The 54805-nt window shown below is 67.3% G+C and carries 59 protein-coding genes and 1 pseudogene (1 of these 60 cut by a window edge); 24 read left to right on the top strand and 36 right to left on the bottom strand.

From position 1 onward, the window contains the following. The 15 genes in view from TY25_RS14535 to TY25_RS14475 are tightly spaced (at most 16 nt apart) and all read right to left on the bottom strand, a layout consistent with a single transcriptional unit that may run on beyond the window. A protein-coding gene (locus TY25_RS14535; protein WP_042256577.1) for a tyrosine-type recombinase/integrase crosses the window boundary here: on the bottom strand, positions 1-445 show its 5' portion. It extends 818 nt beyond the left edge of the window; only the first 445 of its 1263 coding nucleotides appear in the window; it begins with the start codon at positions 443-445; its stop codon lies beyond the left edge, outside the window. Continuing rightward, positions 445-630 (bottom strand): helix-turn-helix transcriptional regulator, encoded by a 186-nt coding sequence (locus tag TY25_RS14530; protein WP_042256576.1) that lies wholly within the window; start codon positions 628-630, stop codon positions 445-447. Before TY25_RS14530 ends, TY25_RS14535 begins: the two co-directional genes overlap by 1 nt. 13 nt (positions 631-643) lie before the next feature. Then, positions 644-2335, bottom strand: coding sequence for a replication initiator (locus tag TY25_RS14525; RefSeq protein WP_042256574.1), 1692 nt, complete (start codon positions 2333-2335; stop codon positions 644-646). Next, on the bottom strand, positions 2335-2967 hold the full coding sequence (locus TY25_RS14520; RefSeq protein ID WP_146154082.1) for a hypothetical protein: 633 nt from the start codon (positions 2965-2967) through the stop codon (positions 2335-2337). The genes TY25_RS14525 and TY25_RS14520 overlap by 1 nt, the downstream gene beginning before the upstream one ends. Then, positions 2964-3191, bottom strand: coding sequence for a hypothetical protein (locus tag TY25_RS14515; protein WP_146154081.1), 228 nt, complete (start codon positions 3189-3191; stop codon positions 2964-2966). The genes TY25_RS14520 and TY25_RS14515 overlap by 4 nt, the downstream gene beginning before the upstream one ends. Beyond that, positions 3181-3339, bottom strand: coding sequence for a hypothetical protein (locus tag TY25_RS42645; RefSeq protein ID WP_156055095.1), 159 nt, complete (start codon positions 3337-3339; stop codon positions 3181-3183). Before TY25_RS42645 ends, TY25_RS14515 begins: the two co-directional genes overlap by 11 nt. Next, positions 3336-3473, bottom strand: a complete 138-nt coding sequence (locus TY25_RS42640) for a hypothetical protein (RefSeq protein WP_156055092.1) — start codon at positions 3471-3473, stop codon at positions 3336-3338. The genes TY25_RS42645 and TY25_RS42640 overlap by 4 nt, the downstream gene beginning before the upstream one ends. Next, positions 3470-3784, bottom strand: a complete 315-nt coding sequence (locus tag TY25_RS14510) for a hypothetical protein (RefSeq protein WP_146154080.1) — start codon at positions 3782-3784, stop codon at positions 3470-3472. The genes TY25_RS42640 and TY25_RS14510 overlap by 4 nt, the downstream gene beginning before the upstream one ends. 11 nt (positions 3785-3795) lie before the next feature. Next, positions 3796-4038, bottom strand: a complete 243-nt coding sequence (locus TY25_RS14505) for a hypothetical protein (RefSeq protein WP_042256568.1) — start codon at positions 4036-4038, stop codon at positions 3796-3798. Further along, positions 4035-5357 (bottom strand): FtsK/SpoIIIE domain-containing protein, encoded by a 1323-nt coding sequence (locus TY25_RS14500; RefSeq protein WP_081868870.1) that lies wholly within the window; start codon positions 5355-5357, stop codon positions 4035-4037. Before TY25_RS14500 ends, TY25_RS14505 begins: the two co-directional genes overlap by 4 nt. Beyond that, complete coding sequence (locus tag TY25_RS14495; protein WP_042256567.1) at positions 5354-5773, bottom strand: hypothetical protein; 420 nt, start codon at positions 5771-5773, stop codon at positions 5354-5356. The genes TY25_RS14500 and TY25_RS14495 overlap by 4 nt, the downstream gene beginning before the upstream one ends. Next, positions 5773-6075, bottom strand: a complete 303-nt coding sequence (locus tag TY25_RS14490) for a hypothetical protein (protein ID WP_115347076.1) — start codon at positions 6073-6075, stop codon at positions 5773-5775. The genes TY25_RS14495 and TY25_RS14490 overlap by 1 nt, the downstream gene beginning before the upstream one ends. Next, a complete protein-coding gene (locus TY25_RS14485) occupies positions 6075-6329 on the bottom strand; it encodes a hypothetical protein (RefSeq protein ID WP_042256563.1) in 255 nt (84 codons plus the stop codon). Before TY25_RS14485 ends, TY25_RS14490 begins: the two co-directional genes overlap by 1 nt. A gap of 16 nt (positions 6330-6345) precedes the next feature. Continuing rightward, positions 6346-7170: a DUF2637 domain-containing protein gene (locus TY25_RS43530; RefSeq protein ID WP_226887056.1), complete on the bottom strand. Its 825-nt coding sequence runs from the start codon at positions 7168-7170 to the stop codon at positions 6346-6348. Continuing rightward, on the bottom strand, positions 7170-7631 hold the full coding sequence (locus TY25_RS14475) for a hypothetical protein (protein WP_029894030.1): 462 nt from the start codon (positions 7629-7631) through the stop codon (positions 7170-7172). Before TY25_RS14475 ends, TY25_RS43530 begins: the two co-directional genes overlap by 1 nt. A gap of 169 nt (positions 7632-7800) precedes the next feature. Between TY25_RS14475 and TY25_RS14470 the strand changes: the two genes are divergently transcribed. Together TY25_RS14470 and TY25_RS14465 are read left to right on the top strand one after the other, a co-directional pair. Further along, positions 7801-8565 carry a GntR family transcriptional regulator gene (locus tag TY25_RS14470; protein WP_042256561.1) on the top strand — a complete coding sequence of 255 codons (765 nt, stop codon included), beginning with the start codon at positions 7801-7803 and terminating at the stop codon, positions 8563-8565. A gap of 16 nt (positions 8566-8581) precedes the next feature. Beyond that, positions 8582-9241: a YdcF family protein gene (locus TY25_RS14465; protein ID WP_042256559.1), complete on the top strand. Its 660-nt coding sequence runs from the start codon at positions 8582-8584 to the stop codon at positions 9239-9241. Between the two features lie 618 nt (positions 9242-9859). Here TY25_RS14465 and TY25_RS40535 read toward each other — a convergent pair. Then, positions 9860-10624 carry a hypothetical protein gene (locus TY25_RS40535; RefSeq protein ID WP_052382968.1) on the bottom strand — a complete coding sequence of 255 codons (765 nt, stop codon included), beginning with the start codon at positions 10622-10624 and terminating at the stop codon, positions 9860-9862. Positions 10625-10965: 341 nt separating this feature from the next. Here TY25_RS40535 and TY25_RS44030 point away from each other — a divergent pair. After that, positions 10966-11037 (top strand): annotated as a pseudogene (locus TY25_RS44030) (hypothetical protein); the annotation flags it as partial. 55 nt (positions 11038-11092) lie between these two features. On the opposite strand, the gene TY25_RS14455 reads toward TY25_RS44030, so the two are convergent. Then, positions 11093-13195, bottom strand: coding sequence for a HelD family protein (locus TY25_RS14455; protein ID WP_042256558.1), 2103 nt, complete (start codon positions 13193-13195; stop codon positions 11093-11095). A 92-nt stretch (positions 13196-13287) separates the two neighbouring features. Between TY25_RS14455 and TY25_RS14450 the strand changes: the two genes are divergently transcribed. Continuing rightward, positions 13288-13929, top strand: coding sequence for a TetR/AcrR family transcriptional regulator (locus tag TY25_RS14450; protein ID WP_042256557.1), 642 nt, complete (start codon positions 13288-13290; stop codon positions 13927-13929). 55 nt (positions 13930-13984) lie between these two features. Here TY25_RS14450 and TY25_RS14445 read toward each other — a convergent pair whose 3' ends face one another. From TY25_RS14445 to TY25_RS14435, 3 genes are all read right to left on the bottom strand, one after another. Continuing rightward, entirely contained in the window at positions 13985-14308 is a 324-nt protein-coding gene (locus tag TY25_RS14445; protein ID WP_146154079.1) for a hypothetical protein, read from the bottom strand. 110 nt (positions 14309-14418) lie between these two features. Continuing rightward, entirely contained in the window at positions 14419-14703 is a 285-nt protein-coding gene (locus TY25_RS14440; protein WP_042256555.1) for a GNAT family N-acetyltransferase, read from the bottom strand. Between the two features lie 41 nt (positions 14704-14744). Beyond that, positions 14745-16103 (bottom strand): FAD-binding oxidoreductase, encoded by a 1359-nt coding sequence (locus tag TY25_RS14435; protein ID WP_042256553.1) that lies wholly within the window; start codon positions 16101-16103, stop codon positions 14745-14747. A 105-nt stretch (positions 16104-16208) separates the two neighbouring features. Here TY25_RS14435 and TY25_RS14430 point away from each other — a divergent pair, with 105 nt between their 5' ends. After that, on the top strand, positions 16209-16730 hold the full coding sequence (locus TY25_RS14430; protein ID WP_042256674.1) for a GtrA family protein: 522 nt from the start codon (positions 16209-16211) through the stop codon (positions 16728-16730). 42 nt (positions 16731-16772) lie between these two features. On the opposite strand, the gene TY25_RS14425 is transcribed toward TY25_RS14430, so the two are convergent. The 3 genes from TY25_RS14425 to TY25_RS14415 are packed head-to-tail and all read right to left on the bottom strand — an operon-like array spanning position 16773 to position 18750. Beyond that, complete coding sequence (locus TY25_RS14425; RefSeq protein ID WP_042256552.1) at positions 16773-17426, bottom strand: Type 1 glutamine amidotransferase-like domain-containing protein; 654 nt, start codon at positions 17424-17426, stop codon at positions 16773-16775. Beyond that, on the bottom strand, positions 17426-18265 hold the full coding sequence (locus TY25_RS14420) for a maleylpyruvate isomerase family mycothiol-dependent enzyme (protein ID WP_042256550.1): 840 nt from the start codon (positions 18263-18265) through the stop codon (positions 17426-17428). Before TY25_RS14420 ends, TY25_RS14425 begins: the two co-directional genes overlap by 1 nt. After that, entirely contained in the window at positions 18262-18750 is a 489-nt protein-coding gene (locus TY25_RS14415; RefSeq protein WP_042256549.1) for an HIT family protein, read from the bottom strand. Before TY25_RS14415 ends, TY25_RS14420 begins: the two co-directional genes overlap by 4 nt. A 397-nt stretch (positions 18751-19147) precedes the next feature. Here TY25_RS14415 and TY25_RS14410 point away from each other — a divergent pair, with 397 nt between their 5' ends. The 5 genes from TY25_RS14410 to TY25_RS42630 all read left to right on the top strand — a co-directional run bounded on the left by TY25_RS14410 (position 19148) and on the right by TY25_RS42630 (position 24175). Then, entirely contained in the window at positions 19148-20266 is a 1119-nt protein-coding gene (locus TY25_RS14410; protein ID WP_042256547.1) for a Re/Si-specific NAD(P)(+) transhydrogenase subunit alpha, read from the top strand. Next, positions 20266-20583, top strand: coding sequence for an NAD(P) transhydrogenase subunit alpha part 2 (locus tag TY25_RS14405; protein WP_029897870.1), 318 nt, complete (start codon positions 20266-20268; stop codon positions 20581-20583). The genes TY25_RS14410 and TY25_RS14405 overlap by 1 nt, the downstream gene beginning before the upstream one ends. Continuing rightward, positions 20583-22016, top strand: a complete 1434-nt coding sequence (locus TY25_RS14400) for an NAD(P)(+) transhydrogenase (Re/Si-specific) subunit beta (RefSeq protein WP_193125435.1) — start codon at positions 20583-20585, stop codon at positions 22014-22016. The genes TY25_RS14405 and TY25_RS14400 overlap by 1 nt, the downstream gene beginning before the upstream one ends. 85 nt (positions 22017-22101) lie before the next feature. Next, complete coding sequence (locus tag TY25_RS14395; RefSeq protein ID WP_042256545.1) at positions 22102-23265, top strand: DUF5925 domain-containing protein; 1164 nt, start codon at positions 22102-22104, stop codon at positions 23263-23265. A gap of 112 nt (positions 23266-23377) precedes the next feature. Then, positions 23378-24175, top strand: a complete 798-nt coding sequence (locus tag TY25_RS42630) for an LppU/SCO3897 family protein (protein WP_052382967.1) — start codon at positions 23378-23380, stop codon at positions 24173-24175. Positions 24176-24205: 30 nt separating this feature from the next. Here TY25_RS42630 and TY25_RS14385 read toward each other — a convergent pair whose 3' ends face one another. Both TY25_RS14385 and TY25_RS14380 read right to left on the bottom strand, forming a co-directional pair. Further along, on the bottom strand, positions 24206-25399 hold the full coding sequence (locus TY25_RS14385; RefSeq protein ID WP_042256669.1) for an MFS transporter: 1194 nt from the start codon (positions 25397-25399) through the stop codon (positions 24206-24208). Between the two features lie 72 nt (positions 25400-25471). Beyond that, positions 25472-26320, bottom strand: coding sequence for an SDR family oxidoreductase (locus TY25_RS14380; RefSeq protein WP_042256543.1), 849 nt, complete (start codon positions 26318-26320; stop codon positions 25472-25474). An 81-nt stretch (positions 26321-26401) separates the two neighbouring features. Between TY25_RS14380 and TY25_RS14375 the strand changes: the two genes are divergently transcribed. Both TY25_RS14375 and TY25_RS14370 read left to right on the top strand, forming a co-directional pair. Beyond that, complete coding sequence (locus tag TY25_RS14375) at positions 26402-27355, top strand: AraC family transcriptional regulator (RefSeq protein ID WP_042256542.1); 954 nt, start codon at positions 26402-26404, stop codon at positions 27353-27355. 29 nt (positions 27356-27384) lie between these two features. After that, positions 27385-27774: an acyl-CoA thioesterase gene (locus tag TY25_RS14370; protein WP_042256668.1), complete on the top strand. Its 390-nt coding sequence runs from the start codon at positions 27385-27387 to the stop codon at positions 27772-27774. A gap of 91 nt (positions 27775-27865) precedes the next feature. Here the strand turns inward: TY25_RS14370 and TY25_RS14365 are convergent, their stop codons facing one another. The 3 genes from TY25_RS14365 to pdhA are packed head-to-tail and all read right to left on the bottom strand — an operon-like array spanning position 27866 to position 31398. Further along, positions 27866-29275, bottom strand: coding sequence for a dihydrolipoamide acetyltransferase family protein (locus tag TY25_RS14365; protein ID WP_042256667.1), 1410 nt, complete (start codon positions 29273-29275; stop codon positions 27866-27868). A 30-nt stretch (positions 29276-29305) separates the two neighbouring features. Then, positions 29306-30289 (bottom strand): alpha-ketoacid dehydrogenase subunit beta, encoded by a 984-nt coding sequence (locus TY25_RS14360; protein WP_042256540.1) that lies wholly within the window; start codon positions 30287-30289, stop codon positions 29306-29308. Beyond that, positions 30286-31398 carry a pyruvate dehydrogenase (acetyl-transferring) E1 component subunit alpha gene (gene pdhA, locus TY25_RS14355; RefSeq protein WP_042256539.1) on the bottom strand — a complete coding sequence of 371 codons (1113 nt, stop codon included), beginning with the start codon at positions 31396-31398 and terminating at the stop codon, positions 30286-30288. Before pdhA ends, TY25_RS14360 begins: the two co-directional genes overlap by 4 nt. 907 nt (positions 31399-32305) lie before the next feature. Here pdhA and TY25_RS14350 point away from each other — a divergent pair. Continuing rightward, positions 32306-32554 (top strand): hypothetical protein, encoded by a 249-nt coding sequence (locus tag TY25_RS14350; protein WP_115347077.1) that lies wholly within the window; start codon positions 32306-32308, stop codon positions 32552-32554. Here TY25_RS14350 and TY25_RS42625 read toward each other — a convergent pair. After that, entirely contained in the window at positions 32551-33018 is a 468-nt protein-coding gene (locus tag TY25_RS42625) for a hypothetical protein (protein ID WP_146154077.1), read from the bottom strand. The two genes, TY25_RS14350 and TY25_RS42625, sit on opposite strands and share 4 nt — an antisense overlap. 510 nt (positions 33019-33528) lie before the next feature. On the opposite strand from TY25_RS42625, the gene TY25_RS14340 reads away from it, so the two are divergent. The 4 genes from TY25_RS14340 (at position 33529) to TY25_RS14325 (ending at position 37598) form a co-directional block, all read left to right on the top strand. Then, positions 33529-34020 (top strand): Lrp/AsnC family transcriptional regulator, encoded by a 492-nt coding sequence (locus tag TY25_RS14340; protein ID WP_029897892.1) that lies wholly within the window; start codon positions 33529-33531, stop codon positions 34018-34020. Positions 34021-34063: 43 nt separating this feature from the next. After that, positions 34064-34873, top strand: coding sequence for an SDR family oxidoreductase (locus tag TY25_RS14335; protein ID WP_042256534.1), 810 nt, complete (start codon positions 34064-34066; stop codon positions 34871-34873). A gap of 183 nt (positions 34874-35056) precedes the next feature. Further along, positions 35057-36049, top strand: a complete 993-nt coding sequence (locus tag TY25_RS14330; RefSeq protein WP_042256533.1) for a hypothetical protein — start codon at positions 35057-35059, stop codon at positions 36047-36049. 154 nt (positions 36050-36203) lie between these two features. Continuing rightward, positions 36204-37598: a uracil-xanthine permease family protein gene (locus TY25_RS14325; RefSeq protein WP_042256531.1), complete on the top strand. Its 1395-nt coding sequence runs from the start codon at positions 36204-36206 to the stop codon at positions 37596-37598. 35 nt (positions 37599-37633) lie between these two features. Here TY25_RS14325 and TY25_RS14320 read toward each other — a convergent pair whose 3' ends face one another. After that, positions 37634-38863, bottom strand: a complete 1230-nt coding sequence (locus TY25_RS14320; protein ID WP_042256530.1) for a benzoate/H(+) symporter BenE family transporter — start codon at positions 38861-38863, stop codon at positions 37634-37636. A gap of 213 nt (positions 38864-39076) precedes the next feature. On the opposite strand from TY25_RS14320, the gene TY25_RS14315 reads away from it, so the two are divergent. Then, the gene (locus TY25_RS14315) at positions 39077-39883 is read left to right on the top strand and encodes a sulfurtransferase (protein ID WP_042256665.1); all 807 of its coding nucleotides are present in this window, start codon (positions 39077-39079) and stop codon (positions 39881-39883) included. Between the two features lie 9 nt (positions 39884-39892). On the opposite strand, the gene TY25_RS14310 is transcribed toward TY25_RS14315, so the two are convergent. Continuing rightward, complete coding sequence (locus TY25_RS14310; protein ID WP_052382965.1) at positions 39893-40597, bottom strand: HNH endonuclease family protein; 705 nt, start codon at positions 40595-40597, stop codon at positions 39893-39895. 80 nt (positions 40598-40677) lie between these two features. After that, positions 40678-41040, bottom strand: a complete 363-nt coding sequence (locus tag TY25_RS14305; protein ID WP_042256527.1) for a hypothetical protein — start codon at positions 41038-41040, stop codon at positions 40678-40680. Positions 41041-41188: 148 nt separating this feature from the next. Here TY25_RS14305 and TY25_RS14300 point away from each other — a divergent pair, with 148 nt between their 5' ends. After that, entirely contained in the window at positions 41189-44308 is a 3120-nt protein-coding gene (locus TY25_RS14300) for a DEAD/DEAH box helicase (RefSeq protein WP_042256526.1), read from the top strand. After that, positions 44305-45093 (top strand): SWIM zinc finger family protein, encoded by a 789-nt coding sequence (locus TY25_RS14295; RefSeq protein ID WP_042256524.1) that lies wholly within the window; start codon positions 44305-44307, stop codon positions 45091-45093. Before TY25_RS14300 ends, TY25_RS14295 begins: the two co-directional genes overlap by 4 nt. 252 nt (positions 45094-45345) lie before the next feature. Here TY25_RS14295 and TY25_RS14290 read toward each other — a convergent pair whose 3' ends face one another. After that, on the bottom strand, positions 45346-45816 hold the full coding sequence (locus TY25_RS14290) for an LIC_13387 family protein (RefSeq protein ID WP_042256522.1): 471 nt from the start codon (positions 45814-45816) through the stop codon (positions 45346-45348). 72 nt (positions 45817-45888) lie between these two features. On the opposite strand from TY25_RS14290, the gene TY25_RS14285 reads away from it, so the two are divergent. Beyond that, entirely contained in the window at positions 45889-46416 is a 528-nt protein-coding gene (locus TY25_RS14285) for a TetR/AcrR family transcriptional regulator (protein ID WP_042256520.1), read from the top strand. After that, the gene (locus TY25_RS14280; RefSeq protein WP_042256519.1) at positions 46413-47180 is read left to right on the top strand and encodes a helical backbone metal receptor; all 768 of its coding nucleotides are present in this window, start codon (positions 46413-46415) and stop codon (positions 47178-47180) included. Before TY25_RS14285 ends, TY25_RS14280 begins: the two co-directional genes overlap by 4 nt. A gap of 15 nt (positions 47181-47195) precedes the next feature. Here the strand turns inward: TY25_RS14280 and TY25_RS14275 are convergent, their stop codons facing one another. After that, positions 47196-48689: a flavin-containing monooxygenase gene (locus TY25_RS14275; protein WP_042256661.1), complete on the bottom strand. Its 1494-nt coding sequence runs from the start codon at positions 48687-48689 to the stop codon at positions 47196-47198. 130 nt (positions 48690-48819) lie between these two features. Between TY25_RS14275 and TY25_RS14270 the strand changes: the two genes are divergently transcribed. Continuing rightward, on the top strand, positions 48820-49476 hold the full coding sequence (locus TY25_RS14270) for a TetR/AcrR family transcriptional regulator (RefSeq protein WP_042256518.1): 657 nt from the start codon (positions 48820-48822) through the stop codon (positions 49474-49476). Positions 49477-49490: 14 nt separating this feature from the next. On the opposite strand, the gene TY25_RS14265 is transcribed toward TY25_RS14270, so the two are convergent. Both TY25_RS14265 and icmF read right to left on the bottom strand, forming a co-directional pair. Further along, positions 49491-50555 (bottom strand): amidohydrolase family protein, encoded by a 1065-nt coding sequence (locus TY25_RS14265; protein WP_042256517.1) that lies wholly within the window; start codon positions 50553-50555, stop codon positions 49491-49493. Positions 50556-50693: 138 nt separating this feature from the next. Beyond that, positions 50694-53912 carry a fused isobutyryl-CoA mutase/GTPase IcmF gene (icmF, locus tag TY25_RS14260; RefSeq protein WP_042256516.1) on the bottom strand — a complete coding sequence of 1073 codons (3219 nt, stop codon included), beginning with the start codon at positions 53910-53912 and terminating at the stop codon, positions 50694-50696. Positions 53913-54144: 232 nt separating this feature from the next. Between icmF and TY25_RS14255 the strand changes: the two genes are divergently transcribed. Continuing rightward, on the top strand, positions 54145-54805 hold a 661-nt coding region (locus TY25_RS14255), incomplete at its 3' end, for a hypothetical protein (RefSeq protein WP_042256514.1).

Raw genomic sequence — 54805 nt, 5'->3', positions numbered from 1 at the left:
TCTCCTCGTCCATCCAGGCTACGAAATCCCTTATGGTGGAGGGCTTTTCGATGTCCACGAACGTCTTGCTGCCCAGCTGCGGGTAGATCCGATGTTCGAGACGTGATCGTATGATCTCGCGCGTGGCCGGATCGGGCGGCAGAGCTGTGTACCAGCTTTCGGCTTGTTGCCGAAAGGTCTTTCGGGAGGCGCGCGGGTCGATGTATTTGCCCTCGCGCTTGTCGGATTCGACCTCGATCAGGAAGTCGTCCGCGTGCTTCTTTTCGCGGTCCGGGAACGACTTCGAACGCTCGACACCATCGGGATCGATGTAGCGAACTCGGTAGCGCAGGCCCCGGCCGAACAGTTCGGTCTTCTCCATGACCGGTTTGCCGCGGCTGTTGACCACGATTCGGTCATCCTCGTCACGCTTGGGCCGCCACCAGCGATCATCAACGTGTCCCATCAGGCAGCCTCGTCCATATCCGCCCACGCACGTACGCGTGCAGGGTTGTAGCGCAGGTGCCGACCGACCTTGCGCACCGGTGGCCCCTCTCCGAGCCATTTCCATTGGTAGAGCGTCTTCACCGGCACGTTGAGGAAGTACGACGCTTCCTCCACCGTCCATAGCCGATCCTCGGGTAGCTCCATGACGATCCCCTCCCTATGCCGCGTGCTGAGTTGCCGAAGTTTCTGGGGGCTCTGGTGGGCCTGCGGCGAGTTGGGCTTTGAGCAGCTCTGCGCGCCAGGTGTTGCGCCGTGAGATGGAGCCCATAATCAGGTGCTCACGCAACGGCCGGGATTTGTCGCCGGGCTCCACCGGAGTCACCTTGTAGTGGCTCGTGTCCGGCTTCTCGATGCCGGCATCGGCGAGGAGTTGCCGAACAAAATCGACGCGGTCTTGTTTGTGGTCGATGAGGGTCTTGCCGGACCAGCGGCGGGAGACGAGGACGCGTCGGCCGGGCAGGCCGAGGGTGTCTCGGCGGTGTGCTTTGCCGCGGCAGCGACCCGGGACGGTCTTGTCGCTCGCGCCCTGGGGGACGATGCCGTATTCGAGCCACACCGCGCAGCGAGGCGAACAGGGAGTGTTCTGGAGTTCGGCATGAAGCCGGTCGTAATGTTCGGCGGCGCGATCGGTCTGAGCTTCCACGATCTCCGAGATGGACTTGGTCAGGTACTTGGTGACGTAGCCGATGGTCCGGCCGGCCTTTTCCGCGACCACGCCCTTGATCTGCTTGCGGTCCATCTGCGAGCCGAACCGCACCACGTGTGCGGGTTCGAGGTCGTCCACCTGGTCGAGGGTGTCCAATGCGTCGTCCCAGTAGGTCAGGGGCGCATGGGTTTCGGGGTCGATGAAGGTGGCCCGCTTGGTATCCCACACCGGTTGGTGCGCGCCACCGTAGACACGGTTCTCATGGTCGAAGTGGGGCCACCACACCTGGTGGTAGGTAGCCGCGGTGACCAGCTTGAGCAGCTCGCGGGAGATCGCGCCACGGATCAGGATGTGCAGGTGCGGTGCGCCGCGTTTCTGTGGTTCGACGGTGGCGAAGTACTGCACGTCCCGGCCGACCGCGCGGCGCAGGTTCTGAATCCAGCGGTCGACCAGCTTGGAGAAGAACACGATGTCCCGTGCGGCGCCGGTGTAGTCGTAGCTGTCCATGTCGACCGGCGACCCATCCGAACACGACTGGCCCTTGGCATCGAGGGCACCGTCACGGCGGATACGACCCCGGCTCGGCATGGTGAGCGTGACGAACATCGAGGGCTGATGCTTGCCCGCGAACACCTGTCCCACAGTCGATTTCGACACCTTCTTGCGAGGCAGGTCCGGCACGTCCTGACGCCGACGAGTGGAACGCTTGCGCCGATCCCTGGCTGTGGCGTCCAGGGCCGGGAGACGGCCACGCAGCCCGGTTTCCCGCAGATCCTCATCCAAGGCCCGGATGACCGCGCGCAGGGACTCGGCGAGGTCTTCGGCCGCCTGAGCAACCGCGGCCCGGTACTGGGTGACCAGGTCCGCGCGTTCGGTCAGCAGCTCGACCTGACGCGCCGTCGGATCGGTGCTGTCGGGAACGAGTTCGTGACTGGCGTGCCAACCTTCCCGGCACTGAGCGACACGCAACAACCGGTTAGCTTTCGCACACGCGGGGCACACCGATTCGATGGTGGACTTGCACGGGGAACCTTCGTAGGTGACTGTGCCGGTCTTGGGGTCTTCCACACGCATCGCGATGGGGCGTTTGCACACCATGTACTGATCAGCCGCGGCTTGGGCGACCTCGTAGAGGTTGGGTAGGGCACGGCGCTGGGCCGCTGTCCCTCCCGCCTTCACACTTTCGCTGGTGGGGGTGTTCATCAGATGGTCTCCTTGAGGAAGCGCCCGCCGTCGACGGGAGGCAGTGCGAACGGATCGGCCAGGGCATCGGCACGACGGAACCGCAGTTCCACCAGACCGGGACCAGCGATGCGGACTTGGCAGTCGGTGGCGCCGAAGGTGTGAGCCAGGTTGTCGGAGCGTGATTCCCAATCGGCGGGGCATTGGCCATCGAGCATCCGCACTCGCACCACATCCAGACAGGCCCCGACCGTGACCGAGACCCTGCGGGGGACCAGCAGTCCGGTTCCGTGGGCGATGGTGAGCTTGCAGGCCGTCAGTCGCCCGCTCCAGCGCAGCCGGTAACGCCACCAGGACAGGAACCGGGACCGTGCTCGCGCCGTAATGGCCAGCTCGAAGGTTCGTGGACTCGATAGTCGCCACGACACCATCCCCGCGAGCCACACCACCGCCACCACGACCGCGAAAGGCCAGCCGAGGAAAAGGCCGGCGGCGACCGCTGCGCCCGGGGGGATCGAGATCATCGGGAACAGCACCGCCCACCACACGGTCACGGCCGCGGCTTTGATGATCTGCCAGACCAGTAGGCACAGCGCCTCGAAGAGCTGTTCGGCCGGGTCCTTGTGCACGACAGTGTTTTTCGTGGCCATCATCGGGCCTCCTTGCCGGGTAGATCGAATGCGAGCTGGGTAGGAACGGGTTTGTCATCGATCCAGCGCCGCCACCCGAGAGCTTCTGAATCGCGGTACACCACAATGGCTTTGGCACGTTTGCGAGCGGTGAGGTTGCAGGCGTACATGGTGGCGTCGGTGATGTTGCGGGCCTTCACCAACGGCCGCACCTCACCGGCGACCAGCAAGCCCCACTCACGCCTCATCACTGGACTCCTCGTCTTCGAAGGGTTCGCAGTGCCCGCACTGGTAGCAGCGCGACACCTGGGAGGTGAAGGTCTGCCAGTCCCATGGAGCCGTCTCGACCGCCATCGCCACCCCGCAGCACTCCAGGGCTTCCTCGTTGCTGTTCATGCCGCCCACTCCTCGTCCTGTGCGTCCCAGGTCGGGGCGGTGTCGATGAGTTGGCGGGCCGAATGCAGGCAGATCACCGCGTCCAACTCGTCGCGGTCGAATGCGTCGGTGTCGTCGTAGACGTGAATGGTCATGACTGGGCCTCGTTTTCGGGGATGTCGCACACCGTGCAGCAGCGAACGACAGGAGTGGAACGGGACGCGAGCCGCCGCGGCGGCAGATGCCGGTCACCGAAGCTGTGGCCGTGGTCGGTGCAGTAGGCGGTAGCGAGGCAGCCGTCGCAGCGCACGAGGTCACCGTCGTAGAGCCAGCCGATCGTTGCCGAGCGGGTGTTGATGTAGGACACGGCCTGGTTGATGGAATCGAAACAGATTGATTCGCTGGTGTTTTCGGTGTAGACGTCGCCGCAGCCGTCGCAGTAGATGACCACGTGTGTCTCGGTCACGAATCCTCGCTTCACCGTCGTTCACCGCCCTTGGTTCGCTGGGGCAGCCACCGCAGCGGACGCACCGACCGCGGGGCGATCGAGGCGTAGACACGCACGTCACGGGTGGAGTGCCGGGCCGGGTAGGTGCCACTGGTCTCGATGTCGAAGCCGATGTGTTCCAGCAGCCCCAGCAGGTCTCCGACATGGCTCGCCGACCCGCACACGCGCACACTCACCACGCCACGGTCCGGGGTATCTCGCATGTCGCTCACGCCGCCACCCCCTCGTCTTCGTCGCCGAGGTCGTCCGGGTCGAAACCGCTGTAGTCCTCAGTGGGGCCGAGGATCTGCGGTGCCGGGGAGAACGCCTCCACGATCGCGTCGGCGTCTTCGTCACGAATCCAGAACGCCCGCACCCGCTGAAACGCTTTCGTGCCGTCCAGGCCGACGTAGGCGACACCGGGAGTGTGTTCGGAGATTTCGTCACAACGCGCACCGCGGTCACGGGCACTCTTGCCGTGGATCATCTCGTTCTGCGTCGGCTCATCCAGGCGCAACCCGATGCGGACCGGGAAGAGCTGCCGGTTGGGCATGGTCTCTTTCGAGGGGTCCTGCACGGCCACGATCACGCTGTAGCCGACCGCACGCCCTTGGGTCAGGATCAACCCGATCAGCCGCAACCCTTCCCGCACCTGCTCCGGTGTGGCGAAGGCGGACATGGCCGCGTACTCATCGATCATCACGACCTTGAGCGGCTCGTCGGTGGTGGGGACGAACTTGCGGATACCGGCGTGGCGGAACCGTGCCGCCCGTTCCTGCATGTCCTTCTCGGCGGTGGTGAGCATGGTGATGATGCCGTCCGCGGTCCACTGGAAATCGGTCCACAACCGGCCCTCACCGCGCCCGAACTCCATGCCGCCCTTCGGGTCACCGAGCAGCACGTCCACCAGGCCCGCTTTGATCCCCGGACCGATGCCGGCCACGATCGACCACAGCACCGAGCCCTTACCCGAATCGGTGCCGCCCGCGATGAGGATGTGCCGGTAGAGCACCCGCAACCGCCAGGTGTCGCCGTCTTCGGTGACACCGACCGGGACCGCCTCCAGGTCCACACCATTGGGGACCGCCTCCGGCGTCGTTGCCGGGGCGACGAGAGTGTCGAACACCCTCACCTGGAGACGAACCCACGACGGAGCCGGGAACACCGCGCTCACCCTCGGCACCGCCAAATACGTGGCGAACTGGTTCAGCACCTCATCGTTGGACCAGTTCTTTTCCGACTGGCCACCGAGCATCACCACGTCCACCGACAGCCCGTAGCGGGTGTAGTCGTAGCGTTCGACGTAGGGGAAACCACCCTCGGCCGACCCGAGTTTCAGCGCGGCCAGCATCAGGTTCGTCTGCAACGGATCAGCCAGAATCCCGACAGCCGTACGCAACTCAGGTGTGGCGTCGTCCACGATCTGCGCCAGCGTCTGCGGCTTCGGCTTGGGCTGCTTGGTGTTCGGCAAGTCCCGGCGAACCAGCCAGATCAGCCCCGCAGGCACCACCACCGACCCGCCTGCGGCAAGGATGCTGAGAATCCCGCTCATCGTGACCACCCCGACTGAGGTCCGGGGTCCTGCTCGGCCTCCAGCAACGCGGCCACCTCATCGTCACAGTCGGTGCAGGCGCAGCCGTCGAACGTGATGTCACGGAAGCCGATCGGCTCCAACGCCGCGCCCTGGGCGACCCAGGCGTCTCGCACCGCGGCCGCCAGCAGCTGCACCAGCTCCTCGGCCGCGTCGACGCTCATCGCCAGGAACGGCATCCGTCCCTTGCTGTGATGCCCGCCCAAGGTGAGCACCACCCTGCCGGGGAACTCGGGGAAACCGTGATTGTCGTTGTAGCGCACGCCAGGAGCGCCGTAACCCTCGATCCTGGTGCCGCTGATACGGAACTCGATCCGGCAGCCCGGATCACGCGGCACCCAATAGCCCTCGGCCTGCACCATCTCCTGCCCGCTCATCACCGCACCGCCTTCGGTGCCGCCTGCACACTGGTCAGAGGCGCGCACTCCCACGGCCTGAAGTCGATCACCGGGGCTTGGGCGCAGTTACCGTCGCGGAACGATGCCTTCGGCACGTCTTCGCAGAACATCACGCACCCATCCGAGCGAGGGGCGACCGTAGCCACCGTCCCGCCAGGCTCACGGCCCACCGTCAGCAGCAAGGCCAGCGGAAACGCCACCACACCCGCCAGCAACACAATCCCGGCCATCCACCGCTGACGGACCGCCATCGATACCAGCGCACTGTTGTTCTCGGCCATCACGCCACCGCCTTTGCCAGATCGACCTGATCGGCCGAATCCGCCAGATAGGCCAGGGCATCAGCGATTCCGGCGTCGAGCAGACCGCGAAGCAATGTCGCCTTGTCCAGCTCCAGGAGCATGAACGCGCTACCGACGTAGACGTGCACGCGGCCGTTGTGCATCGCCACCCGAAACGATCCGGATGTGCTGTGACACATCGTCACGTCGTCATCGGCACCGGATGTGTGGGCGGGATAGTACTTCTCGGACATCTCGTAACTCCCTTGACTAAGACACCGTGATCGGCAGCGCTTGTTGCACCGGCCGCACGGGATGAACAGAACGCACCGGCACCGGCCGCACAGGGGCCACCACAGGCGCAGAAACAGGGACCGGTGCCGCCACCGGAGCAGGAGCAGCAGCAGGTTGCTGTACAGCCGGGGTCGGGGCCGACTTGGCGTAGTTCGCCGCTGTCTGGGCCGAAACACCCAGCGCCCTACCGATTTCGGCGAACTTCTTCCCCTCGGCATACATCGCGACCGCCTGGGCGACCTTGCGCGGATCACGCCGTATCGACGCCTTCCGGCGAGGCGGTACGGAAGGTTTCGCGGGCGAAGCCGCGGAGCCAACCGCCACCGGAGCCGGGACCGGGTCAGGTTCAGGCGCAGCGTCCACAAGCGGTTCAGGAGCTGAATCCTGCTGTGCCGCACGGAACAACACCGCCAACCCATGCGTGTCCACCAGCAGCGAAATCGGGGCGATCGCCGCCACCAACGCCGCCGCCCACCACGGCAGGATTCGGCCGGCCGCGACCGCATGAAGCGAGTTGCCCGCGATCGAAACCAGGGCACCGACACCGAGCACCCACAGGAACCAACGACGTTCCCGCGACTTCGCCAGCACCAACGCACCGACAGTCGCTTGAATGATCGTGCCGTCCACGATCACCGGGAACAGCCACGCCCACCGCTTCGGAGTGTTGGCCAGAATCGCCAGATCACGCAACGCAGCGAAGCTGAGCACGAACGCAGCCGCCCCGATAACCGTGATGATGACCACGGCAGACCAGCGCGCCCACCGCATCCCCGCCGACTGCTGGCCCGCCGCCATCATCACGCCGCCTTAGAACCGGACGGACGCGAAGCACCCGGATCGTTCGGGGCCTGCTTGGCACCGGAGGTATCACCCTTGATCCCGGTCGCCCGGATGTTCCAGCCGATCGACTTGAACTCTCCCGAACCCGCGATCTTCGGCTTGATTTGCAACCCCTCCAGCTCAACCATGAACACGTTCTCCGACACCTGCGTGCCCGCCGGAACCGGCTGAACATCAGCCACGAACGTCACATCGAACGATGAGTTCCTCGACCCCATCCCCGACGGATCAGCCACCGTGCCCTTCCACAACCGCAGGCCCGTCCCGTTGCCCTCGTCGTCCACGTCGATCCGCTGCCGCTTCGGCGCATTGCGATCACGGCTGAACTCCGTCACCGGCTGAATCTCACCCATCAACAGCAACCCGAACGGGAACGCCTCACGGAACTCCGGGCGAAACCACACATCCTTCAAAGCCATCGTTCTGTCTCCTTCTGCTCTTTCGCTGGCGCTAATAGAACCGGCTCTATTCGAACATGCGCAGGAGTGATGGGCAATAGAAGTGGTTCTAAATGGCCGAAAATATAGATCGGCCGCTTAGGGCTACCCTTATGAGGGTCAACGCCAAGGGAGGAAGGACTCGATCGAGATGAGTGGATACCGCGACGTGGCGGACAGCCTGCGCGAGGCGATCCAGCGCGGCGAGTACGCACCAGGGGCGACACTGCCCAAGCAGGACGAACTAGCCGATCGATTCGGAGTCAACATCAAGACCGTCCGGCAAGCGGTCGGACAGCTAGAGGCCGAGGGACTGGTCACCCCGATCCGCCGCCGGGGGACGGTCGTCCGCGAGCGACCGCCCATTCGGCGACTCGGGACTGAACGCTATTCCAAAAGGAAGTGGAAGTACGGCGACACTGTCGCGTTCGTGGCCGACCGCGAGGCATCCGGCCGGCCTTGGAAGTTGACCGACCAAACGCAGACCGTGGCCCTGATCGAGGCCGACACCGAGGTAGCCGAAGCCCTCAACCTGAAACCGAGGTCGCTCGTATACGAACGTGCCCGCACCGTCAGTGAAGGCGACCAGCCAACCCACACGCTGGCGAGCTACTACCGGCCCGAACACGTCGAGGGGACGCCGCTAGTGGACCCGAAACCAGGCCCGGCCGGGCGAGGCGGCGGCTTCGCTGTCCTGACGATGCAAGGCTACGAACCCGACCACATGACTGAGACGATCCTCGCCCGCATGCCGACGCCTGACGAGGTCGAGACGCTTAAGCTCCCCGCGGGTGAGCCGGTAATGATCCTGACCCGACGCACCTACACCGCAGACGGCCTCATCGTGGAGTTCGCACGTGGTGTGCACGCGGCATCGCGATTCGCATGGACATACGATTTCAAACTGCCCGACTAGGAGAGGAACGCCCGGCATGCCATCCGCCACGGTGCCCGAAGAGCTGCGTTCCGAAGTCGAAACCCTTTGGAACTACAACCGAATGCATCATCAGGTGCGGCCCGTCGATGTCGGGATCGGGCTAGGAGGTCACGACCTAGGCGTAGCCGACCACATCGCCGATCTCTACCACCGTGGCATGTTCCCGCTGGTCGTCTTCACCGGAGCCAACGCACCAAGCACCAAGGCCCTCTTCCCGCGCGGCGAGGCCGTGCACTTTCGCGAACGGGCGATCGAACTGGGCGTACCCGCCGAAGCGATCCTCGTCGAACCACGAGCCACCAACACCGGTGAGAACATCGACTTCACCCGCGCGCTACTCGAAGACCGCAAGCCTGTGCGATCGGTCTTGCTCGTGTCTCGCCCATACCAGCAGCGCCGAAGCTATGCGATCTGCCGAAAGCGTTGGCCGACAGTGGATGTCATCTGCGACTCCCGCCCAACGCCCCTTGACGATTACATCGCTGGTATCGGCGACGTAGACCGCGTGATCAACACACTCGTCGGCGATACCCAGCGAATCTGGATCTACGCGGACAAGGGGTGGGCGATCGAGCAAGAGGTACCCGCCGAAGTTCACAAGGCTTACTCCCAGCTTGTGGACGCCGGATTCACCGGCCGCCTACTTTCCGAGTAGTCCGCAACGGTGCCCGACCGGGCACCCTGTGCTGAGACCGCCGGATCGCTCCACGGCGCGTCGCACCAAGCGGTACAGCACGTTTCGCCGCCACCGACCATTGATTCCGCGTGCTTGTTGCCGAATTCCGCCATTGAGGATCAAGAGCGGCGCTGCGCGCCGCCTGCGCGGCTACCGCCGCGCCGCGCCGCGCGACCGCCGGCCTCCGCAAGCTACGGCAGGCGGGCGCGTCGGCACGTCGGCAACCGCGCTTACGCTCACAACTGCCACTCCAGGACACTCCTGGTCGCTTCTCGCATATCCGAGGAAGTGTGGGCGAGCCGTGAGCCGTACCCGACCTACCTCCGCAGCCGATCGCGAATCGTCCGGCGCCGTACGGGGTGACTAGCTGTGGTCCCGGCCGACGAATCGAGAATGGGACCAAGCCGCGGCGACATGGTGGCCACGGGGCGCGAAGGTTCCTGCCTCCTCATGGCCCAATTGTCTGACCTCGCTCGGACGAATCAAGGGAAAGAACGCCCTTGACACGCCCTCCCTCCGCTCAGGGATGGCCAGTATGAGGAAGCAGGGGAAGGTAAAGTCCCCAGGGAAGACCGCGTCTGTGTGCCAACCAACACTTCATGGAGTGCCGAGATCGCGCACCACCTGCTTGTAGTCGTGCGGGAGAGACATCCGATCAAGCCACTCGTCCGCGAAAGCTGTCGCCGAATCACACGCCCATCGAGCGCACCCGCTGGCAAGACACTTATTCGGGAACCACGGCATACCGATTTTCTGCCGGTTGTGCGGGAACCTCGGCGTCAGTCGCCTCTCGATGTCACCAGCCTGATTTTGCTTCGCGCCGACCTGTTGCCACCCAACCTTGAAGTGCACGAGCTCGTTCCGTAGGTAGATAACGTCGCCAACCTCGCTGTAGATACGATCAGCCTTCACAAACTGAGCGGCACCGGCGATTCGGAGCGACCGCTGGTACTTGTCGAGCAGCTGAATCCGCTTGGTCTTCCGAACCTCGCTCTCGTTCCACACGGTCGCCAACTCTGCGATAACCACGGGCGCGAAGACTGTCATGCGCCCATTGACGGACATGTACGGGTCTGCAGCGTCGCTGAGCAGGTCGTTCACTAGTGATTCCAAGAAGGAGACCGCGAACTTCACGGCTGCCATGGCATACGACCGATGCGGATGGTCGACTCTGTCAAGCCCTGAGCTCGTGATGTCGTCCTCGCGCTCCTCGCAGAGTCGAGCGAAATGGAGGGCAGCCCACAAGTGCTGCGCACTAAACCCTTCGCGGGCCTGAACAGCTGCAACACTCAAAGACCCAATCCCACCGAAAGCCGCAACCGCCTCAATCACCGCATCCTCGGACTGCTCATTCTCCGACATCGCTACCTCGGCGCACAGAAAGTGTTGTAAGTGAGATCAGCATAGAACCCTGTCATGGAACCTCCGATCTGCAAACCCTGCACGTCCGACATTCGGCGCAGGTGGATGTTTGGGGTCAGCGTGCTCGACCTGCCGCAGCATCGGGATCGCCAATCTAGCTAGACGACACAACTGACGACAACGGCGCCGACACCCTGACTACGGATCAGGTGTTCGCCAGGCCGTCTACAGGCCGTGGGAGGCCGAAAAGTGGCCAGAACGGCCGAGAACCCATGAGATGCGAACTGGCAGCTCAGGGGTAGTTTTCGGCGAATTCGCCGACGTCAGTCAGGACCGCCCGAGAGATCACCCAGATCTACGAGGGCACCAACCAGATCCAGCGCGTCGTCATGAGCCGCGCCCTGCTGCGCTGATCCACGCGGGCGAGAAGTCAACGGTGGCACCGGGTTCCGGTGCCACCGTTTTTCGTCAGGCGCTCATGGCGGGTTCTCGGAGCAGGGGGGTCGGTAGGGGAGCGGCGTGCAGGACCGTGAGGGTGCTCACGGCTCGGGTGAGGGCGACGTAGAGGCGGTGCAGGCCACGGGGTTCCGCGTCGACGATGGTGGCGGGCTCGACGACCACTACGGTGTCGAATTCGAGGCCTTTCGCCAAGGTGACGGGGACGAGGTTCAGGCGCGCGGCGTCGATGCTCGCCTCGTCGGTGCCGAGCAGAGTGTGCGAGAGTCCCGCATCGGTCAATGAGCGGTGCAGTGCCGGGATATCGCCGTCGGCGGCAATGAGCCCGATCGACCCGGCTTCGGAAAGTGCTCTGGCACAGTCTGTTACGGCAGCGCCATGCAGTTCTGCCGCAGACGTGCGCACCACGCGCAGAGCCTGCGCGGACTGCCGGAACGAGGACGGTCCGCGCAGGTCCGGGGCGATATGCGGCAGCAGGCGGGCCGCGTAGTCGATGACCTGGGCCGGCACGCGATAGCCGCGCGTCAATTCCTCGATCACACCGTCGGTTCGGTCGAGATGGCCGAGGACCTCGGTCCAGTCCGTGACGGCCGAGGGGCTGGTGGCCTGCGCGAGATCGCCGAGCACCGTGCAGGATCCGGTCGCGCGACGGGCGATCGCCCGCAGCTGCATGGGACTGAGGTCCTGGGCCTCGTCGACCACGATGTGGCCGAGTTTCGCGGGCCGTTCGATCATGCTCGCGGCTTCATCGATCAGCACGAAATCTGCCCTGGACCATCGCATTCGGCGCACGGTGCGGGGCGGTGCCGTGGACCGGATTGCACTCTGTTCGGCGGGCGAGAGCAGGCCGTCCGCCATCCGGGCCAGCTGGTCCGGATCGGTGAGGAGATCGAAAACGATTCGGGCGGAATCGGTTTCCGGCCACATCCGCTGCACAGCGCGCACGATCGCCTTGTTCCGGCACAGCTGGCGCAGCGTCGCGTCGGTGGTGCTGTGCCCCGCCTGTTCCATCCGGCGCAGCACGAGCAGGGCCAGTCGCCGGCCGAGCAACTCGATCCCCGTGCGGTAATCGGTCCCGCGTGCGCGTACCTCGTCGAGTTCTTCGGCGATCTCGTCGGAATACAGGTGCCAGGTCCGTTGCAGGTGTTTGACCGGCACGGCCTCCTCCAGTGGCCGGACGCGCGACCAGAGCAGGCGCCGAATGACCTCGGCCATCCTGGCGTCCCCCTTGATCCGCTCGGCCTGCGGATCATCCACGTGCGCAGTGTCATTCGAGCCGGTGAGCTCTTCGACGGTGGTTTGCAGTACGGCCACTTCGCCCAGGGCGGGCAGCACATTGCGGACGTAGTCGAGGAAGGCGCGGTTGGGCCCGATGACGGCGACGCCGCCCTCCCGCTGCAACCGTTCCCGCTCGGTGAACAGCAGATACGCCAGCCGGTGCAGGCCGACGGCGGTCTTGCCGGTGCCGGGCGCGCCCTGAATGCAGAGCGTGCGTTCCAGCGGAGCCCGGACGAGCCGCATCTGTTCGGGTTGGATGGTGGCGACGATGTCGCGCATCGGGCCCTTGCGTGGCCGTTCGATTTCCGCGGCGAGCAGCCGGCCGTCGCGGTCGGCGCCGTGGCCGTCGAGCGCTTCGTCCTCGAAGGCGGTGAGGGTGCCGGTGTGATCGAAGCCGAACCGGCGGCGCACCCGCACGCGCATCGCGTCCTGCGGATCGGCCTCGTAGAAGGCCCGCGACAGCGGCGCCCGCCAGTCGATGACCATCAGCTCACCGCGTTCGTCGGCGATACCGCGGCGTCCGATGTAGACGCGGTCGCTGTCCGGCGCGGACGAGGGTGCGCCCACTTCGCGGACCGCGTCGTAGAGTTCACCCGGCGGAAAGTCCAAGCGCCCGAAGAACAGTGGGACGTCGTCGAAGCCGGACAGCTCCTCGATCTGCGTCTTGTGGAACTCGCGCGCGGCGAAGTTCTGGAATTTGTCGAACACGTCGCCTTGGCCCAGACCGTCCGCCAACGCCGTGACCGCGGCGTCGCGCATGCGGGTCAGCGCGGCGCGGCACGAGGTCAGGTAGTCGCGTTCGGCACGGATTTCGGGCTCGACAGGATCGTGATGCATCGGCTCCCCACCTCGGTTTCGGAAATTTAACCCGGTAAACAATACAACCGCGTTAATTTGTAGACCAAGGTAATTTTCTCTACGCTGGCCGCATGGAGGCACCAGGACTGCGCGAACGCAAGAAGCTCCGGACGCGTCAGGCGATCCTGGACGCCGCTTTCGCGCTGTTCGAGGAGTCTGGTTTCGACGGCGCCTCGGTCGCCGAGATCGCCGCGGCCGCCGAGGTCTCCAAGCCCACCCTCTTCGCCTACTTTCCGACCAAGGAAGACCTGGTACTGCACCGATTCATGGACGGCGGCCGCGGGTCCGCGCACGTCGTCCGCGCCCGCCCGCCCGGCACATCGCCCTTGGCCGCCCTGCGTCAGGACTTCCTGGACCGCCTCGCGGACCGTGACCCGCTCACCGGCCTCAACGACACCCGCGCCGCCGTTACGTTCCACAATCTGCTGTATTCGACGCCCGCCCTGATGGCGCACCTGTCCGGCTACATGATCGATCAGGAACGCGACCTCGCCGCAGCGCTGCTCGCGTCCGGTGAGCCGGGCGACGAGTTCACCGCGCACCTGATCGCCGCGCAGGTGTTCAGCGCCCAGCGCATTCTCACGTCCTACAACGCCCAGGCCGTCCGCGCGGGCGCGCGCACCGAGGACATCTATCCGATCGCGGTCATCCGCGCCGAAACGGCCTTCGAACTCTTGGCGCACAGCCTCGCGATGTGTTCGCAGGGCGAGTAATGCGGGCGGCTATGAGCCTTCGGTCCACGTCCGATTGCGCGCTTTACCGGAGTGATCACCGGCTTGATTGATTGCCTGCTTGATTACTCGCGTTCCCGGATCGACCACCGGCGTTCCCGGATTGACCAGGCACGCCTGGTGATTCGTCGCCCGAGTGATCGCTGCCGCCGCGTTCGCTCGGACCGCTCGGCCGATTCTTGTCCGGACCGCCCGTTTGGCCGTCGAGCTCACCGCCGGGATTGCCCTGCTCTACGCAATTTTTGAAATCGGCGTAGCTGGCCGACTTCCGCGCGCACCGTTCCGCGACACCCGGGTCCGTCGGCTCTGCGGCGGCGAGGCCGGCGGAGCCGAGTGCCGCCGCGCCCAGCAGCGCGACCAAGCCGATCAGTTTCGAGCTCCGGTACATGCCCTACTCCGATCACATAGATGGAATCCATCGGCAACCGCATCGAGCAACCCGAAACTATCAGCCGGCGCGCGCCCCGGCGTTCAGCCGACGAGATCGGCGTATTCGCGGTGTTCGGCGATGTACTTCTCGACGTACCAGCAGGTGGGGACGACGGTGTAGCCGTTGGTGCGCGAATCCTGCAGCGCGAATTCGACCACCTGGGCGGCGACGCCGCGGCCCCGGAACTCGGGAAAGGTCATGGTGTGGTGGAAGTCGCGAACCTTCGTTTCTTCCCGCTCGGCGTAGTCGGCGTAGCCGGCGAGGGTGTCGTCGAGGTAGATCTCGAAACGGGTGTCGGCGACGTTGTGCTCGAGCCTGGTGGTCATGATTCGGTGAAACTCCTTCGCGGCCGGGAATGTTCCATGGGTCAGAGAATCGCGCCCGGATTGAGGATGCCGTGCGGGTCGAGCGCGTCCTTTATGCGCTGGGTCAATGCCATCACGTCGGCGCCGAGTTGGTCGGGTAGCCACGCCTTCTTCAAGCGCCCGACCCCGTGCTCGCCGGTGATGGTGCCGCCGAGCGCGATGGCCAGATCCATGATTTCGCCGAAGGCGCGGTGCGCGCGCTCGGTCATGGCGGCGTCGGCGGGGTCGTGCACGATCAGCGGGTGTGTGTTGCCGTCGCCGGCGTGCGCGATCACCGAGATGGTCACCTCGTTGCGCGCGGCGATCTCGGCGACACCGGTCACCAGGTCGCCGAGCCGGGGCAGCGGGACGCCGACGTCCTCCAGCAGCAGCGCGCCCAGCTTCTCCACCGCGGGGATCGCGAACCGCCTTGCCGCGGTGAAGGCTTCACCTTCCTCGGCGTCGGCGGTGTGGAAAACCTCGGTCGCACCGGCCTTTTCGCAGGCGGCCAGTATAATCTCGGCTTCCCGCCCGGCGAATTCGCCGGGCGCGTCCGAGCGCGCGACGAGCAGTGCGGCGGCCTTGCGATCCAGGCCCATCCGTAGTTCGTCCTCGACCGCGTTGATCGAGACCGAATCCATGAATTCCAGCATGGCGGGCCGCAATTCGCCGGTGATGGCGAGAATCGCGTCGACGGCGGCGGTCAGGGTGGCGAACGAGGCGACGACGGTGCTCTGCGGCGGCTGGGCGGGCAGCAGGCGCAACGTCAGCTCGGTGATGACGCCGAGCGTGCCCTCGCTGCCGACGAACAGTTTGGTCAGCGACAGTCCGGCCGAATCCTTGAGCCGGGGGCCGCCGAGCCGCAGCACCGTCCCGTCGGCGAGCACCACCTCCATGCCCAGCACGTAATCGGTTGTCACGCCATACTTCACGCAGCACAGCCCGCCGGCATTGGTGGCGGCGTTACCGCCGATCGAGCAGATCTCGAACGACGACGGGTCGGGCGGATACCAGAGGCCGTGCGCGGCGACAGCGCGTTTCACCTCGGCGTTCAGCAGCCCCGGTTGCACGACCGCGGTCCGGGTGACCGGGTCGACGGTGATCGCCCGCATCCGCTCGGTGCTCAGCACCAGTCCGCCGTCGACTGCCGTGGCGCCGCCGGACAGCCCCGACCCGGCCCCGCGCGGCACGACGGGCACGCGCCGTTCGTGTGCCCAGCGCAGCGCCGCGGCGACATCCTCGGTGCTCGTCGCACGCACCACCGCGACCGGCGTGCCGGCCGCGGGATCGCGCGCCCAGTCCTGCCGGTAGCTCGCCAGCAGATCAGGGTCGGTGACGACCGCACCCTCGGGCAGTCGGTCGATCAGGTCACTAACGTCCACAACCCCACGCTAGTCCGCCGGGGCACGCCACGGCCGCCCCGGCGGATCGACGCGGCGTTGCCGGATGATCATCTGGTGGTCACCTGCCGCTGGCACCCTGGCAGCGTGCACGAGCCGGCGCAGACCACCGACAACATTGCCGACCGCTTCACCCGATGGTGCGAGGCGGTCGTCGCGTGGCTGCCGTGGGGCCTGAATCGTCTTGTCGCGCCGACCTTCCTCGGCTTCGCGCTGATCAACAGCGGCACCTTCGGCGTGGACCTGGCCCTGCTCACCCTCTTCCATGGTGGGCTGGGCCTGCCGGTCTGGCTGTCGGTCTCGGTCGCCTACGTGTGTGCGTTCGGGTTGAGTTTCGTGCTCAATCGCACCTTCAACTTCCACTCGCACGCGCCGGTCGGCAAGCAGGCCGGGGTCTACGTCGTGGTCGTGGCGATCAATTACGCCGCGTTCATCCTCGGCGTCGGCAGCGGACTCACCGCGCTCGGCGTCGACTATCACCTGGCGCGGTTGCTCGCGGGCGGCTGCGAAGCGGTCTACATGTACAGCGCGATGCGCTGGGTCGTGTTCCGCCGCGACGCGAAGGCCGAAGTCGCACCCCCGCGCGACGTGCGGTCGCCGACGTCGTAGCGCGGCGGCGAAGACGGTTTCCGCGTTCGTGATCAGGCTTGTTCAGGACCCCGCTGAACCGATCAGCACCTCGGTGCGATCGCCGTCGACGACGATCGCGTCGTCATCGGTGAGCGCCCAGTGCGGGATGCCCTCGGCGCGATAGGACTCGGCGAGCCGATCGCACAGGCCGAGCGGGTCGGTCGGCGAGGCGATGTGCGGCACGATCCGCTGTTGCACCAAACCCAGTCCGTCCCAGCGCGGTTCGATTCCGCACGTGGGCTGGACCTCGGCCGGGTCGTCGGAGGATTCCAGTCCGTGCAGATCGGGGGTCAGCAAGCAGGCGCCGGCGCTGTAGCCCGCGTACACGAGCGCGTCGGCCGCCAGCAGCCGGGGGAGCACGACATCGGCGCCGCTGCGGGCGAATTGGGCGCGCAGCACGAAGGTGTTGCCGCCGCGCACCCACAGCAGGGGGAATTCGGCCAGCGTGCGCTCCAATTCCGCCGGGCGGCCGACGAAGTCGCGCAGATCCACCGTCTCCGGCTCGTACCCGAGCCTGCGCAGCGGGACGATATCGCTGATGATCGCCGACTCCCACAGCTCGGGCCAGGCGTCACAGGCGTTGGGAATCAACGCGACTCGGCCGGGTTCGCCGACGAGGGCGGCGAGCCGGTCGTAATGCGCGCCGAAGCGGTAGCTGGACAGGAACAGGCGCATCAGATGGTGAACGCGAGATTCTGCACGAGTCGTTGCCCGAGTTCCTGATCGCCGCTGATGGTGATCCGGTCCAGGTGCTGGTCCGCGGTGGTCCGTCCGCCGCCGAGCCGGACGAAATCCGCTGCAGGCAAATGGATGTCGACGGTCGGGGAACTGTCGAAGGCGTCCACGAAGTTCGCCCGGTCCGCCACCTGGATGTGCAGCGAGCGCGCCAGCGGTCCGGTCAGCGAGAAGGTGATCCGTGCACCGTTGGGCGCCCCACCCTTTTTCACCACGATCCGCGGGATGCTGCCGAGAAATTCGGTGAAGGCGAATTCGCCGCGCTGCCCGCCCTCGTCCACCCGGACGCCCAGCGCGTCGGCGATATCGAGTTCGTGCATCCAGCAGTCGAACAGCCGCACCCGCATGAACCGGCCGTAGCTGACCAGCCCGATCGGCGACTGGGTCTGGGCCTGCCAGTCCACGTCGCCGAGGGCGTGCAGCGCCGCCCGGCGTCGTCCCGTGACGTCGTGGAACATCTCCAGCAACCGTTCGCCGGACAGCGGCCGCAGCCGGTCCACCCAGATCTCGTTGAGCACCGCCGTCTCGTTGCGGACGTGCGGCAGCGTGCGCACGTCGGCCTTGGGCGTCAGCGGGTCGTGCGCGGGCGGGCGCTCGCCGAGCAACCACGATTCGGTGCCGACGACGTGCGCGACCACGTCGAACACGGTCCAGCCGGGCAGTGCCGTCGATGTCCGCCACTGGTTTTCGTCGAGGCCGGTGACCAACGCGGCGATCGCGTCCCACTGTTCGGACAGCAGTTTGGTCAGTTCGGCCCGGTCCAGGGTCGGGTCGATCATTCGTGTGCTCCTTCTTCCGGCCGGTCCGCGCCCGGCCGCTGCCGACTCGATGCTTCGTCTTTTTCCAGCGCCGCGATGCCGGCCTGGATGGCGGCCGCGGTCGATTGCGGATCGTGCGGCCTGCGCAGCAGGAAGCCGGCGGCGAAGCGCAGCTTGTCGCCGTGGCTGCGCGGGATCACGTGCAGATGAACGTGCGGAACGGTCTGAAACGCGGCGGTGCCGTCGTTGAGCACCAGGTTCGCGCCGTCGGCGGCGAGCGGGCTGCGCCGTACCGCGAGCGCGAGCCGATGCCCGGCCCGGAAGACGTAGGCGCCGAGTTCGGCGTCCAGATCCTCCAGTTCGGTGGCGTGCTGCTTGGGGATCACCAGCGTGTGGCCGCGGGCGATGGGCCGGATGTCGAGAAAGGCGCAGAGCGAGTCGTCCTCGTACACCTTTGTTGCGGGGGCAACGCCGGCCACGATGCGGCAGAAGACGCAGTCGGTCACAGGCTGGACCTTACGGCGTACGAGCGGCCCGGAACACCCCGGCGCGAGAATCGATCATGATGCACGTCACTTCCCAGGCCTGGCGTCCCCCGCCTGACCTGGTGCCGAACCTTCGAGTAAGTAATGGACCTGCACGTTCGGTCTTGTCGCGGCCAGCCGCGGCGACCACCATCAGAACCGGCGCTCATCCGAACAACCACCGCGCAGGAGGTGACCCCGATGACCTCGAGAACCCGGCATATCGGCGGAATCCGGCGCGATCGTGTGACGGGCGTCTCAGCGGTCCGCACAACACGCCGGGTACAGTTGCGAGGATTTGGGCGACCTTACTCTGAAGTAACATCGTCCGGCCGTCCATCTGTTGCCTGCAAGCTCAGCACAAGAAGGAACTGACATAGTGGAGACAACGCAGAGCGTAGGCGATCAGTCGCCACGCGGCGCGCGTGTCGGAGTCGTTCGCGAGTCCAACGCGGGCGAACGACGTGTCGCATTGGTGCCGAAGATCATTCCGACCCTGCTGAAGCAGGGGGTGCAGGTGGTGGTCGAGTCCGGTGCCGGTCTCGGCGCGCTCATTCCCGACAGCGCCTACGAAGAGGCCGGCGCGACTATCGGCGACCCCTGGTCGGCCGACGTGGTCGTGAAGGTCGCCCCGCCCAGCGACGCCGAGGTGGCCAAGCTGTCCGACGGGCAGACCCTGATCGGCTTCCTGGCCCCGCGCAACGCGGACAATCAGATCGGCAAGCTGAAAGCCGGTGGCGTGCAAGCGTTCGCGGTCGAGGCGATTCCGCGGATCTCGCGTGCGCAGGTGATGGACGCGCTGTCCTCGCAGGCCAATGTCGCGGGCTACAAGGCCGTGCTGCTCGCGGCGTCGGAGTCGACGCGCTTCTTCCCGATGCTCACCACCGCCGCGGGCACCGTGAAGCCCGCGACGGTGCTGGTGCTCGGCGTGGGTGTCGCGGGCCTGCAGGCGCTGGCCACCGCCAAGCGCCTCGGCGGCCGCACCACCGGGTACGACGTGCGGCCCGAGGTCGCCGACCAGGTGCGCTCGGTCGGCGCGCAGTGGCTCGATCTCGGCATCGACGCGGCCGGTGAGGGCGGCTACGCCCGCGAACTCACCGACGAGGAAAAGGCCGAGCAGCAACAGGCTTTGGAAGACGCGATCAAGGGTTTCGACGTGGTGATCACTACCGCGCTCGTACCCGGCCGTCCCGCACCGCGCCTGGTGACCGCGGCCGCCGTCGAGGGCATGAAGCCCGGCAGCGTGATCGTCGACCTGGCCGGGGAAACGGGCGGCAACTGCGAACTCACCGAGCCGGGTGAAACCGTGGTCAAGCACCAGGTCACCATCGCCTCGCCGTTGAACCTGCCCGCGACGATGCCCGAGCACGCCTCGGAGCTGTACTCGAAAAACATTGCGGCACTGCTGGAACTGATGCTGAAGGACGGTGCGCTGGCACCCGACTTCGAGGATCAGGTGCTCGCCGATTCCTGCGTCACCCGGGAGAGGGAAGCCTGATGTACACCGAACTGCTCGCGAACATCGCGATCCTGGTGCTCTCCGGGTTCGTCGGGTTCGCCGTCATCTCCAAGGTCCCCAACACCCTGCACACCCCACTCATGTCCGGTACCAACGCCATTCACGGCATCGTCGTGCTCGGCGCGCTGGTCACCCTGGGCAACGTGCAGGACCCCTCGATCCTGACCCAGATCATCCTGTTCGTCGCCGTCGTCTTCGGAACCCTCAATGTCATCGGTGGTTTCGTGGTGACCGACCGGATGCTGGGCATGTTCAAGGGCAAGAAGGCGGCAGCGCCGGCGAAGGCGGAGAAGTGATGCATACCTTCGACAACGTGACCTACCTGGTCAACGGTCTCTACATCATCGCGTTCGGCATGTTCATCTACGGTCTGATGGGCCTGACCGGTCCGAAGACCGCGGTGCGCGGCAACCTGATCGCCGCCGTCGGCATGTTCATCGCCGTGGTCGCCACCCTGATCTCGGTGCGCCACACCAGCAATTGGATCCTGATCGTCGCCGGACTGGTGGTCGGCATCGCGCTCGGCGTGCCGCCCGCGCAGTTCACCAAGATGACCGCCATGCCGCAGCTGGTCGCCGCGTTCAACGGTGTCGGCGGTGGCACGGTGGCGCTCATCGCGTGGTCGGAATTCATCAACAGCCAAGGCTTTTCGCACTTCGACGAAGAGCCGACGGTGCACATCGTCATCGGTTCGCTGTTCGCGGCGATCATCGGCTCGGTTTCGTTCTGGGGCTCGCTGATCGCGTTCGGCAAACTCCAGGAGATCCTGCCCGGCCGCCCGATCGGTCTCGGCAAGCTGCAGCAGCCGTTGAATCTGCTGCTGCTCCTGGGCGCGATCGCGGCCGCCGTGGTGATCGGCGTCGGCGCCACCAATGACGGTGTGTCCCAACTGTGGATGATCGCGGTCCTGGTGCTGGCCGGGGTGCTCGGCCTCGCCGTGGTGCTGCCGATCGGCGGCGCGGATATGCCGGTGGTCATCTCGCTGCTCAACGCGCTGACCGGATTGTCGGCCGCCGCAGCGGGTCTGGCGCTGAACAACACCGCCATGATCGTCGCGGGCATGATCGTCGGCGCGTCCGGCACCATCCTCACCAACCTGATGGCCAAGGCGATGAACCGGTCCATTCCGGCGATCGTCGCGGGCGGATTCGGCGGTGGCGGAACGGCGCCCGGCGCCGGCGGCGATGGGGAGAACAAGCAGGCCAAGGCCACCTCCGCCGCGGACGCCGCGATTCAGATGGCCTACGCCAACCAGGTGATCGTGGTCCCCGGCTACGGCATGGCCGTCGCCCAGGCCCAGCACGCGGTCAAGGAGATGGCGGCGCTGCTCGAAGCCAAGGGCGTCGAGGTCAAATACGCCATCCACCCGGTCGCGGGCCGCATGCCCGGTCACATGAACGTGCTGCTGGCCGAGGCGGAGGTCTCCTACGACGCGCTCAAGGAAATGGACGACATCAACGGCGAATTCGGCCGCACCGATGTCGCCTTGGTGATCGGCGCCAACGACGTCACCAACCCCGCGGCGCGCGAGGATGCCAGCAGCCCGATCTACGGCATGCCCGTCCTCAACGTCGACCAGGCCAAGAGCGTCATCGTGCTCAAGCGCTCGATGAACTCCGGCTTCGCGGGTATCGACAACCCGCTGTTCTACGCCGATCACACCTCGATGCTGTTCGGCGACGCCAAGAAGTCCGTCGGTGCGGTCACCGAGGAGCTGAAGGCGCTGTAGGGATTCGGATTCGAACGGCCTCCTGCGCACGCGGGAGGCCGTTCGGCGTTAAACCAGTGGACAGGCGCGGTCCGCAGGCCCGATCATGCTCCGAGTGTCCGCACGTAACGAGCCCCTTCGGTTGATCGACCCGAGTGAGCCCTCGGCCGATCTCGCCGAGCGGCTGCCGTGGACTGTCGCTGTCGACTCGGCCTATTCGACGCGCGACGCGATCGATGCGCTGGCGGTCAGTCCCTTTCTGCGCGGTGATCAGCCGTGCGCGCGCACCGCGCATCTCGAGCGGATCAAGCCCGACGCCCTGCTGCGGCCGGAGCACGGCCGGGTGGTGCGCTCGACGCAGGACGACGACAGCGGTGCCGCGCTGGTGGTCGGGGCGGGTTGGTCGCTGCGCGCGGTCCGGTGGTCGGGTGGCTCGGCGATGGTCGAGGTCACCGCCGTCACCGACGAACTCGCGACGACCGTGCTCGCCGAGGCCATCCGCGACGCGGCCGCGCAGCCGGAAATCGGCGAGACCATCGAGATGGGCTTCTGGCATATGAACAGCCACGGTCCGCAGCGGCGTGGTCGCACCATCACCGCGCCGACCTGGCCGGAAATCCGTGGCAACTATGCCGCCGACGTGGCGGGCGCGCTGGACCGGCTGATGGCGTTGACCGCCGCGGACGTGCGCGGCCGGCTGGTGCTGCTGCACGGCCCGCCGGGCACCGGAAAGACCACCGCGCTGCGTGCGCTCGCGCGCGCCTGGGGGCCGTGGTGTCAGTTCGACTGCGTGCTCGACCCCGAGGTGATGTTCGCCAAGCCCGGTTATCTGATGGATGTCGCGGCGGGCATCGACGGCGACGAGGACACCAAGCGCTGGCGCATGCTGGTGCTCGAGGACTGTGACGAACTGATCCGCGGCGAGGCCAGAGAAACTGCGGGACAGGGGCTTTCGCGCCTGCTCAACCTGACCGACGGCATGCTCGGCCAAGGCCGGGACGTGCTCGTGGCGATCACCACCAACGAGGATCTGACCCGGCTGCACCCGGCGGTGACCCGTCCCGGTCGCTGCCTGGCGCAGCTCGAGGTCGGGCGGCTCTCACCCGCCGAGTCGGCGGCCTGGCTGGCCCGGGAACAGCGTCCGGAAACCCCGGGAGAGGTCTCCTGTCCGGACGGCGCCACGCTGGCGGAACTGGTCGCGTTGCGCGACGGGGACACCAAGATCCAGTCGGTGCCTGCGGATCCGGTCAACCCGGGCCTCTACCTCTGAGGGCGTAGCGGCAATCACCCAGCGCACGGCCGTCGGATCGATCGGCTAGATTCTGTGAGTTCGTTCGGCCGCCGAGTGCGGCCGAGTTCGCGTAAACCCTGGGGAGGGGAACATGACCACACCACCGAACTATCCATATCCGGGGCAACCCGGCGGCCAGGGCTATGCCCAGCCGAGCTACCCGCAGGCGCAGGGGTATCCGGGTCAGGCGGCACAGCCGGGTTACGGGGCGGGCTATCCGCCGCCCGGCACCGGATATCCGCCGCAGCCGGGCATGCCACAGCAGGGCATGCCGCCGCAGGGTTTCCCGCCACCGCAAGGCGTTCCACCGCAAGGCTTTCCGCCGCACGGCGGACAGCCCGGGTTCCCGCCCGGTGCCTTCCAGCCGCCGGGGCCGCCGCCGCGTTCGGGCGGCAAGGCCAAGGCGATCATCATCACTGTCGTCATCCTGGGCATAATCGCCGTGGTCGCCCTCGTCGTCAGCGTCGGGCGACCGGACGGCAAGAAGGTCGCGGTCGGCGAGTGCGCGAAACTGTCCGGCACCACCTACAAGGCCGAGTTCGCGATCAAGGAATGCTCCGATCCCGAGGCCAATTACGTGGTGGCACAGCGGATCGACGGATCGAACAAGAACTGCGAGAACAAGGACTACGCCAGCTACTACGAGACCGGTCGCAACGGTTACACGCTGTGCCTGCGCCTCAATGTGAAGGAAGGGGACTGCATCAAGAGCGGCACGCTGGCGGCGAGCACCAAGGTCGCCTGCAGCTCCGCCGCCGACTACAAGATCGGCCGCATCGTGCGGGGCAGCGCGGACAAGTCCGCGTGCGGCTCGAAATACACCGAGGACAGCACCATCGTGTATCCGAAACCGGATCCGATGACACTCTGCCTGGTGGCACCCAAGTAGTCCCGGGCGGCGAGCGGAATTCGCTGTGTGTCAGCGTTTTTCGCTTGCCGCCTGCGGCGCGGCCACGGCCCCCGCGTATGCGCAGCACACCACCATGGCCACCAGCGGAACCAGGAAGGTGGCGGTCAGCGGAATGACCGCGCTGAGCCAGCCGATGACAGCGGGGCCCGCGAGCAAGCCCAGATAGCCCAGGCTGAAGACCCGCGCCATGTCGGTGGCCGCGGTTGCGGAGCCGAGATTGCCTGCGGCGGTGAAGATCTGCGGTACGGTGCCGGACAGGCCGAGACCCGCCATGGCCCAGCCGAGCAACGACAACGGCACCCACGGCGACACCATGATGACGGTGAGGCCGAGCGCGGCGAGCAAGGTGCCGTAGCGGACCACCGCCACCCGCCCGAATGCGCCGCTCACCCGGTCGGCGGCGAGTCGGCCGCCGGTCATGGTGACCGAGAACGCGCCGAACGCCAGGGCGGCCGTGGCCTGGTCGACGCCGAGGTGCTCGCGCATCTGCAGCGTGCTCCAATCACCGGCGACGCCCTCCGCGAGCAGCACCGCGAAGGCGATCGCGGCCAGCGCCAGCACCTTTCGCCGATGCGCCTGCCCGGATGTCAGGTCGGCGGTTACCCCTTCGCCCGCGGCCGGGGTCACGGCCCGAGGCTCGGTCTCGCTGTCCCCCAGCAGGCGCGGTACGAGCGCCGCCGTCAAGAGGACACAGCCGGTCGCGGCCAGTGTCAACGTCATTCGCAGATCCCAGCCCGCGCGCAAGGTCGCCGCGCCGAGCAGCGAACCCAGCAGGCCGCCGCCGGAGAACAGCGCGTGGAAGGCCGACATGATCGGCCGCCCGTAGGCCCGTTCCACGTGCACCGCTTGGGTGTTCATCGAGACGTCCAGCGCGCCGTTGCCGAAACCGAAGCAGCACAGGGCGATCGCCAACGTCACCGGGCCGGTGGCCAGTCCGGGGCCGAGCACCGCCACCGAGGCGATCACCGCGGCGGTGCCCACCAGCGTCCGGCTGCCGAATCGATCCGCGAGCGGGCCGGCGATCCGCATGCCGACGATGCCCGAGCCCGCCATCAGCAGGATGAACATGCCGAGCGTGGACTTCGCGACACTGGTCCGGTCCGTGATCGCCGGAATGTGCACCACCCACATGGCGAGCAGGAATCCGTTCAGCCCGAACACCGTGAACACGGCGACGCGAGCGAGGCGGAGCGTGCGATCCATCGTCGGACTGAACACCCCTTCGACGGTACCGATGATCTTCGCGCCTGGCGCGGATCGATGCCGGGTGCGGTCTCAGCGCGGCTGGATATCCCAGACGCCCGTCGCGGCTGCCTCCTTCGCGTAGTCGGCGAAGTCCTTGGGTTCGCGGCCCAGCGCCCGCCGCACACCGTCGGTGGTGGCCGAGTTGCGGCCGTCCAGCACTGTGCCGAACAGGTAGTCGAGCAGGCTCACCACATCCGCGGGTACGCAATAATCGGTCAGCGCCGCAACGAATTCCGTGCGCGTCACCGGCACGAAGACGATCTCGCGCCCCGTCACCTCGGCGATCTGCGCGACCGCCGCGGTGAACGACAGGGCGCGCGGCCCGGTCAGCTCGTAGACCGCGCCGGCGTGCCCGTCTGCGGTGAGCGCCGCGGTGGCGACCTCGGCGATATCGTCGGCGTGCACGAACGGCTCCGGCACGTCGCCGTTGGGCAGCGCGATCGCACCCGCCAGGAGGTATTCGGTGAACGCGCCCTCGCTGAAATTCTGGGCGAAGAAACTACAGCGCAGCACGGTCCAGTCGAGGCCGGACTGCTGCACGATCTCCTCGCACTCCAGCGCCTCCGGCTCACCGCGACCGGACAGCAACACCAGTCGGCGCACGCCGCATCGCTTCGCCACCGCGGCGAACGCCCGCAGCGTCTCGGGTGCGCCCGGTACCGCGAGGTCCGGTTGGAAGGCGACGTAGGCGGCGTGCACACCGGTCAACGCCGCGGGCCAGGTGCTGCGGTCGGCCCAGCTGAACGGAATATCGGCAGTGCGGGAGCCGACCCGGACCCGGTGGCCCGCCGCGGTGAGTCGCGCGGCGACCCGGCTGCCGGTCTTACCGGTGCCGCCGGTGACGAGGATGCGGGGCCGGGAATCGGTGCTGTGTGTCATGGATCCAGTACATCCGCGGGCGGCGAGACGGAACATGGTTCAACAGCTCATGATCATGCGTAATCGTCTAGGGTTGATGGCGTGGATGCGCTCGCCAGTCTGCTCGAAGGTCCCCGTGCCAGAGGCGCGTTCTTGATGTGTTCGATGCTCGCGCCGCCCTGGTCCCTGCACATCCAGGACGAGGCGCCGCTCACCGTGGTGTCGATGGTGCGCGGCGGCGCCTGGATCATACTGGGCCAGCACGCGCCTCGACAGCTGTGCGAGGGCGATATCGCGATCTTCCGCGGGCCCGACCACTACACGGTCGCCGACGATCCGGCCACCGAGCCGCAGATCTACATCCATCCGGGCAACGTCACCAAGACCGCCGACGGTGAGATACTCTGCGAGACATTGAGTCTCGGCGTGCGGCAGTGGGGCACCGACGCCGATGGCGCGACCATGATGATCACCGGCACCTACGAGTCGGCGGGCGCGGCCAGCCAGCGGCTGCTGCGCGCGCTGCCGCCGGTGATCGTGTTGCAGCGCGGCGATTTCGACACCCGGCTGCTCGACATCCTGGTCGACGAGGCGGTGAAAGACGAACCCGCACAGGGGGCGGTACTCGATCGGCTGCTCGACATGGTGCTGATCGCCGCCCTGCGCGCCTGGTTCGCCCGCAACGACGCGCCCGCCTGGTACCACGCCTACAGCGATCCGCTCGTCGGCAAGGCGCTGCGGCTGCTGCAGCACAATCCGGCGCACGGCTGGACGGTGGCCGGCCTGGCCGAGGCGGTCGGGGTGTCCAGGGCCGCGCTGGCCCGGCGCTTCACCGATCTGGTCGGCGAGCCGCCGATGTCCTTCCTCACCGAGTGGCGGCTGGCGCTGGCCGCGGACCTGCTCGCCGAATCCGACGCGACCATCGAGTCCATCGCCCGCCAAGTCGGGTACGGCAGCGCGTTCGCCCTCAGCGCCGCGTTCAAACGCCACTTCGGCGTCAGCCCGCGCGACCACCGGCAGGGCGCGAACCCGCCTGAGCTAGTGTCGGCCGGGTGACGCAGCAGCAGTATCCGGTGCTCTGGCCGATGCCGACCCGGTGGGCGGACAACGACCACTACGGGCACGTGAACAACGTGACCTACTACTCGTACTTCGATACCGCGGTGAACGCGTGGTTGATGCACGCCACCGGCACCGACATCCGTGAGCTGCCCGCGCTCGGCGTCGTCGCGCAGACCTCCTGCCAGTACGTCGGCTCGCTCAGCTTCCCCGACCGGCTCCAGGTCGGCCTGCGCATCTCCCGGCTGGGCCGGTCCAGCATCACCTACGATCTCGCCATCTTCCGCAAGGCCGACGACGACCTCGAGCTGGCCGCCACCGGCACCTTCGTGCACGTCTACGTGGACGCCGAAACCCGCAAACCCGTCGAGATCCCCGCCGTGATCCGCACCGCCGCAGCGCAACTGACCACCTGACTTCCCGCACCCCTTCTGTCTTCCCGCACTCGCTATGCCACGCCACAGCGGGTGCGGGAAGGCGAAAAGGGTGCGGGAAGCTGGAGAGGGGTCAGATGCGGCTGAGCAGCGTCAGCGGATCCTCTAGTAGGGCGGCGGTTGTCGACAGGAAGCGGGAGGCTAGTTCGCCGTCGATCATCCGGTGATCGAAACTGATGCCCAGGGTGGTGACCCAGCGGACCGCGAGTTCGTCGCGGAATACCCAGGGGCGCTTGCGGATCGATCCCAGGCACAGGATCGCTGCCTCCCCGGGATTCACCAGCGGTACGCCGGTGTCGACGCCGAAGACGCCGACGTTGGTGATGGTGAAGGTGCCGCCGCGCAGGTCGGTGGGGCTCGCGCCGCCGGATCGGGCGGTCTCGGCCAGCCAGCCGATCTCGCGGGTCAGGTCGCGCAGGCTCAGTGACTGCGCTTCTTTGATGTTCGGTACCAGCAGGCCGCGATCGGTCGCCACCGCGATCCCGAGATTCACGTAGTGCTTGGTGACGATTTCCTGATTCGCTTCGTCCCAGAAAGTATTGATCCCGGGGAATTCGGTGAGCGCGGCGAGCGCGGACTTCGCCACCAGCGCGAGCGGGGTCAGGGTAAGTCCGGCAAAGGGTTTCGTGCTGCGCAGGTGGTCGAGCAGTTCCACCGACGCGGTGCAATCCAGGGTGACGAAGGTACTGGCCTGGGGAATGGTGCGGGCACTGGCCAGCATGGCCGCGGCGGTGCGCTTGCGCACGCCGGTGATCGGCACCCGCTCTTCCCGGGCCGGCGGGCGGCTCACCCCCGCGTGCGGGTCGGTGACCGCGGCGGGCTCCGGCCGGGGTGTCACCGGGCGCGGTTGCGAGACCGGGACCGCGCCGCGCACGTCGTCCACGGTGACCGCGCCGCCGGGCCCGGAACCCGCGACGAACCACAGATCGATGCCGATCTCGCGGGCCAGCCTGCGCGCCGCGGGTGTCGCGGCGGCTCGACCGGCGGACCGGCTGCTGCCGGACTGATCCGTGTCGATCGACGAAACCAGCTGTGCCGCAGGCTGTTCAGGGATCGAATCGGGCGTGTCACCGCCCTGCGGCGGAGTGGGGTCCGCCGTGGCGGCAGGCCTGCGCCGCCGGGATACGGTTTCCCCCTCCGGGCCGTAGCCGACGAGCACCGCGGTCCGTCCGTTGTTCGTCTCACCAGCCGCGCTGTCCTGCGCCGGTTGCTGATCGCTCTGTATTCGGATCAGCGGCGCCCCGACCAACACGGTCTCGCCCGGTTCCGCGAGCAGCTCGACCACTCGCCCGGCGAACGGCGAAGGCAGCGCCACCACCGCCTTCGCCGTCTCCACCTCGGCGATCGTCTGGTTGAGCGCCACGTCGTCGCCGACGCCGACCGACCAGGAGACCAGTTCGGCGTCGGCGAGACCTTCCCCTAGATCAGGGAGGCGGAATTCCAGGACGTTCCCCGAACCGGGTTCGTCGGCGCGATCTTCCACGTGGGCACCTCTCACTGCGGCGTACCGGCGTCAGGCGGCGAGCGTTCGATCGACCGCGGCGAGAATGCGGTCGGGATCGGGGAGATGGAACTTCTCGAGCTTAGCGGGGGGATAGGGGATATCGAATCCGCCGACGCGCAGCACCGGCGCCTCCAGGTGATAGAAGCACCGCTCGGTGATCCGCGCCGCGATCTCGGCGCCGAGACCCGCGAACACCGGGGCCTCGTGCGTGATGACCAGTCTGCCGGTCTTGGCCACCGATTCCTCGATGGTGTCGAAGTCGATCGGCGAGAGGCTGCGCAGATCGATCACTTCGAGCGAATGCCCTTCTTCCGCAGCTATTTTCGCGGCCGTCAACGCGGTGGCCACGGTGCCGCCGTACGCGACGACGGTGGCGTCGCCGCCCACGGTGCAGACCCTGGCGCGGTCCAGCGGTAGCTCCCCGTCGCGGTCCAGCGCGAGGAAATCGACCTCGGCCTTGTCCCAGTAGCGCCGCTTCGGCTCGAAGAAGATCACCGGGTCGTCCAGCGCGATCGCCTGGCGGATCATCAGATACGCGTCGGCGGGGTTGCTCGGCGTCATCACGCGCAACCCGGCGGTGTGCGCGAAGTAGGCCTCCGGCGATTCCGAATGGTGCTCCACCGAACCGATCCCGCCACCGAACGGAATGCGAATCGTGATGGGCGCGATCACCTTTCCCTGCGTCCGGTAGTGGATCTTCGCTACATGCGAGACGATCTGATCGAAGGCGGGATAGACGAAGCCGTCGAACTGGATCTCGCACACCGGCCGGAAGCCGCGCAGCGCCATGCCGAAAGCCGTTCCCACGATGCCGGATTCGGCCAGCGGAGTGTCGACGACCCGATTGTTGCCGAAGTCCTTCTGCAATGCGTCGGTCACCCGGAACACCCCGCCCAGCCGCCCGATGTCCTCGCCCATGAGCAGTACTTTGGGGTCGTCCTCCAGCGCGCGCCGCAATCCGGTGTTCAATGCGCCGGCGAAAGTGGTGATCATGAAGGGACTCCTTCCGGTCGCGCGGGCGCATCGCTGGGATCGCCAGCCAGATACTCCGCGTATTCCCGTCGCTCTTCGGTGATGAGCGCATGCGGGGAGGCATAGACGTGATCGAACAGGTCGATCGGCGCCGGATCGGGCATATCGATGGTCGAGGTGCGCACCTGCCGGGCCACCTCGTCGGCGTGCTCGGCGACGCGGCGCTGGAACTCGTTGTCGAACAACGACTCCCGTTCGAGCAGCCGGCGCAGCCGATCGATCGGATCGCGGCGCGCCCACTCTTCCGTTTCGGCGGCCGAACGGTAACGGGTGGGGTCGTCGGCGGTGGTGTGCGGGCCCATCCGATAGGTGAGCGCCTCGATGAACGACGGACCGCCGCCGCTGCGGGCCCGCGCGATCGCCTGCCGCGTCACCGCCAGCACCGCGAGCACGTCGTTGCCGTCGACCTGCACGCCGGGGATGCCGTAACCGTAGGCGCGGCGCACGATCGGGGTCTGGCTCTGCACCCGGACCGGTTCGCTGATCGCCCAATGGTTGTTCTGGCAGAGGAACACTACCGGTGCGCTCCAGCTCGCCGCGAAACCCAGTGCCTCGGCGATATCGCCCTGGCTGCTCGCGCCGTCACCGAAGTAGGTGATCGTCGCGATCTCCGCGCCTTCCAGATGCGCGGCGTACGCGTAACCCGTCGCGTGCAGTCCTTGCGAGCCGACGATGATGTTCGGATTGGTCATGTTGACCGCGTTCGGATCCCAGCACGAATGCGCGACACCGCGCCACATTCGGGTGATCTCGGTGGGATGCACGCCGCGGCAGTAGGCGACGGCCGCCTCGCGGTAGCTGCAGAACACGTAGTCGTCGGGGTGCAGTGCGCGGGCCGAACCGACCTGGGTGGCTTCCTGTCCCAGCAGCGGCGCCCACAGGCCCAGTTGTCCCTGACGTTGCAGGGCGGTCGCCTCGGTGTCGATGCGCCGGGTGACGACCATGTCCTCGTATAGGTCCCGTAGTTGATCGGGGCCTATGTCGGCGACCAGTGCGGCGTACTCGCGAGCTAGGACGCGGTGTCCGTCGGGCTGGACCAATTGGACCGGATATTCGATCTTCTCTGGCATCGGGGTCCGCCTCCTCACGGGTGCGCATGTGCTCTACCTCACAGCATCCACGAGAATGCGATGTGCGCAAGTGAACGACACGCGAATGCGCAGAATGCTCAATTCCGACCAGTACGTTGCTGTCATGCTGCGTCGAATGCCCAGCGACGGCCTGCGATCAGCGAAGATGGTCCCGCGGTCGGATGCGCGCTCGAAATATGGGACGAATCGGACTCACATGACGTGGCGGTAGTCCATGGTCGGAGGGACCGAGATTTATGGGCGTGTCGGCCTCGCGGCACCCCGTCCAGCCACTATCCCAGCGAGCCGAGTTCATGCCAGGCGAGCAAGAAGCTGACTGCCCGACCGCGACCAGCATCGAAAACCCTCGTCCGGGACGGAGGAATTCGTCTATTGCGGGTTGTTGCGGCAACTACGACCCCCATCGGGACGGTTCCATCCGCGTCGCGAAACCACGGTCGTTGCCCTGCAACCTGTCACCGGTCGATCCTAACAGTCCACCAGCGGAAAGCTGCACGAAATCTCCACGGATTCAACACAACTGACCGAATCGGCGCTGCTAGCTCGACCGCATGGCCGCTTCTGCGCGTGCAGCCACGCGCAATCGTGTGTTCGGGATCGCCTACATGGCGCAGCTCGCCGCAGTGACCGCGTTTGTTGTGTCGTGGGCCTATTTCTACGCGGCCCTCTTCTGGGAGGCACCCGGTCGCGGCGCTCCTCGTCGGCGTATCGGCCGCTCTCGCCACTTTCGTGGTGAAAGTCGCCATTGCCGACGTAGATTCCTATGGCGCACAGGGTCTCGGCAAAATCGGCTGGATGGGTCTCTCCGGCGGATTGCAGACGAGCATGCTGCAGGCCGTCTTGGCCGGTGCCGCCGCGATGGCGGTAGTCGACAGTGGTGACGGCGATGATCGCCGTGGTACCCACCGCTGTGCTGAGCGCCATCTCGATGACCTTGGTGGCCGACGCGGCTGACAGTCCGTCCGGCAGCAGCGATCTGCCGGATCTCAGCGTATTCGTCATCGTGCTGTACACCTTGGTCGCGGTCGAGGTCAGCGCTGTCGGGCTGTTGTATTTCTCCGGCGTGCCCGTCGGACGATGGCTCGCTGCCCGCAAACCTCGACCGCATCCGGCGATCGAGAACTCAGAAGACTAGCCGCCTACGATCAGCTTGATAGGGGTCGCCTTCGCCTCCGGATAAGTATTCTGACGTTGTTCTCCGGCATGGCAACTTGCCGTTATAACTCGCTCCCCGGCGCGTACACGAGCAAGGCCGGCCTGCTTTGTCTGCCCCGGGAAAACGCGATCTCGGCCGTCTTTGTAAATGATGAGCGGGTTGCGTTCTCCGGCGACCGGGAACGTGTCATCCATATACGCCCAACAATTGACACCCGAGAACTCGGCGTTCGGGTTGGAGACCGTCACATCTATTGTGTGACCCCAGCCATCACCTCGATCTGGAGTCAGCGTTGCCGACAATATCGGCGCCGCCAATTCTCCCTGTTCAGCGGTCTGGAGTGGTGCTGCCGTGGTAGCGGGCGCGAAGAACGCCACCCCGACGAGTAGTGCAATGACTCCGCCTGCCCGGTGAAGGATGCCGCGACCCGATGTCTTGCTCATTCTTTGTCCTCCCCATTGCGCACTGCTGCGAATTCGTGCAGCGTCGATGATGCTAACCGCTGCGCCGAATCCATTCGTATTCTTCGCTGAAACAGACGCAGATCTCGAACTTTCTGTGGGAAAGTTCACTGAAAAGAGGGCTTTGGCAGCGAGCAAGCCCCGACGTGCAAGCTTTCACAATGAGTGACCAATCCCGCAACGATGAATCCGGGTGTCGCCCGGCGATATCGCCATCCTCGCGTCCGACGGTGCCGCCGCGTTCGCGCGACTGTCGCCCGGCCTCAGCGGCTTGACCGCGGCCGTCGTTATCACCGTGTTGCCGTATCACCGATCGGCCGGACAATGGTGCAAACGCCCCACGGCCTGGCGAGTCGAGCAGGCCACCGCAGCAGGCAGCGGTCACCGGCGGTCGATCCGGTGACTACGTGGAGGTGTACAAAGGGCCTCTGGCCTGGACAAATACCGGGTCAGCGGCCACTGGGGAGTGCCAGTGGTGCCATACTGCGATGCATGACCAGAGAAACGGCCGACGTGACCTTGGACGCGACCGACGCCAGGTTGTTACTGGAGCTGGTCGCCAATCCGAGAGCGACGGGTGTGGAACTGGCGGCCCGGCTGGGGCTGTCCCGCAATACCGTGCAGGCGCGACTGTCGCGCTGGGAGGCGGGTGGAGTGCTCGGCAGTTTCGAGCGCCGGGTACAACCTCGCGCGCTCGGCTATCCGCTGTCCGCGTTCGTCGCGGTGGTCGTGGATCAGCACCAATTGGATTCCGTGGTAACCGAACTCGCCGAGGTGCCGGAGGTCACCGAGGTGTGCGGCATGACCGGGCTCACCGACCTGACCGTACGGGTCGTCGCGAAGGACGCCGACGATCTGTACCGGATCGCCGGACAGATATTGAAGATTCCCGGCGTGGAGCGCACCAACATGGCGCTGGTCATGCGGGAACTGGTCGGCCCGCGCACCGCCCCGCTGCTGGACCGGCTGGCCGGCGCGAACTGAGCGGGGGCGCGCCACTGGCAGCGCGGTTGATTAAGGTGCGGAGATGGAGATTTCAGGCAAGGTTGCCATCGTCACGGGGGCGGGCGCGGGGATCGGGGCGGCGCTGGCGAAGACGCTCGTCGCCGCCGGGACTCGGGTGGTGCTCGCCGACCTCGATGCCGAGAGCGTGACCCGCGTTGCCGAATCGCTCGGCGCGGGCGCGGTCGCGATGGGCGGCGACGTCGCCGACGAGCAGGTGATTCGCGGCTTGATCGAACGCGCCGCGACCGAATTCGGCCCGGTGGACCTGTATTTCGCGAATGCGGGCATCGGCGGTGGCGGCGGGCTGGACAGCACCGACGCGCAGTGGGCCGCCGCGCTCGAGGTCAATGTGCTCGCACACGTGCGGGCCGCTCGCCTGCTGGTTCCGGAATGGTCCGCGCGTGGTGGTGGCTACTTCGTGTCCACCGCGTCGGCGGCGGGCCTGCTGACCCAACTCGGTTCCGCCCCTTACGCGGTCTCCAAACACGCGGCCGTCGGCTTCGCCGAATGGCTGTCGGTCACTTACGGCGACAAGGGAATTCGAGTCAGCTGCCTATGCCCGATGGGTGTCGACACCCAGCTCCTGCACACCGGCCTGGTCCCCGGGGAATCCACCGCCGATGCCGAACTCGCCGTGAAAGCGGTGACCACCGCGGGCCCCGTCCTCTCCCCGGACGAGGTGGCCGAGGTCGTGCTGGCCGCCCTCGACGCCGAACACTTCCTGATCCTGCCCCACCCCGAGGTCCTGAAGATGTACCGCTACAAGGGCGCCGACTACGACCGCTGGCTCGACGGCATGCGCCGCTTCCAAGCCACCTTGCGCGCGACATAGTCGCACCAGTTCCGACTCCCCGCACCCCTTCCGTCGTCCCGCACCCGCTGTGGCCTGGCATAGCGGGTGCGGGAACGCAGAAGGGGTGCGTTCTAGGTCAGCACCTTCCTCAACACCCCCGAGTTATCCACAATTGCTTCCTGGCCGGTGGTCGGCGGGGGCCGATCGGACGAGCATGTCGTCATGGGCGAGATTCAACGGCGGCAAAACGCACTCGTAGACGGCTACACCGATCACGACATCCGTCGGCGCTATCGCGGTAGCCGGTGGCATCGACTGCGTCGCGGCTGCTATGTCGAGGCCGCGGAGTTCGACGGCCTCGACTCGATCGATCGACACAGGCTGCTGATCGATTCGACCCTGCCGGCGCTGGCCCACGATGCGATCGTCAGCCACCAGTCCGCGGCGGTGCTGTACGGATTGCCGCTGTGGGCAACGCCATTGGACCTGGTGCACGTCACCAGGGATCGGTGTAACGGCGGGCGAGTTCGGCACGCGATGAAGGTGCACTGCGCCCCGATATCGGATGGTGTCGTCGAGATCGACGGGTATTGGGTCACTACCCCGGCACGAACCGTGGTCGATCTGGCTCGCACCTTGCCGTGCGAGCAAGCGGTAGTCGTCGGTGACGCAGCCATGCGCACGTTAGGCATCACGCCCACCGAATTGGCAACGGAGCTGGCACTCGCCGCTCGACGCCACGGGATAACGCAGGCGCACAGAACAATCGGCTTGCTCGACGGGCACAGCGAGAGTGTCGGCGAATCGCGCAGCCGGGTGATGTTTCACCGAAACGGGTTATCGATTCCGGCTCAACAGGGCCAATTGTTCACCGCGACAGGCAAATTCTTGGGCCGTGTCGATTTCTACGACGCGGCCGTCGGGATCGTGGGCGAATTCGACGGCAGGGTCAAATACGGCAGGCTGCTGAAACCGGGCCAAGAGCCGGCCGACGCACTGTTCGAGGAGAAGCTTCGCGAGGACGCGATCCGCGAGACCGGACTGCTGATGGTCCGCTGGACGTGGCAGGACCTCGACGGCACTGCGGCAGCGCTGCGCTGGCAACGCGCCGTCGAGCGGGCCCGGCGAATGCCGCCGCCACCCGTCACCCTTACCCCCGCGGCGCTCCCCGAAGGGCTCCGGCCGGAGGTTCACCCCGTGCCGATGCGCCCCTGACTTCCCGCACCTCTTCCGTCTTCCCGCACCCGCTGTGGCCTGGCACAGCGGGTGCGGGAAGACGGAAAGGGTGCGGGAAAGTGGGGGTGTGATGTCACGTGGGGGAAACATTGCCGGGGGTTTGCCGTAAAGAACGGCGACTAGTTGTTTACCTATGGGAGAGGCGGCGCATTCTGTCGATCGCAGGTTGCCGTTCGGGCGGCAGCTGACCTTCGGCATCCAGCATGTTCTGATCATGTACACCGGGTGTATCACCGTGCCGCTGGTGTTCGGGGCGGCGGTGGGCCTGGACCGGAGCACGGTCGGGCTGCTGATCAGCGCGGACCTGCTGATCGCCGGGGTGATCACGCTGGTGCAGAGCCTGGGCATCGGCAAACTCGCGGGCGCGCGGCTGCCGATCATCTGCGGGGCGACGTTCATCGCGCTGGACCCGATGGTGCTGATCGCCAAGGAGTACGGGCTGGCCGCGGTGTACGGGTCGATGATGATCGGCGGTGTGGTCGGGATGGCGCTGGCTTGGCCGTTCGCCCGGATGGCCCGGTTCTTTCCGCCGCTGGTCTCCGGGACGGTGCTCACCATCGTCGGGGTCTCGCTGATCGGATCGGCCGGTCGGCTGATCATCGGGAACGACCCCTCGGCGCCGTCGTTCGCCGCGCCGTCCCATATCGGACTCGCGGCCGTGGTGGTGGTGCTCGCGGTCGGCTTCATGTGCGTCGCGCGCGGGATGTGGTCGCAGCTCGGGGTGTTGTTCGCGCTGGCGGTCGGGATCGCGCTCGCGGTGCCGATGGGGCTGGTGGTCACCGACGGCATCGGGAACGCGGCCTGGGTGGGCCTGCCCGAACCGTTCCATTTCGGGGCGCCGCAGTTCCCGATCGCGGCGGTGGTCGCGATGAGCATCGTGATGGCGATCGTGTTCGCCGAGTCGACGGCGAGCATGCTGGCGATCAGCGAGATCACCGGAAAACCGGTCGGCAGAGCCGATTTGGCGCGCGGCCTGATCGGTGACGGACTCTCCGGCGTGCTGGGCGGCGTGTTCACCGCGTTCGTGGACTCGATGTTCAACCAGAATGTCGGAGCTGTCGCGGCGACCCGGGTGCACAGCCGCTACGTGACCGCCACGAGCGGCGCGATCCTGGTGGTGCTCGGGGTGCTGCCGCGGTTGGGGGAGGTCGTCGCCGCGGTGCCCAAACCGGTGGTCGGCGGGGTCGGACTGGTCCTGTTCGCGACGATCGCCATCGTCGGCATCGACACCCTGCGCAAGGCGGAACTCGGCGACCGGGTCAACGCCGTCGTCGTCGCCACCTCGCTCGGCGTCGGGCTGGTTCCGGTGCTGGCTAAAGGCATGTTCGACAAGTTCCCGTCGTCGGTGCAGATCCTGCTGGACAGCGGTATCGCGATGGGCGCGGTCACCGTTTTCACGTTGAACCTGCTGTTCAACCACAGCCGGATCGGCGTGTACGCGCGGCGTGACGAAGTAACCGAACAGGCCGAAGTGCCTGTCGTACAACTAGATTCGGCCCCGATGGCGACCGGCACAGCACCGACCTAGGGCTCATCTGCCGACCGCACCGGCCCCGGACTCGTTCACTGCCGCAGCGACAACACTTTTCGTGCGACCAGTCCGGCGAGCAGTGCCCAGAAGGCGGCGCCGATACCGGCGAAGCCGACCCCCGAGGCGGCGATGAGGAAAGTGATCACGCCTGCCTCGCGGTGTTTTTCGGAGCTGAGGGCGCCGGTGAGCGCGGCCGCCAAGGTGGTGAGCAGGGCAAGGCCCGCAACGGTTTCCAGCACACCCCTGGGGGCGGTGGCGATGAAGGTGACCACGGCGGCCGAGGCGAGCGTGATGCCGAGGTAGACACTGCCCGCGGTGAAGGTGGCGAGCCAGCGCTTCTTCGGATCGGGATGCGCGGCGGGCGCGGCGGACAGCGCGGCGCTGATCGCGGCCAGGTTGATGGCGTGGCCGCCCGCGGGCGCGCCGATGATCGTGCCGAGTCCGGTCACGGTCATCGCCGCGCGCCAGGGGACCAGGTAGCCGAACGATTTCATGACCGCGGTGCCCGGAATGTTCTGCGAGGCCATGGTGACGATGTAGAGCGGTATCGCGACGCCGATGATGGCCTGCCAATTCCATTGCGGAACAGTCAATTCCACCGTCGGCACCATCGCGGCGAAGTCGAGGTGCCGGTGCTGCACGACGATGCTGATGCCGGAGCCGAGCGCCGCGGTGCCGAACGCCGCGATCACCGCCCAGCGTTTGGCGAAACGTTGCAAGACCAACCAGACCAGGATCACCGGCACCACCACCGCCGGGCTGGTCTGGACCGCCTTGACCGGGGCCAGGCACAACGGCAGCAGCACGCCGGCGAGCATGGCCTGGGCGATCTCGACCGGAATGGCGGCGACCAGCTTGCCCAACCGCTGCCACAGGCCGGTGATCACGATCAACACCCCGGTGATCGCGAAGGCGCCGACCGCGGCGGGCCAGCCGCCCGCCACCGCGCCCGTGCTCGCGAGCAGCGCCGCGCCGGGGGTGGACCAGGCCAGCGTGATCGGCATCCGATACCGGAAGCTGAGCAGTATCATGCCGATCGCCGGGGTCAGGCATACCGCGAGCAGTCCCGACGCCGCCTGTGCCGAGCTCGCGCCGACGGCCGTGAGTCCGCTCAGCACCACCGCGAACGAGCTGGTGAAACCCACCAGCGCGGTGACCGCGCCCGCGCCGAGCGGTTGTCCGAGCCCGACCGCGGCCTGGTCGGTGGCGGGTGGTTCGTGGTCCTCGACGGGTGCCGCGGGCGCCGGGGAAAGGTTCGACATTGTGGCGATCCTGCCCGCAACTGGACTGCCAGTCACGGGCCAGTGTGGGGAAACTGGACTGAATTCGGCGGCGGCCGAGGGCCTGGGGCGGCGCCCGCTACCGGCGAGTAGTGCTGGGGTGCAGCCACATTGCCCTGCTCAGATGCGTAATGTTGAGGGCATTCGGTGCGCGAAGGTGCGATTTCTGAACGAGGAGCTGGGTTGAGCGCGGTACTGATCTCACCGGTGGAGCTTCGAGAAGCCTTGTCGGGCAAGCAGGTTCGCCTGCTGGACGTGCGCTGGGCGCTAGGCGACCCGGACGGCCCGCAACACTATCTGGACGGCCACATCCCCGGCGCGGTGTTCGTCGACATGGAAACCGAGCTGGCCGCGCCGCCGTCGCCCGCCCGCGGTCGGCATCCGCTGCCCGATATCGCGCAGCTGGAGAAGTGCGCGCGCAGCTGGGGCATCCGCCGGGGCGACGCGGTGGTGGTCTACGACGCGACCGGCGGCATGGCGGCGGCCCGCGCCTGGTGGCTGCTGCGCTGGGCGGGCATCGCCGACGTGCGGATTCTCGACGGCGGACTGCCCGGGTGGACGAACACGGACGGCGCGCTGGCCACCGGCACCGAACCCGATCCGGAACCGGGCGATGTCGAGCTGACTCCGGGACATCTGCCGGTCATCGACGCCGACGCCGCCGCCCGCTGGCGCGGCCATCTGCTCGATGCGCGCGCGGGCGAGCGGTATCGCGGCGAGGTCGAGCCGATCGACCCGCGGGCGGGCCACATCCCCGGCGCCGTCAGCGCCCCCACCGCCGAGAACCTGGATGCCGATGGCCGCTTCCGCGCGCCCGCCGAATTGCGCGACCGTTTCTCGGGATTCACCGCCGAGCCCGTCGCGGTGTACTGCGGCTCGGGTGTCACCGCCGCACATCAGGTCGCGGCGCTGGCCGTCGCCGGTATCGAGGCGGCGCTGTACCCCGGTTCCTGGTCGCAGTGGTCCAACGACCCGAAGCGGCCGGTCGCCACGGGAGCCTGACCGAGCGGTTCACGGGCAGGTGCGGGCCACCGCGTGCAGGGCCGCGCTGTCCGCCGCGGTCACCGGCAGGTCGTAGCGGGCGGCGGAGGTGAGATACCGGCCCGCGTAGAAGCAGTGGTTGGCCCGTGCGGGCGGCAGCCACTGCGCCGGGGTCTCGTCGCCTTTGGCCTGGTTGGTGCGGCCTTCGGTGGCGAGCAGGTTGACCTCGAGGTCGTTGGCGAACCGGACCCGCTGCGCCGCCGGCCAGCCCGCGGCACCCAGATCCCAGGCGGCGGCCAGCGGATACACGTGATCGATCTGCACGTCGTTCGCGTCGGCCTTGGTGAACGAAAGCTGCTTACCGGTGTACGGGTCGTGCAAAGTGCCGCCGACCACCACGCAGTTGTTGGTCCCCGGCCGGAAGCTCACCTCGACGAGCTGGCGGGCCAGCACGTTGTTGCGGGTGTCGCAGCCGTCGTGCCCGCCGGGACCGTCGTGGTCGTCGGACCACGCGGTCCCGAACACGCAGCCCTGCCCGGGTTTGCACCCACGTTCGTACCCGCCGGGATGCGGCCGATCCGGAACCACGCGTACCGCGGCCAGCAACTGCTCCAGCTCGATCCTGGTCGGGCTGCCCGGCGCGGGCGCTACCGCGCCGACCCCCAATTGAGCGCAGCCGACGGTGCACACCAGCACGAAGAGGCTCACGAGCCAACGCCGAATGTCCGCACCCATGGCGCCAGATCTACACGTATGGACCGACATTCACCAGAACCCGAGCGGAAGCAGTTGTCAGGGGGCAGCGCGGGCGACCCTCACAGCCAGGCGCGGGCCAGCAGATCCTCGTCGGCGACCTCGCTCGCCCGCGGCGGGAACCGGGTGGCCGAGATCGATTCGGCGTTCGCCCCGTCGTGCCCGATCAGCCACGAGCCGCCGCGTTCCTCGCACTCGGCGAGTTTGGCGAAGGTGGCGAGCAGGAAGGTGATGGCCTCGTGCGGGTCGACGGTGCGGGCCAGGCGCTGCGACTCACCTGGGCGGGACAGGTCCAGCCAGACGCCGGACTGGCCGTCCAACCGCATCCCGACGATCTTCTCGGCCTTGATGAAGGTGAATTTGCGCCGCTCCCACGGCGTCGTCGGCGTGAAGCTCTGCTCGAGTACCTGGAGCAGAATCGTCATGGCTGCCTCCGCTTCCGTTGACACCTGACCGCGATTCTTCTGCGATGACCAGCGGATATCCAAGTATGTCCCGCTCCGGCCCAGAAATCCAGAAAAGCGGGATCGCGGTGGCCGCGGCGGTGTCGGACCTACCTGCTTGGATGGGCTGATGCTGCACGGTCTGTGGTCGCCGGGATCCGGGTTGCTGCTCTGGCACGATTCGCCCCTCACCGCGCTGCCCGAACCGCTGGGCGGCGTCTTGAGCGCGTCCAAATTCCGGCACCGGGCAGATGTGCTGGTGGCGGGGCCGGACGGCAGCACCACCGAGCAGGTCCGCGCGCACGCGATGGCACCGCAGAGCGCCGCGGAGGCCTTGCGGCAGCGGTTGCCCGCCGAGGCAGTGGCCGGCGATCTGCGGTTTCTCGCGCATGTCGCGCACGGCATCGAGCGCTGGGTCCGCGCGGGCCGGATCGTGCCGGAATTGCGCCGCGACGACGGCCAGTGGTGGGTGCGCTGGCGGCTGGTAGGCGGCGAACGGCAGCGGGCCTGGCTGGCCGAACTGGCCGTCGCGATGCCCGCCGCGCTCCGGGTCGCCGGGCGGCCGAATGCCGTGCTCGACGATCTGGTCGGCGAACTCACCGATCCGATCGCGCGAGCCCTCGTCGATCTGCCTGCGCCGACACATCCCCTGGTGGACGCGCTGGTCCGCGATGTCGCGCTGGACAACGGCAGCTACCAGGTGGCCGAGGTGCTCGAACGCTGGCGCGCCACCCTCACCGGCGACGAACCGGAGCTGGTGCTGCGTCTGCTCGAACCCGACGGTGAACTCGGCACGGCGGACGATTCGGTGGCGCTGTGGCGCCTGGAGGTCTGCCTGCGACTCGACGGCGAGGCACCGAGTCCTGTTCTGCTGCACAGTGATCCGAATCTGCTGCGGGTGGCGGGGGAGCAGCTCGGCGAGGCACAGCGTGCCTATCCGCGGCTGCGCGACCTGCCGAGCGACCCGCGCTCGATGGATCTGCTGCTGCCCACCGAGGTGGTCATCGATCTGGTCGAGCACGGCGCGCACGCGTTGCAGGCGGCCGGTGTCCGGTTGCTGCTGCCGCGCGCCTGGAACGTCAGCGCGCCGACCATGCGCCTGCGGGTGGAGAGCGCGGTGCCCGCGGCCGAGAGCACGGTCGGCATGCCCGGCCTGGTGTCCTACCGCTGGGAACTCGCGCTGGGCGACACCGTGCTGACCAAAGCCGAGATGGAGCGACTGGTCCGCAGCAAGTCCGACCTGGTCCAGTTGCGCGGCGACTGGGTGCAGGCCGATCACAAGATGCTGGCCGCCGCCGCCCGCTACGTCGCAGCGCACGCCGACACCTCCGAGATCACCTTCGCGGATCTGGTGGGCGAGCTCGCCGCGGGCCGGGTGGAGCAGGTGCCGGTCACCGAGGTGACCGCGACCGGCTGGGCCGCCGACATCCTGGATCGGACCCGCGAGTTGCCGCCGATCGCCCCGCCGGTCGGCCTCAAAGCCCAGCTGCGTCCCTACCAGGAACGCGGACTGTCCTGGCTGGCGACCATGAGCCGCATGGGTTTCGGCGCGATCCTCGCCGACGATATGGGACTCGGCAAGACCGTGCAGGTGCTCGCGCTGCTGGTGCACGAACGTGAAGTAGGTGCGCGCACGTCGGCGGGGTCGAACCATCCGGCGGGTGATCGGAAAGTCGCGCCGAAGACGGGAAAGAAAGGCCGCGCCGAATCGGCGAATACGGATGAGCAGGGCGAGTCGGCAGGTCCGCGCATGAAGGTCGGTGCGGTTCAATCGGCGGGCACGCAGGAGGCGGCTGCGCCGGATCTTCAAAGCGCGGTGGTGATTTCGCTCGATGCCGCGCGGCGGCGCAAGGCGGCGAAGGCTTCTTCGGACGGCAGCCCGGAGCCCTTGGCGGGCAAGCAGATCGACGGCGAGGTGGCCGAGGGTCGGCCGCACAGCACACCGGGTGACCGCGCCGTGGGCCCGACCCTGCTGGTGTGTCCGATGTCGGTGGTGGGGAACTGGCAGCGCGAGACCGAGCGGTTCGCGCCGGATCTGCGGGTGTGGGTGCATCACGGCACGGGTCGGCATACGGGGGCGGAGCTGGACGCGGCGGTCGCCGAATCGGACCTGGTGATCACGACGTATTCGCTGCTCGCCCGGGATCTCGACGAGTTGAAGCGGCAGTCGTGGGACCGGATCGTGCTCGACGAGGCGCAGCACATCAAGAACGCCGGGACCAGGCAGGCGCGCGCCGCCCGCGCCTTGCCCGCGCGACATCGGTTGGCGCTCACCGGAACTCCGGTGGAGAACCGGCTCGAGGAACTGCGCTCCATCATGGATTTCGCCATGCCGAAAATGCTCGGCAGCCCGCAGACCTTCCGCGCGCGTTTCGCCGTGCCGATCGAACGCGAGCGCGACGAGAACGCGATCAGCAGGCTGCGCCTGATCACGCAGCCGTTCGTGCTGCGCCGGGTGAAAACCGATCCCGCCGTGATCACCGATCTGCCGGACAAGATCGAGATGACCGTGCGCGCGAACCTGACCGTCGAGCAGGCCGCGCTGTATCAGGCCGTGGTCGACGACATGCTGGCCAAGATCAAGGACGCGAAGGGTATGGCCCGCAAGGGTGCCGTGCTCAGCGCGCTGACCAGGCTCAAGCAGGTGTGCAACCATCCGGCGCACTATCTCGGCGACGGTTCCGGCATCCTGCATCGCGGCAGCCACCGCTCCGGCAAGCTCGCCCTGGTGGAGGACGTGCTGGACGCGGTGCTCGCCGACGGCGAGAAAGCCCTGCTGTTCACCCAGTTCCGCGAGTTCGGTGAGCTGATCGCGCCGTATCTGACCGAACGCTTCGGCACCGAGATTCCCTTCCTGCACGGCGGCGTGCCCAAGCAACGGCGCGACACCATGGTCACCCGGTTCCAGGAGCCCGACGGCCCCGCGCTGATGTTGTTGTCGCTCAAGGCCGGTGGCACCGGCCTGAATCTCACCGCCGCCAATCATGTGGTGCACCTGGATCGTTGGTGGAATCCGGCGGTGGAGAACCAGGCCACCGACCGTGCGTTCCGCATCGGTCAGCAGCGCAATGTCCAGGTGCGCAAGCTGGTCTGCGTCGACACGATCGAGGAGCGGATCGATGAAATGATCAACGGCAAAAAGCAACTCGCCGATCTGGCGATCGGTGCGGGGGAGAACTGGATCACCGAACTCAGCACCGACGACCTGCGCGAACTGTTCACCCTCGGCGCTGAGGCGGTCGGCGAATGAGCACCGACGGACCCGACCAGGGCATCTATATCGACTACAGCCAGTTCGGCAAGCGGCGTCCGGTGCGCGGCGGCGCGGCGGCGCGGAGCAGGCGCGGCGGTTTCGGGCGCACCTGGTGGGGCAAGGCTTTGGTCGACGCGGTGGAGCAGATGGCCGAGCCCGGACGGATGTCGCGCGGCCGGACCTATGCGCGCGCGGGGCAGGTGGTGAGCTATCACATCGAGCCGGGTGCGGTGACCGCCGAGGTGCAGGGCAGTCAGCCGCGCCCGTTCACCGCCGTGTTCACGGTGCGGCCGCTGCGCGAGGAAGAACTCGAGTTGCTGATCGAGACGATCCGCGAGGCGCCGGGCATGCTGGCCGAGATCGCCTCCGGCGCACTGCCGACCGAGCTCGGCCCGCTCTTGCTGCCGACCACCGCGGCCGATCTGGACTTCAGCTGTAGCTGCCCGGATCCGGGCTGGCCGTGCAAGCATGTGGCCGCGGTCTGCTATCTGCTCGCCGAACGACTCGACGAACGGCCGCGCGAGATTCTCACCCTGCGCGGCCTCGACCTGGACACGTTGATCGGCGGTATCGAACGGGACCTGCGCGCAGCGGATTCCACCGACCTGTACGGCGACGATATCGAGCTGCCGAAACTGCCGAAGGTCGAATTCCGCCCGGCGACCGAGGATCTCGATCCGCTGCTGTTGCGCAAGGCGATGCGGATGACCGCGGCGGAGGAGCCGATCGCGGCGGCGGGACTGCGTGAACTCGCCGCGCTGTATCGCCAGATAGAAGGATGACAGCGCCAGATAGAAGGATGACAGCGTCGACTAGAGGGCTGGCAGCGACTGATCGCGCCCTGTGTTTGGTGAGCATCCGGCGTCGGGGCTTTCGGGGCGCCGCCGGACCTTCGGGGCGGGATCGAGTCCGGTGACACAGGGACCGGGACTTCCCGACACCGGATGCCTCGTCCAGTGTGCGCCCGGTCACACCGTCTGGGTACTGCCCGAAGGTTGCCAGGCCGCTGCCCTTGCGCCGAACTTCGGCAGCGCTCAGGCGCTTTCGCGGGGGCCGGCCACCAGCACGGTCGTGAAGCACAGTGTCGCGATGATCGACACGACGATCACCGGCTCGGGAAAGTACAGCAGGGCGATCCAGCACAGTCCGCCCGCCGCCGCCACGCAGACGCCGTTGAACAGCGACCAGCGTGCGATCAGCTGTGGGGCCGAGCGCACCGCGGCGATCGCGAGCAGCCCGAAAAGCAGTCCGAACAGCCCCATTCCGACGCTGTAGCCGGTGTTCAGGTCGAACACGCTGAGTTGCCTGCCGCCCTCGAACAGCGCCGTGCTGACGTGTGTGGACAGTTCGTTGACCGTCTCTTCGGCGGGTGAGTCGGTGCCGCCGAAGGCATGCACGACCAGCAGGTGCGCCAGGCCGACCACGCCGAGCAGTGCGGAGCCCGCGAGGTGGACCGGCGTGGCCCAGCGGGCGGACAGGGTGGACGAGGGTGTTATCGCGGTCATCGCGACCTCCGTGACTCGGGCCGAACCAGCATTCCCAGAACAGAACAAAACTTATGTTATAGGCTGGGAAATGTGGCGGGCAAGAGTTCATGGCTGGAATCGGGCTTGGCGATCCTCGGCACGGCGGGACCCGCCGGGCTCACGCTGGAGCGGTTGGTCGCGACGACCGGGCTGAGCACCGGCTCGTTCTACCACCACTTTTCCGGCATCACCGGCTATAAGGCGGCGTTGCTCGCGCACTTCGAGGAGGTGCACACCACCCGCTACGTGCGCGAGGTCACCGCCGCTGAGTCGCTCGACGCGCGGGCGCGGCTGGACCTGTTGCTCGATCTCGTCCTGGAGGACGACGGCCCGGCCAGATTGGAGACCGCGGTCCGGTCCTGGGCGATCGACGACCCGGCCGCGGCCGAGGTGAAGGCGCGGATCGACACCGCTCGGCTGGATATTCTGCGAAAGCTCTTGCAGGAGAGCGGCTATCCGGAGACCGACGCGTGGGAGACCGCGCGGATCCTCTATCTGCTCGTGCTCGGCGCGAGCAATATGCTGCCCGCGGTAGCGCCGGAGGAACTCCGGATCCTGGCCGGGCGGGTCCTGTCATGAGCCCGGTGCGCGACGATCTGGGCACGGTGGTGCCGCTGACCGAGCCGCGACGGGTGGTGTCGCTGGTGCCCTCACTGACCGAGGCGGTGGCCCGCACCTGCCCCGAAGTCCTTGTCGCCGCCACGGATTGGTGCACGCACCCGGCCGGTCTGGACGTCGAGCGGGTGCGTGGCACCAAGAACCCGCACGTGCGTCGCATTGTCGAGCTGGCCCCGGACCTGGTGCTGTGCAATATGGAGGAGAACCGGCGCATCGACGTCGATCGCCTGCGCGCGGCCGGTATCCCGGTGTGGGTCACCCGGATCGAGACGGTGGACGAGGCGTTGGCCTCGTTGCGCCGGCTCTGCGCCGTCGCCCTCGGTGCGGGTGTCCCCGGTTGGTTGGTGGCGGCCGAAACCGTCTGGGCGGCACCGCCACCCGTGCCGTTGCGACCCGCCGTGATTCCGATCTGGCGTAATCCGTGGATGGTGGTGGGGCGCGACACGTTCACCGGTGACCTCGCCCGCCGGCTCGGCCTGCGCCTCGTCCATGCCGGCCGTGCCGAGCGCTACCCTCGGCTCACCGAGGACGAGCTGACCGCCGGCGTCGAACTGGCGGTGCTACCTGACGAGCCGTACGTCTTCACCGAAACCGATGGCCCCGAGGCCTTTCCGGGGTGCGCCGTGGCCCTGGTCGAAGGACGCAGTCTCACCTGGTACGGCCCGTCGCTCGCCACCGCGCGAAACACCTTGACCAGTCAGCTGGCTCAGGCCTTTCCTGGCTGAGTTGCGGCCGGCGCGTTACGCCGAGGTGGCGAACCGGTAGTCGGACAGGTCGAAATGCCCGCTGCGCCAGGCGGCCTCCACAGTGGTCGACGGACGTAATGGCACGTCGCCGTGTTTGTCGAAGTAGTAGCTGTTCGCGACCGCGCAGCTGTCCTGCCAGAACACCTGGCCGCCGCGGCGGTCCAGCATCTCCTGGAAGAAGCGGTCGTTGGCCTCGCGGGTCACCTCGACCACCGTCGCGTTGCCCGCTCGGGCGTGGCGCAGGCAGCGCAGGATATGCCTGGTCTGGTTCTCGATCAGGGCGAAGTAGGACGAACCGTTGTAGCCGTACGGGCCGATGATCGAGAAGAAGTTCGGGAACCCGGGCACGCTCACGCCCTCGTAGGCTTGCAGCCGGTTCTCGTCCCACCACTTCTCCAGGTCGAGGCCGTCGATACCGCGCAGTCGATAGGTCGGCATGTTGCCGGCCTCCATCACCTTGAAACCGGTTGCCAGCACCAGGATGTCGACCGGGTATTCCGTACCCGACGCCGTGCGCACCCCGGTGTTGGTGATCGCCTCGATCGGGTCGGTTTCCAGCACCACGTTGGCGCGGTTGAACGTGGCCAGGTAGTCGTTCGAGAAACTCGGCCGCTTGCAGCCCAAAGCGTAACGGGGCGTGAGCTTTTCCCGGGTCACGGGATCTTTCACCTGGCTGCGCAGGTGTGCGAGACCGGCCCGCTCGCCGATCGCGGCTGTGGGCAGATTCTTGTGATAGTGCGCGGCGATGGGGAAGGTGACCTCGACGTAGGTCTGGCTGATCAGCCGGGTCAGCGAGCGGGCGCCGGGCACCCGCAGGGCCCACTGCACCGGCTTGGGCAGCGGGAGGTCGAGCCGGGGCAGGCACCAGATCGGCGTGCGCTGGAACACGACGAGCTGCTCGACCTGCGGGGCGGTCTCCGGAATCACCTGCACCGCAGACGCTCCCGTGCCGATGATCGCGACCCGCTTGCCGCGCAGATCCTGCCGGTGGTCCCAGCGTGAGGTGTGCATGGTGACGCCTGCGAACGCGTCGACACCGGGGATCTCGGGCAGTTTCGGGCGGGTGAGCACGCCGGTGGCGCTGATGACGAATCGTGCGGTCAGCTCGTCGCCGGTCGCGGTGCGCAGCCGCCACCGGCAGCCGTCCGCATCGAACTCGGCCTCGGTGATAGTGGTGCCGAACCGGATTCGGGACCGCAGCCCGTATTTGTCCACGCACGATTCGGCGTACGCCTTCAATTCCCGGCCCGGTGCGTAGGTTCGGGACCAGCCGGCGCGCTGCTCGAACGAGAACTGGTAGCTGAACGACGGAATGTCCACGGCGATACCGGGATAGGTGTTCCAGTGCCAGGTGCCGCCGACACCGTCGGCCTCGTCCACGATCAGGAAATCGTCGAATCCGGCCTCGCGTAGCTTGATCGCCGCGCCGATGCCGGCGAATCCGGCGCCGACGATGATCACCTCGTGCTCGATCCCGTTGTCGGGCATGGCCACCTCCCACGTACCGGCGGCGCACACACCGCCTCGTGTGTTCCGGCGGCCGCTGGGGGCTGACGATCATCGCATAATTGGCCGCACCTGCCACCAATTAGGCGCGCGGTGGCGTACTTTGTCAACCATGAGCTTGCGTGTACCGGCCCGGACCTGGGGCGGGCGCACCGCGGAGGAGCGGCGCGCCGAACGCCGCGCGCGGCTGCTCGACGCGGCCCTGGAGATCTGGCTCGATAGCGGCTGGGCCGCCGTGACCATGCGCGGCGTGTGCCAGCGCACCGCGCTCAACGACCGCTATTTCTACGAGCACTTCGCCGATCGCGACGAATTGCTCGGCGCCGCCTGGGATGCCGTGTGTGCCGAGGTGTTCGCCGACCTCGCCGCGGTCGTCGCGGAGCAGGTGACCCAGCCGCCGCTGGCGATCCTGCGCGCGGCGGTGACCCGGGCGGTGGCCTTGCAATCCGACCACGACGGACGCGCGCGCATCCTGCTGGCCGACCACGCGGGCAGCGCCGTGCTCGAGCAGCGCCGCAAGACCATGCTCGGTGACGCGACCGAACTGCTCATCGCCACCGCGCGGCCATATCTGGCACCCGACACCGATGAGGTGGACGTCCGGATGAGCACGCTGGTCTGTATCGGCGGTTTCATCGAGTTGCTGACCGCGTGGCGGACCGGGGCGATGGAGATCGACGGCCCGCGGATCATCGAGCACACCTGTGGTCTCGGTGCCCTGTTCGCGAGCCGGTATCTGCCGCCGGAGGTCATTTCCGCAGGGGAGTAACGGGTTTCGCGCGCTCAGTCGTCGAATCGGTAGACGCGGCGGGCGTTGTCGCGGAAGATCCGCACGATATCGTCCGGGCCCGCGCCGAGCGCGGTGGCGATCGTCTCGGCGCTGCCCGCGATGGTCGTGATCGGCTTGTCCACCGGGAAATTCGAGCCCCAGATCAGCCGGTCCACGCCGAACACGGCGAGCGCGTGCGTCAGCAGCGGACCCACCCGGTCCACCAGTTCGGGCACCGGCGTCGCGGTGCCGCGAGGCGGTACGGGGTGGCCGAGCACCGGCATCATCAGGCCGCTGACCTTGGCGACGACGTTGGGTTGCGCGGCGAGGGCGGTGAGATCGTCGCGCCAGCGCAGGAACAGTTCGCGGCGAACGCCGGGATTTTGCCCGGTGTGCGGTCCGATCGGGCCGAAAATCCCTGCGGGCGTGCCGAGATGGTCGAGCACGATGGGCACCTGCGGATAGCGCGCGGCCAGGGCCGTGACCTCGGGCAGCTGGTGCGAGTACACCCACGCCTCGAACGAGAGGTCACGCGCGGCGAGGTGGGCGAAGCCGTCCAGAAATTCCCTTGATGACAGCTGGTTTTCGGCGCGTCCGTACGGGCGGACGGTGGGGTCGGGATGACGGGCGACCGCGGCGCGGATGCCGCGCAGTGTGGGGGCGGCGGCTAGGTGCGCGTCGAGCAGCTCGCCGAATCCGGGCGCGGCGGGATCGCCGCTGCCGATGATCGCACCCAGCGCCGGGGTGTCGACACCGAACGGCAGGCTCGCCACCCAGCGCGTCTCACCCGCCTTGCCCAGCGGACCGCCCTGTGCCCATTGGACTTCGATGTGCACGATGGTCTCGACCGGCAGTGCTCCCGCGTCCGCGCGATAGTCCGCAGGCAGGTAGGGCTGCAGATAGGCGGTGGGGTCGCCGACGAACAGGCGGTCCCGGCGCGGTGCGAGCCGGGCCGCCAGGTCGACCGGAACCGGCAGCGCGCGCAGCAGTTTCGCGGTACTGCTGAAATCTCGCGGGGTCGTGAACGGATCCCACTGATGGATGTGCGCGTCGACGATCCGAACTCCCGCGAAATCCATACCTGCCACCCACAATCGTGCCGTCGTCCCGCCCGCCACCGGCGATTGTCACACGCCGACGCGCACGCGCAACGACATTCGCCTCGTCACCGCGGGCCGTACGGGCACCGGAAGGCCCGGCCGGCGGGCTCGGCAACGTCACACGTTGCGGCGGTACTGGCCGCCGACGGTGAAGAAGGCGTCGGTGATCTGTTGCAGGGTGCAGACGCGGGCGGCGTCCATCAGGACCTCGAAGATGTTGTCGTCGGTGCGGGCGACCGCGTCGAGGCGGGCGAGGGCGGCATGGGCGGCGTCGCGGTGCCGGTGCTGGAAGTCGCGGACCCGTTGCAGCTGGGACTGTTTCTCCTGCTCGGTGCCGCGCGCCAATTCGATCTCGTGGTGCGGTTCGCCGTGCGGGTTGCGGAAGGTGTTCACGCCGATGATCGGCAGCGAGCCGTCGTGCTTGCGATGCTCGTAGCGGATCGACTCGTCCTGGATCTTGCCGCGCTGGTACCCGGTTTCCATCGCGCCGAGCACCCCGCCGCGCTCGCTGATCCGGTCGAACTCGGCCAGCACCGCCTCCTCGACCAGGTCGGTGAGTTCGTCGATGAGAAAGCTGCCCTGCAGCGGGTTCTCGTTCATCGCCACGCCCCACTCGCGGTTGATGATCAGTTGGATGGCCAGCGCGCGGCGCACCGATTCCGCGGTGGGCGTGGTCACCGCCTCGTCGTAGGCGTTGGTGTGCAGGCTGTTGCAGTTGTCGTAGATGGCGATCAGCGCCTGCAACGTGGTGCGAATGTCGTTGAAGCTCATCTCCTGCGCGTGCAGTGAGCGGCCCGAGGTCTGTACGTGGTACTTGAGCTTCTGGGCGCGATCGTTGGCGCCGTAGCGATCGCGCATGGTGATCGCCCAGATGCGCCGGGCGACCCGGCCGATCACCGAATACTCGGGATCCATGCCGTTGGAGAAGAAGAACGACAGGTTCGGCGCGAAGTCGTCGATCGCCATGCCTCGCGCGAGATACGCCTCCACGTAGGTGAATCCGTTGGCGAGGGTGAACGCGAGCTGGCTGATCGGATTCGCGCCCGCCTCCGCGATGTGATACCCGGAGATCGACACCGAGTAGAAGTTGCGGACATTGTTGCGCACGAACCATTCCTGGATATCGGCCATCATGCGCAGGCTGAATTCGGTGGAGAAGATGCAGGTGTTCTGGCCCTGGTCCTCTTTCAGGATGTCGGCCTGCACGGTGCCGCGAACCGTCGCCAGGGTCTCGGCCCGGATATCGGCGGCTTCCTGCTCGGACGGCGGACGCCCATTGTCCGCCGAGAAGCGTTCCAGCGCTTGGTCGATCGCGGTATTGAGGAAGTACGCCAGGATGGTCGGCGCGGGGCCGTTGATGGTCATCGACACCGAGGTGGTCGGCGCGGTCAGGTCGAAGCCGTCGTAGAGCGCTTTCATATCGTCGAGCGAGGCGATGGAGACGCCGGAGGTGCCGACCTTGCCGTAGATATCGGGACGCTCGGCCGGATCGTGACCGTACAGCGTCACCGAATCGAACGCGGTGGACAGCCTTTTCGCGTCGGCGTACTCGCTCAGCACCTTGAAACGGCGGTTGGTGCGGAATGGATCGCCTTCCCCGGCGAACATCCGGGCCGGGTCCTCGTTGTCCCGCTTGAACGGGAAGACGCCCGCGGTGAACGGGAAGTGCCCGGGCAGGTGCTCGGAGCGCAAGAACCGCAGCAACTCACCGTGGTCGGTGTAGCGCGGCAGCGCGACGCGCGGAATCGAGTTGCCGGACAGTGTTTCCCGGCGCAACGTCGTACGGATCTCGCGGTCGCGGATGCGCACCACCTGCTCCGCACCCCGATAGGACTCGGCCAGGGCGGGCCATTCGGCCAGTAGGGCGGCGTTTTCCGGGCTCAGTTCGGTGCGGGCGGTGGCGGCGAGCTCGGCGACGGCGTGATCGTCCGGCAGTTCCGCGGCGACCTGGTCCAGGCGCTGCACCCGCTGGGCCGCGACGATCTGCGTGGCGGTCCGGGCGTGATAGTCGCGCACCGCCTCGGCGATCTCGGCCAGGTAGCGCACCCTGGCGGGCGGAATGATCTGGGCGAACCGGGTCGAGGTGCGGGTGTCGACCTTGGGCAGCACCCCCGGATCCAGTTGCAAACCGTGCTCGGTGAGCAGACCGGTCAGGTGCTGGTACAGCGCGGTGACGCCGTCGTCGTTGAAAGTGGCCGCGCTGGTACCGAATACGGGCATGTCCTCCGGTGACGCGCTGAAGTCCGCTCGGTTGCGGATGAGCTGGCGCGACACGTCCCGCAGCGCATCGGCGGCCCCGCGCCGCTCGAACTTGTTGATCGCCACCACGTCCGCGTAGTCCAGCATGTCGATCTTCTCCAGCTGGGAGGCGGCGCCGAATTCCGGTGTCATGACGTACATGGACACATCGACCTCCTCGGTGACCGCGGCGTCGCCCTGTCCGATGCCCGGGGTCTCCAGGACGACCAGGTCGTAACCCGCTGCCTTGCAGGCGGTCACGATGAGTTCGATGTGGTCCGGCAGCTCGCGACCGCCCCGGGTGGCCAGCGAGCGGAAGAAGATGTGATCGCCGTCCAAGGCGTTCATCCGGATGCGGTCGCCGAGCAGTGCGCCGCCACCTCGGCGCCGGGTCGGATCCACCGCGAGAATCGCGACACGCAACTTGTCCTGCTGGTCGGTGCGCAGCCGGCGCACCAATTCGTCGGTCAGCGAGGACTTTCCGGAGCCGCCGGTGCCGGTGATGCCGAGCACCGGCACGGTGCGCGCGGCGGCCGCCTGTCGCAATGCGAGTTGATCGGGCTCCGGCAGCACACCCTGCTGGATACAGGTGATGGCGCGGGCCAGCGCCGCGCGCTCGCCGGTGAGCACCGCGTCCAGCACCGGCGGCGCGGCGGCGAGATCGATATCGCAGGCGTGGATCAGCCGATTGATCATGCCGGGCAGCCCGAGTCGCTGGCCGTCCTCAGGGGAGAAGATGGTCACGCCGGATTCGGCGAGCCGCGCGATTTCCTGCGCGACGATCACGCCACCACCCCCGCCGAATATGCGAACGTGTTCCGCCCCTGCCTTTTTCAGCGCGTCGGCGAGGTATTCGAAATATTCGACGTGCCCGCCCTGATAGGAACTCACCGCGACGCCTTGCGCGTCCTCGGTGAGTACCGCGTCGACGACTTCGCGGACCGAGCGATTGTGCCCGAGGTGGATCACCTCCGCGCCTTGCGACTGCAGGATGCGGCGCATGATGTTGATCGCCGCGTCGTGCCCGTCGAACAGGGCCGCCGAGGTCACGAAGCGGACGGGGTGGATCGGCGTATGCAGTGTGCTGCTCTCGGCCACGGGTTTCCTCCGGTGCTACCACGGGGCGTCCGATACTAGGACGTCAAACTAATCCTACGGTGATGCCCATCACAGCGCTACCGGGAAACGCCCGGTCGATTCCGGAAAGTTCGTCTCGGGGATTCCGCTCACCGTGACCACAAATGGCGACAACCCGTTCGAGCTCGAGTTCCGATGGGACGCGATGCCCTGAATCAGAAATCCACGCACGAATTTCACCGAAGGACGATCCATGGGACGGAATTCTTATCGGCTCGCTGCCGCGGTAGCCGCCCTCGGGCTGTCGACGCTCGCCGCACCGTTCGCGCACGCCGAACCCGCGCCGCTGAACGGCCTGTTCTCGCTCGCGCCCGGCGTCTGCTCCGGCGGCGCGGTGACCGGCAGCTTCTTTCGGATGATCCTGCCGACCGGCGACGCGGGCGGTCCCTACCTCGCCAACAGTGATTCCGGGTGCAGCGACCAGACGGTGACCCCGCTGTCCGCGGGCAGCGACGGCGGGCTGATCAGCGGGAGCTATCAGCCGCAACCCGCCGCCGCGTTCGACGGGGCGGGCAACGCGCAGTCGGGCCGGGTCACCACTCCGGTCCGTTTCTACGGCGTCGACTTCGCCACCGCGACCAACCCCACCGACCCGCAGACCGGCGGCGGCACGGGCACCCCGCAGCTGTTCTCCGACGGTGGCCAGCTCTCGGGCGACCTGAGCAGCCTCGGCGTCACCTGGAACAACCAGGTGTTCAATCAGGGCTCGCCGAAGCCGGGCGGTGGACTGCCGGGCAAGACCAGCCCGGTGCGCGGCACCATCGACGGCTCGGGCAACTTCGTGCTCGAGTGGACCAGCCAGATCGTCGGCGGCCCGTTCAACAACTTCACCGGGCTGTGGCACCTGGCCGGTC

This window comes from Nocardia brasiliensis NBRC 14402 (assembly GCF_000308475.2).
GTDB lineage: Bacteria > Actinomycetota > Actinomycetes > Mycobacteriales > Mycobacteriaceae > Nocardia > Nocardia brasiliensis.
The sequence above is the reverse complement of the archived record's forward strand: the minus strand, read 5'-3'. Positions and strand labels throughout refer to the sequence as shown.

Excerpts from the sequence above, each read along its gene's own strand:
- TY25_RS14350 (WP_115347077.1), top strand. The coding sequence starts at position 32,306 with ATGATCGCCGTGGTACCCACCGCTGTGCTGAGCGCCATCTCGATGACC.
- TY25_RS14490 (WP_115347076.1), bottom strand. The coding sequence starts at position 6,075 with ATGGCCGAGAACAACAGTGCGCTGGTATCGATGGCGGTCCGTCAGCGG.
- TY25_RS14290 (WP_042256522.1), bottom strand. The coding sequence starts at position 45,816 with ATGACCGCGATAACACCCTCGTCCACCCTGTCCGCCCGCTGGGCCACG.
- TY25_RS42625 (WP_146154077.1), bottom strand. The coding sequence starts at position 33,018 with ATGAGCAAGACATCGGGTCGCGGCATCCTTCACCGGGCAGGCGGAGTC.
- TY25_RS14475 (WP_029894030.1), bottom strand. The coding sequence starts at position 7,631 with ATGGCTTTGAAGGATGTGTGGTTTCGCCCGGAGTTCCGTGAGGCGTTC.
- TY25_RS14470 (WP_042256561.1), top strand. The coding sequence starts at position 7,801 with ATGAGTGGATACCGCGACGTGGCGGACAGCCTGCGCGAGGCGATCCAG.
- TY25_RS14425 (WP_042256552.1), bottom strand. The coding sequence starts at position 17,426 with ATGCGCCTGTTCCTGTCCAGCTACCGCTTCGGCGCGCATTACGACCGG.
- TY25_RS14525 (WP_042256574.1), bottom strand. The coding sequence starts at position 2,335 with ATGAACACCCCCACCAGCGAAAGTGTGAAGGCGGGAGGGACAGCGGCC.
- TY25_RS14300 (WP_042256526.1), top strand. The coding sequence starts at position 41,189 with ATGCTGCACGGTCTGTGGTCGCCGGGATCCGGGTTGCTGCTCTGGCAC.
- TY25_RS14385 (WP_042256669.1), bottom strand. The coding sequence starts at position 25,399 with ATGGATCGCACGCTCCGCCTCGCTCGCGTCGCCGTGTTCACGGTGTTC.
- TY25_RS14330 (WP_042256533.1), top strand. The coding sequence starts at position 35,057 with ATGGGCGAGATTCAACGGCGGCAAAACGCACTCGTAGACGGCTACACC.
- TY25_RS14515 (WP_146154081.1), bottom strand. The coding sequence starts at position 3,191 with ATGAGGCGTGAGTGGGGCTTGCTGGTCGCCGGTGAGGTGCGGCCGTTG.
- pdhA (WP_042256539.1), bottom strand. The coding sequence starts at position 31,398 with ATGCCAGAGAAGATCGAATATCCGGTCCAATTGGTCCAGCCCGACGGA.
- TY25_RS14320 (WP_042256530.1), bottom strand. The coding sequence starts at position 38,863 with ATGTCGAACCTTTCCCCGGCGCCCGCGGCACCCGTCGAGGACCACGAA.
- TY25_RS14405 (WP_029897870.1), top strand. The coding sequence starts at position 20,266 with ATGTACACCGAACTGCTCGCGAACATCGCGATCCTGGTGCTCTCCGGG.
- TY25_RS14265 (WP_042256517.1), bottom strand. The coding sequence starts at position 50,555 with ATGGATTTCGCGGGAGTTCGGATCGTCGACGCGCACATCCATCAGTGG.
- TY25_RS42630 (WP_052382967.1), top strand. The coding sequence starts at position 23,378 with ATGACCACACCACCGAACTATCCATATCCGGGGCAACCCGGCGGCCAG.
- TY25_RS14495 (WP_042256567.1), bottom strand. The coding sequence starts at position 5,773 with ATGAGCGGGCAGGAGATGGTGCAGGCCGAGGGCTATTGGGTGCCGCGT.
- TY25_RS14500 (WP_081868870.1), bottom strand. The coding sequence starts at position 5,357 with ATGAGCGGGATTCTCAGCATCCTTGCCGCAGGCGGGTCGGTGGTGGTG.
- TY25_RS14400 (WP_193125435.1), top strand. The coding sequence starts at position 20,583 with ATGCATACCTTCGACAACGTGACCTACCTGGTCAACGGTCTCTACATC.
- TY25_RS14270 (WP_042256518.1), top strand. The coding sequence starts at position 48,820 with ATGAGCTTGCGTGTACCGGCCCGGACCTGGGGCGGGCGCACCGCGGAG.
- TY25_RS14370 (WP_042256668.1), top strand. The coding sequence starts at position 27,385 with ATGCCGACCCGGTGGGCGGACAACGACCACTACGGGCACGTGAACAAC.
- TY25_RS14520 (WP_146154082.1), bottom strand. The coding sequence starts at position 2,967 with ATGATGGCCACGAAAAACACTGTCGTGCACAAGGACCCGGCCGAACAG.
- TY25_RS42640 (WP_156055092.1), bottom strand. The coding sequence starts at position 3,473 with ATGACCATTCACGTCTACGACGACACCGACGCATTCGACCGCGACGAG.
- TY25_RS14295 (WP_042256524.1), top strand. The coding sequence starts at position 44,305 with ATGAGCACCGACGGACCCGACCAGGGCATCTATATCGACTACAGCCAG.
- TY25_RS14280 (WP_042256519.1), top strand. The coding sequence starts at position 46,413 with ATGAGCCCGGTGCGCGACGATCTGGGCACGGTGGTGCCGCTGACCGAG.
- TY25_RS14275 (WP_042256661.1), bottom strand. The coding sequence starts at position 48,689 with ATGCCCGACAACGGGATCGAGCACGAGGTGATCATCGTCGGCGCCGGA.
- TY25_RS14335 (WP_042256534.1), top strand. The coding sequence starts at position 34,064 with ATGGAGATTTCAGGCAAGGTTGCCATCGTCACGGGGGCGGGCGCGGGG.
- TY25_RS14310 (WP_052382965.1), bottom strand. The coding sequence starts at position 40,597 with ATGGGTGCGGACATTCGGCGTTGGCTCGTGAGCCTCTTCGTGCTGGTG.
- TY25_RS14305 (WP_042256527.1), bottom strand. The coding sequence starts at position 41,040 with ATGACGATTCTGCTCCAGGTACTCGAGCAGAGCTTCACGCCGACGACG.
- TY25_RS14420 (WP_042256550.1), bottom strand. The coding sequence starts at position 18,265 with ATGATCGACCCGACCCTGGACCGGGCCGAACTGACCAAACTGCTGTCC.
- TY25_RS43530 (WP_226887056.1), bottom strand. The coding sequence starts at position 7,170 with ATGATGGCGGCGGGCCAGCAGTCGGCGGGGATGCGGTGGGCGCGCTGG.
- TY25_RS14465 (WP_042256559.1), top strand. The coding sequence starts at position 8,582 with ATGCCATCCGCCACGGTGCCCGAAGAGCTGCGTTCCGAAGTCGAAACC.
- TY25_RS40535 (WP_052382968.1), bottom strand. The coding sequence starts at position 10,624 with ATGTCGGAGAATGAGCAGTCCGAGGATGCGGTGATTGAGGCGGTTGCG.
- TY25_RS14325 (WP_042256531.1), top strand. The coding sequence starts at position 36,204 with ATGGGAGAGGCGGCGCATTCTGTCGATCGCAGGTTGCCGTTCGGGCGG.
- TY25_RS14380 (WP_042256543.1), bottom strand. The coding sequence starts at position 26,320 with ATGACACACAGCACCGATTCCCGGCCCCGCATCCTCGTCACCGGCGGC.
- TY25_RS14360 (WP_042256540.1), bottom strand. The coding sequence starts at position 30,289 with ATGATCACCACTTTCGCCGGCGCATTGAACACCGGATTGCGGCGCGCG.
- TY25_RS14530 (WP_042256576.1), bottom strand. The coding sequence starts at position 630 with ATGGAGCTACCCGAGGATCGGCTATGGACGGTGGAGGAAGCGTCGTAC.
- TY25_RS42645 (WP_156055095.1), bottom strand. The coding sequence starts at position 3,339 with ATGAACAGCAACGAGGAAGCCCTGGAGTGCTGCGGGGTGGCGATGGCG.
- TY25_RS14440 (WP_042256555.1), bottom strand. The coding sequence starts at position 14,703 with ATGACCACCAGGCTCGAGCACAACGTCGCCGACACCCGTTTCGAGATC.
- TY25_RS14395 (WP_042256545.1), top strand. The coding sequence starts at position 22,102 with ATGCTCCGAGTGTCCGCACGTAACGAGCCCCTTCGGTTGATCGACCCG.
- TY25_RS14485 (WP_042256563.1), bottom strand. The coding sequence starts at position 6,329 with ATGTCCGAGAAGTACTATCCCGCCCACACATCCGGTGCCGATGACGAC.
- TY25_RS14455 (WP_042256558.1), bottom strand. The coding sequence starts at position 13,195 with ATGCATCACGATCCTGTCGAGCCCGAAATCCGTGCCGAACGCGACTAC.
- TY25_RS14340 (WP_029897892.1), top strand. The coding sequence starts at position 33,529 with ATGACCAGAGAAACGGCCGACGTGACCTTGGACGCGACCGACGCCAGG.
- TY25_RS14450 (WP_042256557.1), top strand. The coding sequence starts at position 13,288 with ATGGAGGCACCAGGACTGCGCGAACGCAAGAAGCTCCGGACGCGTCAG.